Source organism: Belnapia mucosa, assembly GCF_016775475.1.
GTDB lineage: Bacteria > Pseudomonadota > Alphaproteobacteria > Acetobacterales > Acetobacteraceae > Belnapia > Belnapia mucosa.
The window spans coordinates 295,033-349,880 of the sequence record NZ_JAEUXJ010000003.1; the positions used below are offsets into that span (position 1 = coordinate 295,033).

General features: G+C 72.1%; 53 protein-coding genes (1 of these 53 running past the window's edge). 26 read left to right on the forward strand and 27 right to left on the reverse strand.

All coding sequences use genetic code 11. The annotated features are described in order from the left end of the window. Positions 1-1,347: beta strand repeat-containing protein (locus JMJ55_RS09505; RefSeq protein ID WP_202825290.1), on the forward strand; the 1,347-nt coding region annotated here is incomplete at its 5' end. On the opposite strand, the gene JMJ55_RS09510 is transcribed toward JMJ55_RS09505, so the two are convergent. The 6 genes from JMJ55_RS09510 to JMJ55_RS09535 all read right to left on the reverse strand — a co-directional run bounded on the left by JMJ55_RS09510 (position 1,348) and on the right by JMJ55_RS09535 (position 5,682). After that, entirely contained in the window at positions 1,348-2,265 is a 918-nt protein-coding gene (locus JMJ55_RS09510; RefSeq protein WP_202825291.1) for an NAD(P)-dependent oxidoreductase, read from the reverse strand. A gap of 76 nt (positions 2,266-2,341) precedes the next feature. Further along, a complete protein-coding gene (locus tag JMJ55_RS09515) occupies positions 2,342-2,743 on the reverse strand; it encodes an EF-hand domain-containing protein (RefSeq protein ID WP_202825292.1) in 402 nt (133 codons plus the stop codon). Between the two features lie 52 nt (positions 2,744-2,795). Beyond that, positions 2,796-3,704 carry an SAM-dependent methyltransferase gene (locus tag JMJ55_RS09520; protein ID WP_202825293.1) on the reverse strand — a complete coding sequence of 303 codons (909 nt, stop codon included), beginning with the start codon at positions 3,702-3,704 and terminating at the stop codon, positions 2,796-2,798. Further along, on the reverse strand, positions 3,701-4,069 hold the full coding sequence (locus tag JMJ55_RS09525) for a DUF423 domain-containing protein (RefSeq protein ID WP_202825294.1): 369 nt from the start codon (positions 4,067-4,069) through the stop codon (positions 3,701-3,703). Before JMJ55_RS09525 ends, JMJ55_RS09520 begins: the two co-directional genes overlap by 4 nt. A gap of 10 nt (positions 4,070-4,079) precedes the next feature. After that, on the reverse strand, positions 4,080-4,796 hold the full coding sequence (nfi, locus tag JMJ55_RS09530) for a deoxyribonuclease V (protein ID WP_202825295.1): 717 nt from the start codon (positions 4,794-4,796) through the stop codon (positions 4,080-4,082). Between the two features lie 19 nt (positions 4,797-4,815). Beyond that, positions 4,816-5,682: a metal ABC transporter solute-binding protein, Zn/Mn family gene (locus JMJ55_RS09535; RefSeq protein WP_202825296.1), complete on the reverse strand. Its 867-nt coding sequence runs from the start codon at positions 5,680-5,682 to the stop codon at positions 4,816-4,818. Between the two features lie 131 nt (positions 5,683-5,813). Between JMJ55_RS09535 and JMJ55_RS09540 the strand changes: the two genes are divergently transcribed. Genes JMJ55_RS09540 through JMJ55_RS09550 form a run of 3 tightly spaced genes read left to right on the forward strand, consistent with a single transcriptional unit; the run spans position 5,814 to position 10,081 of the window. Continuing rightward, the gene (locus tag JMJ55_RS09540) at positions 5,814-6,788 is read left to right on the forward strand and encodes a S1C family serine protease (protein ID WP_202825297.1); all 975 of its coding nucleotides are present in this window, start codon (positions 5,814-5,816) and stop codon (positions 6,786-6,788) included. Beyond that, a complete protein-coding gene (locus JMJ55_RS09545) occupies positions 6,785-8,368 on the forward strand; it encodes a serine hydrolase domain-containing protein (protein ID WP_202825298.1) in 1,584 nt (527 codons plus the stop codon). The genes JMJ55_RS09540 and JMJ55_RS09545 overlap by 4 nt, the downstream gene beginning before the upstream one ends. A gap of 30 nt (positions 8,369-8,398) precedes the next feature. Next, positions 8,399-10,081: a thiamine pyrophosphate-binding protein gene (locus JMJ55_RS09550; protein ID WP_202825299.1), complete on the forward strand. Its 1,683-nt coding sequence runs from the start codon at positions 8,399-8,401 to the stop codon at positions 10,079-10,081. On the opposite strand, the gene JMJ55_RS09555 is transcribed toward JMJ55_RS09550, so the two are convergent. After that, positions 10,054-11,094 carry an amidohydrolase family protein gene (locus tag JMJ55_RS09555; protein ID WP_202825300.1) on the reverse strand — a complete coding sequence of 347 codons (1,041 nt, stop codon included), beginning with the start codon at positions 11,092-11,094 and terminating at the stop codon, positions 10,054-10,056. The two genes, JMJ55_RS09550 and JMJ55_RS09555, sit on opposite strands and share 28 nt — an antisense overlap. 92 nt (positions 11,095-11,186) lie before the next feature. On the opposite strand from JMJ55_RS09555, the gene JMJ55_RS09560 reads away from it, so the two are divergent. Next, positions 11,187-12,329, forward strand: a complete 1,143-nt coding sequence (locus JMJ55_RS09560; RefSeq protein ID WP_202825301.1) for a CaiB/BaiF CoA transferase family protein — start codon at positions 11,187-11,189, stop codon at positions 12,327-12,329. Positions 12,330-12,371: 42 nt separating this feature from the next. On the opposite strand, the gene JMJ55_RS09565 is transcribed toward JMJ55_RS09560, so the two are convergent. Next, complete coding sequence (locus tag JMJ55_RS09565; protein ID WP_202825302.1) at positions 12,372-12,683, reverse strand: putative quinol monooxygenase; 312 nt, start codon at positions 12,681-12,683, stop codon at positions 12,372-12,374. A 67-nt stretch (positions 12,684-12,750) separates the two neighbouring features. Next, positions 12,751-13,719: a Bug family tripartite tricarboxylate transporter substrate binding protein gene (locus JMJ55_RS09570; RefSeq protein ID WP_202825303.1), complete on the reverse strand. Its 969-nt coding sequence runs from the start codon at positions 13,717-13,719 to the stop codon at positions 12,751-12,753. 86 nt (positions 13,720-13,805) lie between these two features. Here JMJ55_RS09570 and JMJ55_RS09575 point away from each other — a divergent pair, with 86 nt between their 5' ends. Genes JMJ55_RS09575 through JMJ55_RS09595 form a run of 5 tightly spaced genes read left to right on the forward strand, consistent with a single transcriptional unit; the run spans position 13,806 to position 18,342 of the window. Then, complete coding sequence (locus tag JMJ55_RS09575) at positions 13,806-14,336, forward strand: dTDP-4-dehydrorhamnose 3,5-epimerase family protein (protein WP_202825304.1); 531 nt, start codon at positions 13,806-13,808, stop codon at positions 14,334-14,336. After that, entirely contained in the window at positions 14,326-15,249 is a 924-nt protein-coding gene (locus JMJ55_RS09580) for an NAD-dependent epimerase/dehydratase family protein (RefSeq protein WP_202825305.1), read from the forward strand. Before JMJ55_RS09575 ends, JMJ55_RS09580 begins: the two co-directional genes overlap by 11 nt. Positions 15,250-15,290: 41 nt before the next feature. After that, positions 15,291-16,067 (forward strand): glucose-1-phosphate cytidylyltransferase, encoded by a 777-nt coding sequence (gene rfbF, locus JMJ55_RS09585; protein ID WP_456237070.1) that lies wholly within the window; start codon positions 15,291-15,293, stop codon positions 16,065-16,067. Beyond that, the gene (rfbG, locus tag JMJ55_RS09590) at positions 16,064-17,113 is read left to right on the forward strand and encodes a CDP-glucose 4,6-dehydratase (RefSeq protein ID WP_328702597.1); all 1,050 of its coding nucleotides are present in this window, start codon (positions 16,064-16,066) and stop codon (positions 17,111-17,113) included. The genes rfbF and rfbG overlap by 4 nt, the downstream gene beginning before the upstream one ends. Further along, positions 17,110-18,342: a class I SAM-dependent methyltransferase gene (locus JMJ55_RS09595; RefSeq protein ID WP_202825307.1), complete on the forward strand. Its 1,233-nt coding sequence runs from the start codon at positions 17,110-17,112 to the stop codon at positions 18,340-18,342. The genes rfbG and JMJ55_RS09595 overlap by 4 nt, the downstream gene beginning before the upstream one ends. 133 nt (positions 18,343-18,475) lie before the next feature. Here JMJ55_RS09595 and JMJ55_RS09600 read toward each other — a convergent pair whose 3' ends face one another. Both JMJ55_RS09600 and JMJ55_RS09605 read right to left on the reverse strand, forming a co-directional pair. After that, the gene (locus JMJ55_RS09600; RefSeq protein ID WP_202825308.1) at positions 18,476-18,964 is read right to left on the reverse strand and encodes a GNAT family N-acetyltransferase; all 489 of its coding nucleotides are present in this window, start codon (positions 18,962-18,964) and stop codon (positions 18,476-18,478) included. Positions 18,965-18,971: 7 nt separating this feature from the next. Then, positions 18,972-19,724 (reverse strand): sulfite exporter TauE/SafE family protein, encoded by a 753-nt coding sequence (locus JMJ55_RS09605; RefSeq protein WP_202825309.1) that lies wholly within the window; start codon positions 19,722-19,724, stop codon positions 18,972-18,974. Positions 19,725-19,820: 96 nt separating this feature from the next. On the opposite strand from JMJ55_RS09605, the gene JMJ55_RS09610 reads away from it, so the two are divergent. After that, a complete protein-coding gene (locus JMJ55_RS09610) occupies positions 19,821-20,747 on the forward strand; it encodes a dihydrodipicolinate synthase family protein (RefSeq protein ID WP_202825310.1) in 927 nt (308 codons plus the stop codon). Here the strand turns inward: JMJ55_RS09610 and JMJ55_RS09615 are convergent, their stop codons facing one another. From JMJ55_RS09615 to dapA, 3 genes are all read right to left on the reverse strand, one after another. After that, positions 20,748-22,022 carry a M28 family metallopeptidase gene (locus tag JMJ55_RS09615; protein WP_202825311.1) on the reverse strand — a complete coding sequence of 425 codons (1,275 nt, stop codon included), beginning with the start codon at positions 22,020-22,022 and terminating at the stop codon, positions 20,748-20,750. It abuts the gene before it with no gap. Beyond that, positions 22,019-22,981, reverse strand: a complete 963-nt coding sequence (locus tag JMJ55_RS09620) for a tripartite tricarboxylate transporter substrate-binding protein (RefSeq protein WP_202825312.1) — start codon at positions 22,979-22,981, stop codon at positions 22,019-22,021. Before JMJ55_RS09620 ends, JMJ55_RS09615 begins: the two co-directional genes overlap by 4 nt. Positions 22,982-23,045: 64 nt before the next feature. Next, a complete protein-coding gene (dapA, locus tag JMJ55_RS09625) occupies positions 23,046-23,957 on the reverse strand; it encodes a 4-hydroxy-tetrahydrodipicolinate synthase (RefSeq protein WP_202825313.1) in 912 nt (303 codons plus the stop codon). Positions 23,958-24,323: 366 nt separating this feature from the next. Between dapA and JMJ55_RS09630 the strand changes: the two genes are divergently transcribed. Further along, positions 24,324-25,061 (forward strand): ABC transporter ATP-binding protein, encoded by a 738-nt coding sequence (locus tag JMJ55_RS09630; protein WP_328702598.1) that lies wholly within the window; start codon positions 24,324-24,326, stop codon positions 25,059-25,061. Continuing rightward, positions 25,058-25,837, forward strand: coding sequence for an ABC transporter permease (locus JMJ55_RS09635; protein WP_202825315.1), 780 nt, complete (start codon positions 25,058-25,060; stop codon positions 25,835-25,837). The genes JMJ55_RS09630 and JMJ55_RS09635 overlap by 4 nt, the downstream gene beginning before the upstream one ends. Positions 25,838-25,842: 5 nt before the next feature. Here the strand turns inward: JMJ55_RS09635 and JMJ55_RS09640 are convergent, their stop codons facing one another. From JMJ55_RS09640 to leuC, 4 genes are read right to left on the reverse strand one after another with little or no spacing between them, the layout of a single operon-like run. Then, positions 25,843-26,817 carry a Bug family tripartite tricarboxylate transporter substrate binding protein gene (locus JMJ55_RS09640; protein ID WP_202825316.1) on the reverse strand — a complete coding sequence of 325 codons (975 nt, stop codon included), beginning with the start codon at positions 26,815-26,817 and terminating at the stop codon, positions 25,843-25,845. Positions 26,818-26,850: 33 nt separating this feature from the next. After that, positions 26,851-27,930, reverse strand: a complete 1,080-nt coding sequence (gene leuB / locus JMJ55_RS09645; RefSeq protein ID WP_202825317.1) for a 3-isopropylmalate dehydrogenase — start codon at positions 27,928-27,930, stop codon at positions 26,851-26,853. Positions 27,931-27,947: 17 nt separating this feature from the next. Continuing rightward, complete coding sequence (leuD, locus tag JMJ55_RS09650; protein ID WP_202825318.1) at positions 27,948-28,547, reverse strand: 3-isopropylmalate dehydratase small subunit; 600 nt, start codon at positions 28,545-28,547, stop codon at positions 27,948-27,950. Between the two features lie 2 nt (positions 28,548-28,549). Next, the gene (gene leuC, locus JMJ55_RS09655) at positions 28,550-29,974 is read right to left on the reverse strand and encodes a 3-isopropylmalate dehydratase large subunit (protein ID WP_202825319.1); all 1,425 of its coding nucleotides are present in this window, start codon (positions 29,972-29,974) and stop codon (positions 28,550-28,552) included. 248 nt (positions 29,975-30,222) lie between these two features. Here leuC and JMJ55_RS09660 point away from each other — a divergent pair, with 248 nt between their 5' ends. Continuing rightward, entirely contained in the window at positions 30,223-31,266 is a 1,044-nt protein-coding gene (locus JMJ55_RS09660; protein ID WP_202825320.1) for a LacI family DNA-binding transcriptional regulator, read from the forward strand. A gap of 83 nt (positions 31,267-31,349) precedes the next feature. Beyond that, the gene (locus tag JMJ55_RS09665) at positions 31,350-33,473 is read left to right on the forward strand and encodes an HWE histidine kinase domain-containing protein (RefSeq protein ID WP_202825321.1); all 2,124 of its coding nucleotides are present in this window, start codon (positions 31,350-31,352) and stop codon (positions 33,471-33,473) included. Positions 33,474-33,480: 7 nt separating this feature from the next. On the opposite strand, the gene JMJ55_RS09670 is transcribed toward JMJ55_RS09665, so the two are convergent. From JMJ55_RS09670 to JMJ55_RS09695, 6 genes are read right to left on the reverse strand one after another with little or no spacing between them, the layout of a single operon-like run. Beyond that, the gene (locus tag JMJ55_RS09670) at positions 33,481-35,091 is read right to left on the reverse strand and encodes a thiamine pyrophosphate-binding protein (RefSeq protein WP_202825322.1); all 1,611 of its coding nucleotides are present in this window, start codon (positions 35,089-35,091) and stop codon (positions 33,481-33,483) included. Further along, positions 35,088-36,059 carry a Bug family tripartite tricarboxylate transporter substrate binding protein gene (locus tag JMJ55_RS09675; RefSeq protein ID WP_202825323.1) on the reverse strand — a complete coding sequence of 324 codons (972 nt, stop codon included), beginning with the start codon at positions 36,057-36,059 and terminating at the stop codon, positions 35,088-35,090. The genes JMJ55_RS09670 and JMJ55_RS09675 overlap by 4 nt, the downstream gene beginning before the upstream one ends. A 3-nt stretch (positions 36,060-36,062) precedes the next feature. After that, positions 36,063-36,968 carry a TauD/TfdA dioxygenase family protein gene (locus JMJ55_RS09680; protein WP_202825324.1) on the reverse strand — a complete coding sequence of 302 codons (906 nt, stop codon included), beginning with the start codon at positions 36,966-36,968 and terminating at the stop codon, positions 36,063-36,065. 39 nt (positions 36,969-37,007) lie between these two features. Then, positions 37,008-37,976, reverse strand: coding sequence for a Bug family tripartite tricarboxylate transporter substrate binding protein (locus tag JMJ55_RS09685; RefSeq protein WP_202825325.1), 969 nt, complete (start codon positions 37,974-37,976; stop codon positions 37,008-37,010). 32 nt (positions 37,977-38,008) lie between these two features. Continuing rightward, positions 38,009-39,364: an MmgE/PrpD family protein gene (locus JMJ55_RS09690; protein WP_202825326.1), complete on the reverse strand. Its 1,356-nt coding sequence runs from the start codon at positions 39,362-39,364 to the stop codon at positions 38,009-38,011. Beyond that, positions 39,361-40,332 (reverse strand): tripartite tricarboxylate transporter substrate binding protein, encoded by a 972-nt coding sequence (locus JMJ55_RS09695; RefSeq protein WP_202825327.1) that lies wholly within the window; start codon positions 40,330-40,332, stop codon positions 39,361-39,363. The genes JMJ55_RS09690 and JMJ55_RS09695 overlap by 4 nt, the downstream gene beginning before the upstream one ends. Before the next feature lie 130 nt (positions 40,333-40,462). Between JMJ55_RS09695 and JMJ55_RS09700 the strand changes: the two genes are divergently transcribed. From JMJ55_RS09700 to JMJ55_RS09730, 7 genes are all read left to right on the forward strand, one after another. Next, positions 40,463-41,272 carry an SDR family NAD(P)-dependent oxidoreductase gene (locus tag JMJ55_RS09700; RefSeq protein WP_202825328.1) on the forward strand — a complete coding sequence of 270 codons (810 nt, stop codon included), beginning with the start codon at positions 40,463-40,465 and terminating at the stop codon, positions 41,270-41,272. 22 nt (positions 41,273-41,294) lie between these two features. Beyond that, a complete protein-coding gene (locus JMJ55_RS09705; RefSeq protein ID WP_202825329.1) occupies positions 41,295-42,254 on the forward strand; it encodes a tripartite tricarboxylate transporter substrate binding protein in 960 nt (319 codons plus the stop codon). A 164-nt stretch (positions 42,255-42,418) separates the two neighbouring features. Beyond that, positions 42,419-43,435, forward strand: coding sequence for a LacI family DNA-binding transcriptional regulator (locus JMJ55_RS09710; protein ID WP_202825330.1), 1,017 nt, complete (start codon positions 42,419-42,421; stop codon positions 43,433-43,435). Between the two features lies 1 nt (position 43,436). Then, positions 43,437-44,336 (forward strand): NAD(P)-dependent oxidoreductase, encoded by a 900-nt coding sequence (locus JMJ55_RS09715; protein WP_202825331.1) that lies wholly within the window; start codon positions 43,437-43,439, stop codon positions 44,334-44,336. Between the two features lie 81 nt (positions 44,337-44,417). Beyond that, complete coding sequence (locus JMJ55_RS09720) at positions 44,418-45,287, forward strand: SMP-30/gluconolactonase/LRE family protein (protein WP_202825332.1); 870 nt, start codon at positions 44,418-44,420, stop codon at positions 45,285-45,287. 47 nt (positions 45,288-45,334) lie between these two features. Next, positions 45,335-45,991 (forward strand): glutathione S-transferase family protein, encoded by a 657-nt coding sequence (locus JMJ55_RS09725; protein ID WP_202825333.1) that lies wholly within the window; start codon positions 45,335-45,337, stop codon positions 45,989-45,991. Further along, the gene (locus JMJ55_RS09730; RefSeq protein ID WP_202825334.1) at positions 45,988-47,277 is read left to right on the forward strand and encodes an alkaline phosphatase family protein; all 1,290 of its coding nucleotides are present in this window, start codon (positions 45,988-45,990) and stop codon (positions 47,275-47,277) included. The genes JMJ55_RS09725 and JMJ55_RS09730 overlap by 4 nt, the downstream gene beginning before the upstream one ends. Here the strand turns inward: JMJ55_RS09730 and JMJ55_RS09735 are convergent. Next, positions 47,274-48,245 carry a Bug family tripartite tricarboxylate transporter substrate binding protein gene (locus tag JMJ55_RS09735; RefSeq protein WP_202825335.1) on the reverse strand — a complete coding sequence of 324 codons (972 nt, stop codon included), beginning with the start codon at positions 48,243-48,245 and terminating at the stop codon, positions 47,274-47,276. The two genes, JMJ55_RS09730 and JMJ55_RS09735, sit on opposite strands and share 4 nt — an antisense overlap. Before the next feature lie 123 nt (positions 48,246-48,368). Here JMJ55_RS09735 and JMJ55_RS09740 point away from each other — a divergent pair, with 123 nt between their 5' ends. From JMJ55_RS09740 to JMJ55_RS09755, 4 genes are all read left to right on the forward strand, one after another. Then, complete coding sequence (locus JMJ55_RS09740) at positions 48,369-49,343, forward strand: Bug family tripartite tricarboxylate transporter substrate binding protein (RefSeq protein ID WP_202825336.1); 975 nt, start codon at positions 48,369-48,371, stop codon at positions 49,341-49,343. 94 nt (positions 49,344-49,437) lie between these two features. Beyond that, complete coding sequence (locus JMJ55_RS09745) at positions 49,438-51,195, forward strand: FAD-dependent oxidoreductase (protein WP_202825337.1); 1,758 nt, start codon at positions 49,438-49,440, stop codon at positions 51,193-51,195. Then, positions 51,195-52,718, forward strand: a complete 1,524-nt coding sequence (locus JMJ55_RS09750) for a serine hydrolase domain-containing protein (RefSeq protein ID WP_202825338.1) — start codon at positions 51,195-51,197, stop codon at positions 52,716-52,718. Before JMJ55_RS09745 ends, JMJ55_RS09750 begins: the two co-directional genes overlap by 1 nt. A gap of 19 nt (positions 52,719-52,737) precedes the next feature. Further along, positions 52,738-54,306, forward strand: coding sequence for an ABC transporter substrate-binding protein (locus JMJ55_RS09755; protein ID WP_202825339.1), 1,569 nt, complete (start codon positions 52,738-52,740; stop codon positions 54,304-54,306). A 10-nt stretch (positions 54,307-54,316) separates the two neighbouring features. Here JMJ55_RS09755 and JMJ55_RS09760 read toward each other — a convergent pair whose 3' ends face one another. Together JMJ55_RS09760 and JMJ55_RS09765 are read right to left on the reverse strand one after the other, a co-directional pair. Next, on the reverse strand, positions 54,317-54,778 hold the full coding sequence (locus tag JMJ55_RS09760) for a CYTH domain-containing protein (RefSeq protein ID WP_202825340.1): 462 nt from the start codon (positions 54,776-54,778) through the stop codon (positions 54,317-54,319). Between the two features lie 10 nt (positions 54,779-54,788). Next, positions 54,789-54,848 carry the 3' end of a LysM peptidoglycan-binding domain-containing protein gene (locus tag JMJ55_RS09765; RefSeq protein WP_202825341.1) on the reverse strand. Its footprint extends 468 nt past the window's final position, so 60 of the gene's 528 nt are visible here — the last part of the coding sequence; its start codon lies beyond the right edge, outside the window; it ends in the stop codon at positions 54,789-54,791.

Genomic DNA, 54,848 nt, shown 5'->3' on the forward strand with positions numbered 1-54,848 from the left:
TCCGGCACCGACAGCCTGGCCCTGGCCGGCGGCGCCAACACCCTCACCATCGCCAATGTCGAGACCATCACCGGCGGGACGGGGGCCGACATCGTCACCCTCGGCGCCGCCGTCTCGGGCGCCAGCATCGCCCTCGGCGCCGGGGCCGACAGCCTGACCCTGGCCAGCGGCGCCAACACCCTCACCCTCGGCGCCGATCTCGAGACCCTGATCGGCGGCTCCGGCGTCGACGCCATCACCTTCTCCGCCGCCGTCTCCGGCGTCGCCGTCCGCCTCGGCGCCGGCAGCGACAGCCTGGTGCTGGCCGATGGCGCCAACACCCTGACCCTCGCCGCGATCGAGAGCGTCACCGGCGGGACGGGCGCCGACACCGTCACCCTCGCCGAGGGCCAGACCAGCGGCAGCATCGACCTCGGCGCCGGCACCGACAGCCTCGCCCTGGCCAATGCCGCCAACACCCTCACCGTCAGCAATGCCGAGACCATCACCGGCGGCTCGGCCGCCGACAGCATCATCCTCGGCGCCGCCATCTCCGGCGCCGGCATCAGCCTCGGCGCCGGCCTCGACAGCCTGACCCTGGTCGGCAGCGCCAACACCATCACCGCCACCGGCGTCGAGACCATCACCGGCGGCACCGGCGCCGATGACGTCACCCTCGGTGCCGCCGTCTCGGGCGCCACCATCAACCTCGGCTCCGGCACCGACAGCCTGGCCCTGGCCGGCGGCGCCAACACCCTCACCATCGCCAATGTCGAGACCATCACCGGCGGCACAGGCGCCGACATCGTCACCCTCGGCGCCCCGATTTCAGGTGCCACGATCAACCTGGGTGCGGGGACCGATCGGCTGACGCTCGCCAATGGCGCCAACACCGTCACGGTGACGAATACCGAGGTCGTCAATGGCGGCACGGGCACGGATGCGATCACCGTCACCGGCAGCACCGCCACGCGCCTGAGCGGCGGCGAGGGCAATGATACCCTGGTCGGCGGCTCGGGTGGCGATCAGATCTCGGGCGGTGCGGGGGCGGACCAGCTCTCGGGCGGCAGCGGGGTGGACCGCTTCGTCTATGTGGCGGCGACGGAATCGCCGGTTGCCGGCGCCGACACCATCGCCGATTTCGACGCGACGGCCGATCTGCTGGTCTTCACCGGCCTGCTGACCGGCGCCTTCAGCTTCCTCGGCGCCGCGGCCCTGGGCGTCACCGGGGAAACCCAGGCGCGGTTCGACGACAGCACCAAGGTCCTGCTCATCGATCTCGGCGGCGACGGCAATGCTGATATGAAGATGGTGCTCACCGGCGTCTCGATCACGGATCTCGACGCCGGCGACTTCATCTGGCTGTAGCTACTTCCCCGTCGCCACGATGCGGCGGCAATGGTCGAGCGCCGCGCCAAGCAGGTTGTCGCTCGCCTCCGGCGTGCGGAAGGCGGCGTGGGAGGTGAGGGTGACATTGGCCAGCCGGGTGAAGGGATGCCCGGCCGGCAGCGGCTCCTGCGTGAAGACATCGAGGGCGGCGTGGCCGATATGCCCCGCCTCCAGCGCCGAGGCCAGGGCCAGCTCATCCACGACCGCGCCGCGGGCGGTGTTCACCAGGATCGACCCGGGCTTCATCTTCGCCAGGCGCTCGCGCGACAGGAAGCCGCGCGTCTCGTCATTCAGCAGCAGGTGCAGCGAGACCACGTCGCTCTCGGCCAGCAGCCGGTCGAGCTCCACGAACTCCACCCCCGGCATCGCCTTGGGCGAGCGGTTCCAGGCGAGCACCTTCATGCCGATCCCGGTGCAGAGCCGCGCCATCTCGGCGCCGATGCCGCCCAGCCCGATTAGCCCGATCGTCTTCCCGGTGAGTTGCATGCCCACCACCCGCGGCCAGCCGCCGGCGCGGATGGCGCCATCCATATGCGCGGTCTGCCGCGCGGCATCCCACATCAGGGCGAAGGCCATCTCCGCCACCGCGGTGTCGCCATAGCCCTTGATGATATGAACGGTGACGCCGAGCGCCTCCAGCTCCTCCGGATTCATGTAGCTGCGGGCGCCGGTGCCGAGGAAGACGATGTGCTTCAGGCCGGGGCACTGCTTCACGATCTCGGTCGGGAATTGGGTATGGTCGTCGATGGCGATCTCATAGCCGGCCAGCAGCCGCGGCAGGTCGGCGGCCTTGATATCCGGGTCGCGGTGGATCGCCACCTCCGGATCGCCCGGGCGCATGAGCCGCTCGGTCACCTCCGCGAGCGACGGGTTGGCATCGACGAACAAGGCGCGCATGGCGGTCTTCCCCCGGCAGGTTCACCGCGCATCGTAACGCCGGCCGCCGGGAGGTCCAGTCGCGGGCCGCGCCGCGTCAGGCAGCGGCTGTTCGTCCGCCATAGGCCTGCAGCATCCGCGCCATCACCGCCTCGATGCCGCCCGCGACCTGGCTGCCCTCCTGCGCGCCGAGCAGCGTCGCCATGCCCTCCGGCGCCACCGGGACCCGGCTGCCAAGGCGGTGTGGCCGCGCCTTCGCCATCTCGGCCTGGCTCAGCCTGCCGTCGGCATCGGAATCGAGTGCCTTGAAGGCGGCATCCGCTGCCCGCGCGCCGGCAGACTCTGCCGTCGCCCCCGCATGCGCCGGCCTGGCGAGGGCCTTGAACTCATCAAGGGAGAGGCTGCCATCGCCATCCTTGTCGGCGCGGCTGAACAGCCTCTCCCGCATCTGCTGCACCAGGGCGGCGTTGCCGGCGCTGCCCGATGTCGAGACCTGCATATCCCTGACCTCCGTTGTGGCGGGAGGAGGTAGAGCATCCGCCATGCCAGGCTCAGCCCAGGCGAAGGAACATCAGCTCATGCTTGTTGTGCGCGCCGTGGAAGACCTGGGCGCCGGGAATTGCGGCGAACTCCGCCGCCGCCTCATGGTCGGTTTCGCCCTGGAATTTGATGGTGCAGCAGAAATTCCGCGCCCGCCCCGCCTCCAGCCAGCGCCGCACCAGGGCCAGCAGCCGGTGCGGGTAGCAAATGACATCGCTGAACAGCCAATCGACCGGCGGATGGTGGCGGGGATCGAGGCCGAAGGCACTCTCCTGCCGCACCGCCACATTCGGCAGGGCGGCCACCGCCGGATCGAGTGCCGCCTTGTCCACCGCCGTCACCTGCGCGCCGAGCTGCGCCAGCGCCCAGGTCCAGCCCCCCGGCGCGGCGCCAAGGTCGAGGCAGGTCTCGCCCGGTTGCGGCCAGCGCCCGGCCCGGGTCAGCGCCTCCCAGAGCTTCAGATAGGCGCGGCTCGGCGGCCCCTCCCGGTCCTCGACGAATTGCACCGCGCCGTTGACGAAAGGGCTGGTCTTGGTCGGGCTCAGCAGCAGCCGGTCCGGCGCCAGCAGGGTCCAGGCGCCGAGATGGGCGGTGGGCGCGGGTTCGGGAAACAGCAGCGGCCGGGCCTTCACCGGCGGCAGGCGTTCGGCGATCAGCGCCGCGCGGCGATGCTGGCCATGGGCATAGAGCGCCCAGTTGCGCTGGATGGCCCGCAGCGCATCGGCCGCCGCCTTCACCGAGGGGGCCGGCACCTCCTGCGGCGCCGTCCAGGTCTCCAGCGCCCAGGCGGCCGGCACCGGCGGCTCTGGCGAGAGGGCAAGGCGGCCATGCCAGGCGGCGATGCCGGCACCGGCGCGGCGCAGCTCCTCGGCCAGCTCCGCCTCGAATCCCTCATCGGCGAGATAGGCGGCGCCGATCACCGGCGGATCAGGGCCGAAAGGCCGAGCAGCGCCCAGGCGGCCATGAGCGTGATGCCGCCCGTCGGCGCCACCGGGCCGAGCGAGGTACCGCCGATCGCCAGCGCATAGACCCCGCCGCAAAACAGGATCAGCCCGAGCGCGAAGCCGGCGCCGGCCAGATGCACCAGCATCCCGCCGCGCCGCTCCGCCCAGAGCCCCGCCGCCAGCAGGGCCAGGGCATGCCAGCCCTGCATCTGGATGCCATTCGCCAGCATGGCGAGCCGCGCCGGATCGAGCCGGGCCGGCGCGCCATGCGCAGCCCAGGCCGCGAGGCCGACAGCGGTGAGCCCGGCGAGGGCGCCGAGGGCAAGCCAGAGACGATGCATGCTCGGGGCCTTACTCCACCGCCTCCGGCTTGGCGACCCCATGGGCCCGGCGCGCCGCATTGGCCGCCAGATGCGCTTGCCGCGTCGGCTCCGGCAGCCGGTAGCCGGTGCCGCAGCGCAGCACCCATTCCACCGCCGTCGCCGGCGAGACCCGGTGGCCGGGCGAGATATAGAGCGGGTTGGAGCGCCGCCGGGTCCGCAGCACGGAGGCGAGCGTCCGGCCCTTCCAGACCAGCGGCACCGCCGCCCCCGGCTCCTCGCCCAGCTCACCCTCCGGCCGGCCGACCAGCGGCGATTTGGCGACGCCGATGCTCGGCACATCCAGCACCACCCCGAGATGCGAGGCGATGCCGAGCCCGCGCGGATGGGCGACGCCATGCCCATCCACCAGCACCAGGTCGGGATGCTCGGCCAGCTTCGCCCAGGCCTCCAGCAGCGCCGGCACCTCGCGGAAGCCGAGGAAGCCGGGGATATAGGGCATGGTCGCCCGGCGCACCGCGCTGGCGCTCGCCACCACGTCGAGCCCCGGCCAGGACAGCACCACCACGGCGGCGAAGACCAGGTTCTCGGGGTCGAAGCGGGTATTGCTGATATCGACGCCGCCGATCAGCCGCACCGGGCCAAGCGCATCCTCCGTCACCACCCGGGCGGCGAGCGCCACCTGCGCGGCGCGGGCGGTGGCGAGATCGGGCGGGTCGATCCAGTCGGGCGGCAGGGGCTCGGGCATGCAGGGGAAGCGCCCAGGATCAGGGGGCGGTTGCGCCCAGCATGGCCGGGACCAGCAGGCCGAGATTGTGCCGCATCATCGCCTCGTAGCTCGGCGCCGGCCCATCGGGTGGGGAGAGGGTATCGGCATAGAGCCGCCCGCGCACCACGACCCCGGCCTCGCGCGCCAGCCGTTCCATCACCGCCTGGCTGCCCAGGCCCTCGATGAAGACGGCCGAGACCCGTTCGGTGCGGATCTGCTGGATCAGCGCCGCCACCGCGGCGGCCGAGGGCTGCGACTCCGGCGACATGCCCTGAGGCGCCAGCACCCGCACCCCGTAGCGAGTGGCGAAATAGCCGAAGGCGTCGTGGCTGCTGACGAAGACCCGGCGTTCCGGCGGCACCCGGGCGATCTCCGCCTCGACCCAGGCATCGAGGGCGGCGAGGCGGGCCTCATAAGCCGCGGCGGCGACCGCCCCCGCCGGGAGGATGCCGCCGAGGCCGCGCGCGATGCCGGCGGCATAGGCGCGGGCCAGCCGAACATCCTGCCAGGCATGCGGATCGGCCCTGCGCGCCGCCACACCCTCCGTCGCCGTGACCACCGGGCCGGCATAGCGGGTGCTGCGGAGCAGCCGGTCCAGCCAGGGCTCGAAGCCGAGGCCGTTGCGGACCACCAGCCGGGCGCCGGCGATGGCCGCCGCCTCCGAGGGGCGGGGCTGGAAGTGATGCGCATCCGCCTCCGGCCCGGCCAGCACCCGGAGCGTCACCGCATCCCCCGCCAATTGCTGCACCATGTCCCCGAGGATGGAAAAGGAGGCGACGACGATCGGCTTGGCCTCGGCGCGAAGGCGTCCGGCGAGCAGCAGGGCGGGGGTGGCGAGCAGGGCACGGCGGGGGGCAAGGAGCATTGTTATAATATAACACCGACAGGCGCCGCCGTCATCCATTCGTCGCCAGATGCATCTGCCGCGTTGGCGAAGCCAGTCTTCCGGCCGATATTGGGGGAGACGACGACCCCACGGCGGAACGGAAACTGTGCATGGCATCCAGCGAATGGGAGATCCCGCCGGAACTCCAACCCGACCCGACCGACCACGAATTCGACATGGATGCGGTGCTGCGGTCGGTGGTGGCGGTGAAGGCGCTGGTGCCGCCGGATGCCTTCACCGCCCAGACCCTCGGCACGGAACGGGCGGGCAGCGGCGTGGTGATCCGGCCGGACGGGCTGATCGCCACCATCGGCTATCTGGTGACCGAGGCGGAGGATATCTGGCTGACGACGCATGATGGCCGAGTCGTCCCCGGCCATGCCCTGGCCTATGATTTCGAGACCGGCTTCGGGCTGATCCAGGCGCTCGGCAAGCTCAACCTGCCGGCCCTGCCGATCGAATCCGGCCCGGCACCCAAGCCGGGCGATGTGGCGGTGCTGGCCAGCGCCGGGGGGCGGAAGCATGCGCTCCGCTGCACCATCGCCGCCCGGCAGGAATTCGCCGGCCACTGGGAATACATGCTGGAGGAGGCGCTGTTCACCGCCCCCGCCCATCCCTCCTGGGGCGGAGCCGGGCTGATCGGCGGCGACGGCAAGCTGATGGGCATCGGCTCCCTCGTCATGCAGCAGCAGGACGGCAAGGGGCGGCGCGTCGATCTCAACATGGTGGTGCCGGCCAGCCTGCTGCCGCCGATCCTGGACGACCTGCTGAATTACGGCCGCCCCAACCATCCGGCGCGGCCCTGGCTCGGCCTCTATGCCGGGGAGGATGAGGAGGGCGTGCTGGTCTCCTCCATGGCACGCAACGGGCCGGCGCAGCGGGCCGGGCTGCAGGAGGGCGACCGGATCCTCGCCGTCGGCGGCACCCGCATCTCCGACCTCGCCGGCCTCTGGCGCGCGGTCTGGGCCTGCGGCGATGCCGGGACGCGCATCCCGCTGACTATCAAGGGAGAAGCCGGGCAGCGGGAGGTATCGCTCGCCTCCATCGACCGACGCTCCTTCCTCAAGGCCCCGAGGCTCCATTGAGCGCGGAGCTCGACGCGCTGGCGCTGCGCCGGCATGCCCGCCGCCTGCTGGCCGGCTGGGACCGGCCCGGCTCGCCAGGTGCTGCGCTCGGCCTGGTGCGCGACGGCGCGCTGGCGCTGCACGAAAGCGCGGGCTTCGCCAGCATCGAACTCGGCGTGCCGATCGAGCCGGAGACCTGCTTCCGCGTCGCCTCGGTCAGCAAGCAATTCACCTGCGCCGCCATCCTGCTGCTGGCCGCCGAGGGCCGGCTCTCGGTCGCGGATGCTATCCATGACCACCTGCCGGAACTGCCCGATTTCGGCGCCCGCATCAGCATCGACCAGCTGATGCACAATGTCTCCGGCATGCGCGACATGCTGGAGCTGATGCGGCTCGGCGGCGCCGACCTGTCGCAGCCCTGGAAGACCGAGGATCTGCTGGAGGCCATCGGCCGGCAGCGGAGCCTGAACTTCGCCCCCGGCACGCGCTTCCGCTATTCGAACAGCGGCTTCCTGCTGCTCGGCCGGATCGTCGAGGTGGTGAGCGGCGAGTCCCTTGGCGATTTCCTCGCCCGCCGCATCTTCACCCCGCTCGGGATGACCCGCACGCGCCATACGCCGAGCGTGACGGAGATCGTGCCGGGCCTCGCCACCGGCTACCTGCCGCAGGGCGAGGGTTTCGTGCGCGCGCTGCACGGCTTCCCGCTCGGCGGCGAGGGCGGGCTCGTTTCCTGCGTCGAGGATCTGGCCCTCTGGGACCGGAATTTCGATGCGGGCCTCGTCCCCGGCATCGCCGAGGCGCTGGTGGAGCCGCTGGCCTTCGCCAATGGCCGGCCGAACACCTATGCGCGGGGGCTGGAGGTCACGACCTATCGCGGCCTCCGCACCGTGGACCATGGCGGGCTCTGGCCCGGCTTCAAGACCTGCTTCCTGCGCGTGCCGGAGCGGGGGATGACGGTGATCGCCATCGCCAATCATGGCGGGATCGACACCCATGCGCTGGCCCATCGCCTGCTGGATGCGGCGCTGGAGGGCACGCCCGGCTTCCATCCCGTGCCGCCCATGCCGGCGCTGAGCGGGTTGTTCGGCCGCTGGGTCGAGCCGGAGAGCGGCGCCACGGTGGAATTCGCGCCCGGCCCGGTGGCGACGCAGCATGGGGTGCCCTTCCCCCTCGCCCCGTCCGAGGATGGCCGCCTGGTCGCCCGCCGCGGCGTCTTCCCCTTCGCCGCCAGCCTGCCCGAGGGCGACAGCCTCATCCTCGAGACCGATGCCGGCACGCGGACCCGCTTCCGCCGTGCGCCGGAGACGGCCAGCCTGCCCGAGGGACTGGAAGGCACCTGGCACTGCGAGGAATTGGGCGCCGCCTGGACCTTCGCCCCGGATGGGGATGAGATGGCGGTGCGGGTGCGCGGCCCGCTGACCGTCGCCGGCCCCTGGCCGCTGGTCCCGATCGCGGGCGACGCCTTCCGCATCCGCACTCCCGGCACGCTCTTCCAGGGCTGGCTGGATGCGAAGGCGGAGCGTGATGCGGAGGGCGGCATCGCCGCCCTCTTGGTGAATGGCGCGCGGGCGAGCAGGCTGCGCTTCACACGAGAACACTAGACGCCCGATCACGGGGGAGGAGACAACAAGATGGCCGACAGTGCCTATAACGTTGGTGACCTGGTCGCCGAATTCCTCGCCCGTATCGGCGTCACCACCTGCTTCGGCATCGTCTCCGTCCACAACATCCCGATGCTGGACGCGATCGGCCGGCGCAACGCCATCCGCTATGTCATGGCGCGGGGCGAGATGGGCGGCGCGCATATGGCGGATGCCTATGCCCGGGTCTCCGGCCATCTCGGCGTGATCTTCTCCTCGACCGGACCGGGCGCCGCCAATGCCGTCCCCGGCCTGGCCGAGGCGATGTTCGGCGGATCGCCGGTGCTGCACATCACCGGCCAGACGGCCACCAAGTATCTCGACCGCGACATGGGCACGGTGCACGACCTGCCCGGCCAGACGGCGATGCTGGGCGCGGTGTCGAAATCCGCCTTCCGCATCCGCTCGGCGGGGGAGGCGCTCGGCGTGCTGACCCGTGCGGCGACGCTGGCCCTGACCCCGCCCATGGGGCCGGTCAGCCTGGAGATCCCGATCGACATCCAGCGCACCGCCATCGCCCGGCCGGCCGAGCTGGACCGGCTGGTCCTGCCCATCCCGCCCGCCCTGCCGCCCGACCCGGCGGCCCTCGATGAGGCGGCGGCGATCCTCTCCCGCGCCCGGCGGCCGATGCTCTGGCTCGGCAATGGCGCCAAGGCGGCGGGGCCGCAGGCGATGCGGCTGATGGCGCTCGGCTTCGGCGCCGTCTCCTCCTGGAACGGGCGGGGGATCGTGCCGGAGGATCATCCGATGACCCTCGGCGGGATGCATGGCAACGGCTCCCCGCTCGTGCAGGAATTCTACGGCACGGTCGATGCCATGCTGGTGGTCGGCAGCCGGCTGCGCGGGCATGAGACGATGGACTTCTCGCTCAAGCTGCCGAAGACGCTGATCCAGGCGGATGTCGATCCGCGCGCCAATGGCCGCACCTATCCGAATGCCTGCTTCGTCAGCGGCGATGCCGGTCTGGTCATGGCCGGGCTGGCGGAGCGGCTGGAAGGGCGGATGCAGGCCGATCCGGCCTTCGCCGAGGATTTCGCCACGCTGCGCCGCCGCGCCACCGAGGCCTATCGGGAGACGCTCGGCCCCTATGCCGATTTCCCGGCCACGCTGCGCGCCGCCCTGCCGCGCGATGCGCTCTTCGTGCGCGACGTGACGCTCAGCAACTCCTCCTGGGGCAACCGCATCTTCCCCGTGTTCGGCCCGCGCGATGCGGTGCATCCGGTCAGCGCCGCCATCGGCCCGGGCCTGCCGCTCGGCATCGGCGCGGCCATGGCGGGAAGCGGGAGGAAGGCCATCGCCATGGTCGGCGATGGCGGTTTCGCGGTGAACCAGACCGAGCTCTGGACTGCGGCGCAGGAAGGCGCGGAGCTGATTGTCATGGTGATGAACGACCGCGGCTATGGGGTCATCAAGCACATCCAGGGCGCCCTGCAGGAAGGGCGGATGTTCTTCGGCGACCTGAAGGGGCCGGACTTCCTCCAGCTCGCGGCGCTGGCCGGGATGCCGGCCAGCCGCGTCGCCTCGGCGGCGGAGCTGGGCCAGGCGGTGGCGCAGGCTGCCGCCCGTCCAGGCCCGACGCTGATCGAGGTGGACATGACGGCGATCGGCGCCTTCCCGCCCTATGCGCCCTATAATGGCATGGGCATCTACGCGGCCGGCAGCTCCAGCCGGTAGAACCGCGCCGCCGTGCCGCTGAACAGCGCCTGCCGCTCCTCGGCCGAGGCTCCCTCGGCCAGGCGCTTGCAGGCGTTCCAGAACACGCCGTAGCTGTAGCTGCCCTTATCCACCGGGAAGTTGCTCTCGAACATGCAGCGCCCGGCGCCGAAGGCCTCGATCGCGGTGTGCATATAGGGCTTCCAGGCTGCGGCCAGCGCCTTGGAGCCGGGCGGCTCCGCCGCCGTGTCGAAGCCGAAGCCGTTGATGCGCATCCCGAGCCCGCCGAGCTTCACGGAGACATTCGGGCAGCCCGCCAGCTCCGTCATCGCTGCCTGCCAGTGCGGGAAGATCGCCTCCCGCTGCCCGGCATAGGTACCGATGCCGAGCGGCCCGCCGAGATGGTTCAGCACGATCGGCGTCTCCGGGAAAGCGCGGGCCAGCGCCGTCAGCTCCGGGATCTGCGGATGGTAGAGCCAGGCCTCGAAGGAGAGGCCGAGCGGCGCCAGCTGGGCGAAGCCCGCGCGGAATTCGGGCAGGTCCAGCATCCCCTGCGGCGGCGAATAGGCGGGGTTCATCACCGCCGGCTCGGCATCCCAGGCGGCGATATGGCGGATGCCGCGGAAGCGGCCGTTGCCGGCCCGGATATGCGCCTCCAGCACCTCCCGCACCGCGGCGCCGAGCATCAGGTCGGCATGGCTGACGATACCGGCGCAGGCGCGGATCGGGCCGTAGAGGCCGCTGGCGCACATGGCGGCGACGCCATTGGCGAATTCCGTCTCGCCGATCGGCCGCATCGCCTCCGGCCCCTCGGCCCGGTGCATGGCGCGGCACTGGATGAAGACCGTCGCCAGGATGCGGTGGCCCTGTTCGGTATCGGCCAGCAGCTCCGGCAGCAGGTAGCGCCAGCCCGGCCGGTCCCAGAGGTGATGGTGCGGATCGATGATCGGCAGTTCGGGGTCGAGCGCCGGCTCGGCATGGCGGGCCAGCCAATCCTCCCGCACCGGTGCGTAATGGGCATTCGCTTGGGCCATCGCCTGTTCCCTCCCAGGGGTGTTTGCTGGGCAGGATACCCCTCGCCCGCCGCCCCGCCTATGCTTGGTCCCCTGTTCAGGGAGGAACCAGCATGGGCTTGCCGCTGGAAGGCGTTCGGGTGATCGAGGTGGGGCAGGCGCTGGCCGGGCCGCTGGCCGGGGTGGTGCTGGCCGATCTCGGCGCCGATGTCATCAAGATCGAGAAGCCGGATGGCGGCGACGATGCCCGGCTCTGGGGCCCTCCCTTCGGGCCGGATGGCGAGACCTCGCTCTATTTCCACAGTCAGAACCGCAACAAGCGCAGCGTGGTGCTGGACCTGAAGAACCCGGCCGATATCGAGGCGCTGCACGCGCTCTGCGAAACCGGCGACATCCTGATCCAGAATCTCCGCCCCGGCGTGGTGGAGGAGATCGGCATCGGGCCGGAGGCGATGCTCGCGCGGCATCCGCGCCTCGTCTACTGCTCGATCTGGGCCTTCGGCTATCAGGGGCCGATGCGGCTGCGGCCGGGCTTCGACCCGCTGCTGCAGGCCTTCGGCGGCATGATGAGCGTCACCGGCCGGCCGCAGGACCCGCCGACCTTCTGCGGCGCCTCGATCAACGACAAGGCGACGGGGCTGTTCTGCGCGATCGGCGCCCTGGCCGGCCTGCGCCAGCGCGACCAGACCGGGCAGGGCTGCCTGATCGACACCTCGCTGCTCGAGACCGCCGCCTTCTGGGTCGAGGGGCAGATCAACCAGCACCTGGCGACCGGCGATGTGCCGACCCGCCACGGCACCGGCGCCGCGGTCATCGTGCCCTACCAGGTCTTCGAGACCGCCGACCGCCCGCTCTGCCTCGCCGCCGGCAATGACCGGCTCTTTGCCCGCGCGGCGAAGGTCCTCGGCCATCCGGAATGGGCCGAGGATCCGCGCTTCTCGCGGGGATCCCAGCGCGTGCGCAACAAGGCCGCGCTGCTGCCGATGATCGCCGAGGCGCTGCGCGGCAATACCCGCGACCATTGGATCGCGGCGCTGGAGGCGGTGGGCGTGCCCTGCGCCCCGGTGAACGATATCGGCGAGGTGGTGGCGAGCGAGCAATTCGCTGCCGTGGACATGGTGCAGACCCTGCCCGAGAGCGGCGTGAAGGTGCTCGGCCTGCCGATCAATATCGACCGCGCCCGCCCCTGGTCCCCGCGTCGCGCGCCCAATCTCGGCGAGCATACGGAGGAGGTGCTGGGCGCGCTCAAGCGCTGAGCCGTGTCGCCTTCCGCGGCCTAGCCGCGGAAGGCTGGCGGATCAGGCGGCCGGCGTCAGCACATGGATGACGCGGCTGGCCAGCATCTCCTTGGTCTTTGCCGCATACTCCTTCATATGCGGCGCCGCGCCATGCGCCTTCAGCGCATCCAGGCTTTCCCACTTCTCGATCACGCAGAAGCTGTCCGGGCCGAGCGGGGTCTGGATGGCGCCCATGCCCTCGGCATCGATGGCCGGGCCGTATTCGATGCAGCCCTGCTCGGCATGGACGGCCGGCATATTGGCGCGGAAGGCGGCCAGCACTTGGTCCCGCATGCCGGGCTTGGCGGTGATGATGGCAAGGACATGGATCATGGCAGGACGTTTCCCCTTGGTGGCCGGGACAGGCTAGGCGAGCCCTCCCCGGCCGCCAAGCCGGGCCCTAATTCTGCGGCACGTCGAGCTTGCTGAGGATCGGCCGCCACCGCTCCGTCTCGGCGGCCATGAAGCGGGCGAATTCCTCGGCCGTGCTGCCCTTCGGGAATTGCCCGTCACTGGCCAGCCGCTCGCGGATCTTCGCGTCCTGCAAGGCCTTCACCGCCGCAGCGTTCAACCGCTCCAGCGCCGCCGGCGGCGTGCGCGCGGGCGCAAGCAGGCCGAACCAGCTTTCCGCCGCCAGACCGGGGGCGTTTTCGGCGAAGATCGGCACCTCCGGCGTCGAGGCGACGCGCTGCGACCCGGTCCAGCCGAGGATGCGCCCCTGCCCGTTCCGGTAGACCGGCAGCGCCGTGCTGCCGGCGACCACCAGCAGGTCGAGATTGCCGGCCAGGAAGTCGTTGAGCTGCGCCGCATCGCCTCGATAGGTCACGTCCTGCATCTCCAGGCCGAGCCGGTCGAGCACCATCAGCATCGCCATATTGGTCAGGGTCGTCGGCCCGTTGGTGCCATAGGTGATGCGCCCCGGCCGCGCCTTGGCCGCCGCCACGAGTGCTGCGATATCGGCGGGCCCATCCTTCCGCGCAATGACCGCGAAGGGGAAGGTTGAGGCCAGCGTGATCGGCGCGAAATCCTCCGGCTTGTAGGCGAGACGGCGGTAGATCAGCGGATTGATGGTCAGCGTCGTGCCCGCCGCCATCAGCACGGTATGCCCGTCCGGCTCGGCGCGGGCGACGTATTCGGCGCCGATGATGGTGTTGCCGCCGGGCCGGTTCTCCACCTGCACCGGTTTGCCGAGCACCTCCGTCATCCGTTCCGCCACCAGCCGGGTCAGCACATCGGTGCTGCCGCCGGGGGCGAAGGGCACCACGATGGTGACGGGGCGGGCGGGGAAGGCGGTCTGGGCAAGGGCGGGCGCCGCCAGCAGCGTGGCGCCCAGCGCGCCGGTGAGCCGGCGGCGGGTGATCCTGGACATCTGGTTTCTCCCGGTCTGTGGGTGCCGTGTCGCGCAGCGCGGCGGAATCGGCAAGACTGCGCCCGGGGGCAGCGGGGCTGGGGAGCATGCGGATCACCGCGACGGATATCGCAGGCGTGATGCGGATCGAGGGCGAGCCGGTGCGGGACGAGCGCGGCAGCTTCGCCCGGACCTGGTGCCGCGACAGCTTCGCCGCCGCCGGCATCGCCTTTCAGCCGAGCCAGGCGAGCCTGTCGGACAATCTCCGCCGCCACACCCTGCGCGGGATGCATTTCCAGGTGGCCCCCTCGGCCGAGGCCAAGCTGGTGCGCTGCCTGCGCGGCGCCGTCTTCGACGTGGCGCTCGACCTCCGCCCTGGCTCGCCCACCCGCCTCCGCTGGGTGGCGGAGCGGCTGGCGCCGGAGGCGCATAACGCGCTCTTCATCCCGGCCGGCTGCGCCCATGGCTTCCTGACGCTGACCGAGGATGCGCTGGTCGAATACCTGATCGACGCCCCCTATGACGCAGCGGCAGCACGCGGGGTGCGCTGGGACGACCCGGCCTTCGGCATCGCCTGGCCCGCCGAGCCGGCGGTGATCTCGGCCCGCGACCGCGACTGGCCCGACCATGCCGGCTGAGCCGCGCCGCATCCTCGTCACCGGGGCCTCGGGGGTGGTCGGGCGGCAGGTGCTGGCGCCGCTGCTGGCCCGCGGCTTCGCGGTCCATGCCGCCGCGACCCGGCCAGGGCCGCCGATGCCGGGCGTCACCTGGCATGCGGCCGACCTGCTGACCGAGGCGGACCGGCTGGCCCTGCTGCGCGCCGCGCGGCCGGAGACCGTGCTGCATGCCGCCTGGTATGTCGCCCATGGCCGCTTCTGGACCGCGCCCGAGAACGCGCTGTGGGAGGCCGCCACCCTCGCCCTGCTGGCGGCGCACCGGGCGATGGGCGGTCGCCGCTTCATCGGCCTCGGCACCTGCGCCGAATATGCCGCCACCGCCCCGGGCGGCGAGGCCCCCTGGCCGGAAAGCCGCCCGATCGCGCCCGGAACTCCCTATGGCACCGCCAAGGCCCGCACGGCGGAGGCGGTGCTGGCCGCCACGGCGCCGGGCTATTCGACCGCCTGGGCCCGGCTCTTCCTCCTCTTCGGCCCGGGGGAACCGCCGGGGCGCCTCGTGCCCTCGGTCTTTGCCGCCCTGCTCGCCGGGCGGCCTGCGGACTGCGCCTCGGGTCGCCCGGTGCGGGATGTTGCCAGCACCTGGTTCCTCGGCGAGGCGCTGGCCGCGCTGGCGGCGAGCCCCGTCACCGGCGCGGTGAATGTCGCGGCCGGCGAGGGATTGCCGCTGGCGGAGTTGGTCGGGCGGATCGGCGCGCTGGTCGGCCGGCCGGAGTTGATCCGCCTCGGCGCCCTGCCCGACCGGCCGGGCGAGGTGCCCGTCATGGTCGCCGATACCGGGCGGCTACGGCGGGACGTCGGCTTCACGACCCCGGCCGATCTGGACGGCGACCTGGCCCGGCTGCTCGCGATGATGCAAGTCCGCACGCCGATGTGATAAGCAAGGCGCAGTCACGGAACAGGTGCGCGCCCTTGGTCATGCCCGGAATGAAAGCGGTGATCCTGGCCGGCGGCCTCGGCACCCGGTTGTCCGAGGAAACGGAGCTCCGCCCGAAGCCGATGGTCGAGATCGGCGGCCGGCCGATTCTCTGGCACATCATGAAGATCTTCGGTGAGCAGGGCGTCCGGGACTTCGTGATCTGCCTCGGCTACAAGGGCTATATGGTGAAGGAATACTTCATCAACTATCGCCGCCATGTCTCCGACATCACCGTGGACCTCGCCTCCGGCAGCGTCGAGACGCATCGCTCCGGCGCCGAGGACTGGCGCATCTCCCTGATCGAAACCGGCGACGGGACCATGACCGGCGGCCGGTTGAAGCGGGTCGGCCGCTATCTCGGCGAGGACGACTTCTTCATGACCTATGGCGACGGCCTCGCCGATATCGACCTCGCCGCGCTGCATGCCGCCCATCGGGCCGCCGGGCGGCTGGCGACCGTCACCGCCGTCCGCCCTTCCGGCCGCTTCGGCGCGCTGGAGCTGGAGGCCGACCGCGTCGCCGCCTTCCGGGAGAAGCCGGCCGGCGATGGGGGCACCATCAATGGCGGCTTCTTCCTGCTTTCGCCCCGCGTGCTCGACCTGATCGAGGGCGACGATACCACCTGGGAGGCGGAGCCGATGGAGCGCCTGGCCCGCGACGGGCAACTCACCGCCTACCAGCATCGCGGCTTCTGGCAGCCGATGGACACGCTGCGCGACCGGCGGCAGCTCGAAGCCCTCTGGGCCGGCGGGCAGGCGCCCTGGAAGCGGTGGTGAACCCCGAATTCTGGGCCGGGCGGCGGGTGCTGCTGACCGGCCATACCGGCTTCAAGGGCGCCTGGCTGGCGCTCTGGCTGGCCCGGCTCGGCGCCCGGGTGCATGGCCTCGCCCTGCCGCCCGAGACGCAGCCCAATCTCTTCGCAGAGGCACTGGGCCCGACCGATATCGAGAGCCATATCGCCGATCTGCGCGACCCGGCCGCGGTGGCGCGGGTGGTGGAGGCAGCAGCGCCCGAGGTGGTGCTGCATCTCGCGGCCCAGCCCCTGGTTCGTCGCTCCCATGCCGAGCCGGTCGAGACCTTCGCCACCAATGTGATGGGCACGGCGCATCTGCTGCAGGCGCTGCGGCCCCTGACCGGGCTGCGGGCCGTCGTCATCGTCACCAGCGACAAGGCCTATCTGAACCGCGAATGGGTCTGGCCCTACCGCGAGGAGGAGGCGCTGGGCGGCAAGGATCCCTACAGCGCCTCCAAGGCCTGCACCGAGATCCTGGCCGGCGCCTGGCGGCAGTCCTTCTTCGGCGGCGGAGTGGTGGCGACGGCGCGGGCCGGCAATGTCATCGGCGGCGGCGACTGGGCGGCGGACCGGCTGCTGCCCGACCTGGTCCGCGCCATCCGCGCCGGCCGGCCGCTGGAGCTGCGCAACCCCGACGCGACGCGCCCCTGGCAGCATGTGCTGGAACCCCTTGCCGGCTACCTCATGCTGGCCGAGCGGCTGGCCGCGGGCGGCTGCGCCGAGGCCTGGAATTTCGGCCCCGAGGAGGCCGAGGCCCTGCCCGTCTCGGCGGTTGCGGCCGAGGCCGCCGCGGCCTGGGGCGGCGGGGTCAAGATCCGCCTCGCCGCCGAGCGCGGCCCGGCCGAGGCGATGCAGCTCCGCGTCGATTCCTCGAAGGCGCGCGCCAGGCTCGGCTGGCGGCCGCGCCTCCCGACCGCGGAGGCGATCGCCTGGACCATGCGCTGGTATGCCCGCCATGCCGCGGGCGAGCCGGCGCGGGCCCTCGCCCTCGAACAGATCGACGCCTATGCGGAGAAGGCCCGCGCATGACCGCCCCCACCTGCCGTGCCTGCACCGCGCCGCTGACGCGCAGCCTGGTCGATCTCGGCCTCTCGCCACTGTCCAATTCCTATGTCCCGCCGGAACGGGCGCGGATGGGCGAGATGTTCCTGCCGCTGCATGCCCTGGTCTGCGATGCCTGCCACCTGGTGCAGCTCGAAGCCTATGCGGCGCCGGAGGCGATCTTCTCCGACTACGCCTATTTCTCCTCCTTCTCCTCCAGCTGGCTGCGCCATGCCGAGGCCTATGCGGCGGCGATGGCGGCGCGCTTCCACCTCGGTGCGCATTCGCGCGTGGTGGAGGTCGCCAGCAATGACGGCTACCTGCTGCGATATTTCGCCCGCGCCGGCATCCCCGTGCTGGGCGTGGAGCCGGCGGCGAATGTGGCCGAGGTGGCGCTGGCCCGCGGCGTGCCGACCGAGATCGCCTTCTTCGGTCGCGACACCGCAGCGCGGCTGCTGGCGGAGGGCGGCGCCGCCGATCTGATGGCGGCGAACAACGTGCTTGCCCATGTGCCGGACCTGCACGACTTCCTCGGCGGCTTCGCCATCCTGCTGGCGGCGGAGGGCGTCGTCACCTTCGAATTCCCGCATCTGCTGCGGCTGCTCGCGGAGTGCCAGTTCGACACGATCTATCACGAGCATTTCTCCTACCTCTCCCTTGGCACCGTTACCGGCCTGCTGCGCCGGCACGGGCTGCGCGCCTTCGATGTCGAGGAATTGCCGACCCATGGCGGCTCGCTCCGCGTCTTCGCCTGCCGCGAAGGGGCAGCGCAGGCCGAGGCGCCGGCGGTGGCGCGGGTGCTGGCGGAGGAGCGCGCGGCTGGCCTCACCGAGCCGCGCGGCTATGCGGGCTTCGCCGAGCAGGTGGCGCGGATCAAATGCGACGCGCTCGACTTCCTGATCGCCGAGCGTCGCGCCGGGCGCACCGTCTGCGGCTATGGCGCCGCGGCCAAGGGCAACACCTTCCTGAACTACTGCGGCATCGGGCCGGAGCTGGTCCGGACGGTGGCCGACCGCAACCCGGCCAAGCAGGGCACGCTGCTGCCCGGCAGCCGCATCCCCGTCCTCTCGCCCGAGGCAGTGCTGGCGATGCGGCCGGATGTGCTGCTGATCCTGCCCTGGAACCTGACCGCCGAGATCACCGCCGAGATGGCCGCGATCCGCGCCTGGGGCGGCCGCTTCGCCACCGCGATCCCCCGCCTGCGGGTGATCGATTAAGGCCCGCTAGACAAGGCCGATCGGGTCGGTCCGACGGGTCTTTTCCGCCCTGGGCGCGTCGGCCGGCTTGCCAATGCAACCAGCATCGGCCGCGCCGTCCTCCTTCCCAGGCCTAAAAATCCCTCGCCGGCCCTCAACCGCCGGCCCTGTCTAGCGGGCCCCCGGCGCTGAGGTCGAGTGTCATGAAGATGCTGTTCGGGTCCGACCGGTAGTCGCCGAAGGGCCCGCAAGGGACGAAGCCGTGCCGGGCATAGAGCGCGACCGCCGGCTGGAAATACGCCCAGGACCCGGTCTCGAGGCTCAACCGCCGCAGCCCCTCGGCCCGCGCCGTGGCGACGATATGGCGCAGCAGCGCGCCGCCGATGCCGCCACGGCGCTGCTGCTCCGCCGTATGCATCGACTTCACCTCGCCCTCCTCGGCCGAAAGCCGCCGCAACGCGCAGACGCCCAGCAGCGCCTCCCCTTCCCAGGCGGCCCAGAGCCGGATATCGGGCGCCCGCAACCCGGAGAGGTCGAGGGCATGGGCGCTGCCCTCGCCGGTATGGGCGCGGGCGGTGCGGAGATGGGTCTCGAGCAGCGCGACCACGCGCGAGTCATCGAGATCGGCGAGGGTGATCTGCATGGGCGGATCATGACCCATAGGCGCGGCGGAAGAACACCACCGTCATCGCCGCGCTGAAGGCGATGACGAAGCCGCGCAGCCAGGGCTGGGGCAGCCGCCGGGCGAGGCTGGCGCCGGCATAGCCGCCGATGACCGCTGCCACCAGCATGGTCAGCGTCTCCGGCCAGCGCACCGGTCCGGCGAGGCCGAAGCAGACCACGGCCACCGCATTGGCGGCGCTGACCAGGATGGTGCGCGCCGCGCTCATCGACCGGATGTCGGTCTCGCCCAGCAGGCTCCAGACCGCCATCATCATGATCCCGACGCCGCCGCCGAAATAGCCGGCATAGACCGCGAGCGGAATCTGCGCCCAGAGCACCGCCCCCGGCCCGATCCGCACCCGCCGCCTGAGCGCCGCGCCAAGCTGCCGCCCGAAGGCGAAGGCCAGGGTGCCGGTCAGCAGCAGCCAGGGCAGCAGCACGTCGAAAGCATGCTGCGGCGTGACCAGCAGCAGCACCGCGCCGGCCAGCCCCCCGCCCAGGCTGATCGCCACCAGCCAGCGCATCGGCATGCCCGGGAAGGCCTGGAAATCCCGCCGCCAGGCCCAGGCGCTGGCGATCGTCCCCGGCAGCAGGGCGACGGTCGAGGAGGCATTGGCCGCGACCGAGGGCAGGCCGGCGAAGACCAGGGCCGGGATCGAGACGAAGGACCCGCCGCCGGCCGCGGCATTTATGCCGCCGGCGAGCAGCCCGGCAAGGAAGACGATGACAAGGTGTTCCATCCCCTCCCAGCCTGCGCCGGTCCGCGGCCTCGCGCCACCCTGGGCGGCCCGCCCGCAGCATGCGATGGAAGGCGTCCCAAGGAGGAGGAGAACGCCATGACCAGCCCGGCCAAACCCTATCGGGGCGTCTTCCCGGTGGTCCCGACCATCTTCGACGAGCGCGGTGCGCTCGACCTCGAGGGACAGCGCCGCTGCATCGACTTCATGATCGATGCCGGCTCCGACGGCCTTTGCATCCTCGCCAACTACTCCGAGCAATTCGCCCTCGCCGATGAGGAGCGGGAGCAGTTGATGCACCTGGCGCTGGAGCATGTGGCGGGGCGGGTGCCGGTGATTGTCACCACCTCGCATTTCTCCACCGCGCTCTGCGCCGAGCGCAGCCGCCGCGCGGCCGCCGCCGGGGCGGCGATGGTCATGGTGATGCCGCCCTATCACGGCGCCACAATCCGCGCCTCGGAAGGCGCGATCGCGGAATTCTTCCGCGCCGTCTCGGACGCCGCCGGCATCCCGGTGATGATCCAGGACGCGCCGGTCAGCGGCACCGCTCTTTCCGCCCCCTTCCTGGCGAAGCTGGCGCGGGAGGTGGAGCATGTCTCCTACTTCAAGCTGGAGATGCCGCAGGCGGCGGCGAAGCTGCGCGACCTGATCGCCCTCGGCGGCGATGCTATCCTCGGCCCCTGGGACGGCGAGGAGGGCATCACCCTGGCCGCCGACCTCGAAGCAGGGGCGACCGGCAGCATGACCGGCGGCGGCTATCCGGACGGGTTCCGCCAGATCATGGATGCCTGGTTCGCCGGGCGGCGGGAGGAGGCGCATGCGCTCTATGCGCGCTGGCTGCCGCTGATCAACCTGGAGAACCGCCAGGGCGGGCTGCTGACCGCCAAGGCGCTGATGGAGGAAGGCGGCGTCATCCGCTGCGGCGCAGGCCGCCACCCGCTGGCGCCGCTGCATCCGGCGACGCGGGCCCTGCTGGTCGAGACGGCACGGCGGCTCGACCCGCTGGTGCTGCGCTGGGGCAAGTAGTCAGGGCAGCGGAGCGAGGACGGAGACGGCGGGGCCGACATCCTCGGCCCCGTCGCGCAGCGCCGCCATCTCTGCCCGCTCGGCCGAGAGGGCACGCCAGAGGATGGCGCCCGCCACCTCGGTCGCCCGTTGCAGCTCGCCGGGGGCGATGCGGTCGCGCGTATCGCCGGCGGTCAGCAGCCGGCTGAGGCCACATTCCGGCTCATCGAAGCCAGCGAGCAGACGCAGGGCCGGGATGCCCTGGGCGGCGAAATTGGCATGGTCGCTGCTGACCGAGATCGGCTGGTGGATCCGCACCCCCTCCCCCGCCGCCGCCCGGACGAAGGGGCCGAGCGCCGGGAAGCCCGAGGTCAGCGCCGCGAGGTTCGGCGAGCCGGCGATGCTGTCGAGGTTGAGGTTCATCGCCATCCCCGCCCGCGCCTCCGCCGGCAGCGTGGCCAGCCAGGCGCGGGAGCCGGACAGCGACCATTCCTCCGCCCCGAAGACCGCCAGCAGCAGCCCGCGCCGCAACCGCAGCAGGAAGGGCGCCACGGCGCGGCCGAGGCTGAGCAGGGCGGCGACGCCGGTGGCATTGTCGATCGCGCTCTCGGCCAGCATATGCCCATCGAGATGGGCCGAGAGCACCACCCGCCCCGGCCCGCCGCCGGGCAGGTCGAGCAGCAGGTTCGCGGCCGCCGCCGGATGGTGCCGGGCAGCGAGACGGAAGCGCCCTCGCCCGGCGGCGAGCAGGGCCCGCGCCCCCTCAATCCCGATGCCGAAGCCCGGCACGGGACAGGAATTCGCCCCGCCCGCGACCGGGCCGAGCCCTTCGACCGGCTGAACCATCAGAACCGCCGCCGCCCCCGCCTCGGCCGCCGCGCGCAGCTTCACCCGGCGATGGATGGTGCCCGGCGAGAAGGCGTATTCATGCCGCAGCATCACCGCCCGGCCCCGCACCCGGTCGCCGGCCGCGGCGATATCGGCCGGAGCGCCGCGGCCGCAATCCACCACCTCCCATTCCCGCTCCTCGGTCGGGACGGAGCCGACCAGCGAGGCGCAAGGGATGGGCGTGCCGTTCGGCAGGGCGATCGCCGCCGCCTCCAGCGTCCAGCCATGGAAGCGGGTGCGGGCCTCCTCCACCGGGCCGAGCGGGGCCATCAGCTCGCGCACCAGGGCGAAGGCCGTATCGGCGCTCGGCGTGCCCTGGAGGCGGCCGCCGCAGCCGCAGATGGCGGCGAAATCCGCTTCCAGCCGCGGCGCATCGGCGCGGAGGGCGGCGAGGAATTCCTCTCTCATGGCGCGCGGCTCCCTGCGGCCTGGGCGACGCGGGCCCAATTGGCGAATTCGCTCTCCAGCAACGCCGCGAAGGGGGCGCGGCCGGGCGGCCGCGGCTCGATTCCCAGGGCGGCGAAGCGGGCGGTGATGCCAGGATCGGCGAGCAGCGCGGTGAGCGCCGCCTCCAGCCGCGCCCGCCCGGCTTCCGGCACCGAGCGCGGCGCCAGCACGCCCCACCAATTGCCGGAGACCATGTCGATGCCGCCCTCGCGGAAGGTCGCGACCGCGGGCAGGGCCGGCAGGCGCGTCGGGGCGGCGACGGCGATGGGGCGCACCTGCCCATCCCGCAGCGGCGCGGCGGCGGAAAGGGTGCTGGAGAAGATCGCATCGATCTGCCCGGCCACGACATCGAGCAAGGCCGGGCCGGATCCGCGATAGGGCACGATGGTCAGCCGCGCCCCGGCCAGCATGCCGAGCCATTCGGGCAGGAGATGCGTCAGGCTGCCGGTGCCGGAACTGCCGAAGGTCACCGCCTCCGGCCGTGACCGGGCCAGGGCCAGGAATTCGCCGAGATTGGCGGCGGCCAGCGTCGGGCGGACCATCAGCACCATGGTGACGGCACCGAGCAGGCTGACCGGGATGAAATCCGCCCGCGCATCGTAAGGGACCTGCGGCTGCACCGCGGGGATGATGGTGTGCGGGCTGTCGGCGACGAGGAGGGTATGGCCATCCTCGGCCCGGGCGGCGACCTCGGTGCCGATCACGGCGCCGCCGCCGGGCCGGTTCTCCACCACCACCGGCTGGCCGAGCGCCGATTGCAGCGGCGGCTGGACGGCGCGGGCGAGGATGTCGGAGGGACCGCCGGCGGCATAGGGGACGATCAGCCGGACCGGGCGGCTCGGCCAGGCAGGTTGCGCCAGGGCGGGCGCGGCCAGGCCGAGGGCGAGCGTGGCCAGGGCCCGCCGGGGTATCGGGTGCATCGTGGGGCGCTCTCCTTGCGGCCGCGGCGAGTATGGCGGCGGGGCGGGCGGGGCTCAATTCCACTCAGGATGCAGCTTCCCGGCGCCGCCGCTCCATCGCCTGCCCGATCCGGGCGGCGAGTCCCTCGCTCACCGGCGTCATCGGCAGCCGCAGCTCGGGGCTGTCGATCAGCCCGGCGCGCCAGAGCCAGTGCTTGATCGGCGCCGGGCTCGGCTCGGCGAAGAGCAGCTGGGGCAGGTCGCCGATCGCGCGCCAGGCCGCCAGCGCGCCGGGCCCGTCGCCCGCGCGCAGCAGGTCCCGCACGGCGGCGAAGGCGCGCGTCTCGACATGGGCGGAGGCGAGGACGCCGCCCTCGGCGCCCTGGGTCAGCATCGGGTGGAAGAACGCGTCCTCGCCGGTCAGCACCGCGAAGCCGGGCGGCTTGCGGCGCAGCAGCTCGCAGGATTGCGCCATATCGGCCGAACAGTCCTTCACGCCGACGATGTTCGGGCGCGCGGCCAGTTCCAGCATCGCCGCATTGCCCAGATTCACGCCGGTCCGATAGGGGATGTTGTAGATCATGATCGGCCGCGCGGTGGCCTCGGCCAGGGCCGAGAAATGGCGCACCATCCCCTCCTGCGAGGGCCGCGTGTAATAGGGGCAGGTGACGAGATAGCCGTCGAGCGGCCATTCCGCGCTGCGCCCCACCGCCTTCACGAGCTTCCGCGTATCGCTGCAGGAGAGGCCGAGGAAGACCGGCAGGCGCCGCCCGGCCGCCGCCAGCGCCTCGGCGGTGAGGGCGACGAGGCGCTCGATCTCTTCCTCGTCGAGGGTGAGGCCCTCGCCCGTCGTGGCGGCGAGGATGAGGCCGTCGATCGGCTCGGCGGCATAGTGCCGCACCAGCCGGCGCAGCGAGGCCTCGTCCAGCGCTCCGTCGCGGAAAGGCGTGACGAGGGGCAGCCAGAGGCCGCCGGGTGTCGGGTGGTTCCTGTCCATGTCTCCGTCTCCTGCTGTGCCGGAGACGGGACCTGAAGGTGACCCCGTCCGAACCGGCGGGGTGCATCCTTGATCCTGTGGCGCTGTGGCTTACCGCGCGCGACGATCCTGGGTGCCCCGCGAGGGGCACTTCTTCGACGGCGCGGGCTTGGCGCAGCGATGGATCATGCCGCCATCATTCCTGGCGGGGGCGGCGAGCGTCAAGCGGCCGCAGACGACCGGCTTCTTCCGCATGGTCCGCCGCCCAGGCCGGCTTGCTGCCGGGCCGGGGCGCGACGGGGTGGCACGCGGATCGAGGGCACCGCCCTTGCCGCCCCGCCCCGACGCCCTTCATTCTTCCCCCATGCCCATCGCCTCCCTCCTCGCGTGACGCTCGTCGCCCTCGATGGCGTCGGAAAGCGCTTCGCCAGCGGGACCGAGGCCCTGGCGGGCATCGACCTGCGGATCGGGGCGGGGGAATTCCTCGCCATCCTCGGCCCCTCGGGCTGCGGCAAATCCACCCTGCTGCGGCTGATCGCCGGCCTCGCCGAGCCGAGCAGCGGCCGCATCACCCGCCAGGCCTCGCGCCAGGTCGGCTTCGTCTTCCAGGAGGCGACGCTGCTGCCCTGGTCGGATGCCATCACCAATGTCCGGCTGCCGCTCCGCCTCGCCGGGATCGACCGGGCTGAGCAGGAGGCGCGGGCGGCGGCGGCGCTCGACCAGGTCGGGCTGCGCGGCTTCGAACGGGCCTATCCGCGGGAGCTGTCGGGGGGCATGCGGATGCGCGTCTCCATCGCCCGCGCGCTGGTGACGCGGCCGAGCCTGCTGCTGATGGACGAACCCTTCGCCGCGCTGGATGAGCTGACGCGGCACCGGCTGAATGACGACCTGCTGGCGCTCTGGGCCGGCAGCGGCGTCACCGTGGTCTTCGTGACCCATTCGGTCTTCGAGAGCGTCTATCTCGCCTCCCGCATCCTCGTCATGGCGACGCGGCCGGGGCGGGTGGCGGCGGAACTGGCGATGGAGGCACCGGCACCACGGCCGACCGGGTTCCGCACCTCGGCCGAATATGCCGCGCTGTGCCGGGCGACGACCGAGGCGCTGGAGGGGGCGATGGCGCAATGAAGATTGTGGATGCGCTGGCGCCGGCCGCGGTAGGCCTCGCGGTGCTGGGCGGCTGGGAAGGGTTGGTGCGGCTGTATGGCGTGCCGCCCTATGTGCTGCCGGGGCCGGTCGCCATCGCCCATGCGCTGGCCGAGGATTGGCCGCTGCTTTCAGGCTCGCTGCTCGTCACGCTCCGGATCGCGCTGCTGGCGCTGTTGCTGGCCGTCTCGCTCGGCGGATTGCTGGCGGTGGCCTTCGCGCAGTCGCGCTGGGTGGAGCGGGCCTTCTTCCCCTATGCGGTGGTGCTGCAGGTGACACCGGTGGTCGCCATCGCGCCGCTGATCCTGATCTGGGTGGACGATGTCACGCTTAGCCTGCTGATCTGCGCCTGGATCGTCGCCTTCTTCCCCGTGCTGTCGAACACCGTGCTCGGGCTGAACAGCGCCGACCGCAACCATGTGGAGCTGTTCCGCCTCTATGGCGCCTCGCGCTGGCAGACGCTCTGGCTGCTGCGGTTGCCGGGGGCGTTGCCCTTCTTCCTGGCGGGGCTGCGGGTGGCGGGCGGGCTGGCGCTGATCGGCGCCGTGGTCGCGGAATTCGTGGCCGGCGCGGGCGGGGCCGGATCGGGCCTTGCCTTCCGCATCCTGGAGGCGGGATATCAGCTCAAGATCCCCCGCCTCTTCGCCGCGCTGGCGCTGATCTCGGCCCTGGGGATTGCGATCTTCGCCGCGCTCGGCCTGGTGCAGCACCTGCTGCTGCGGCGCTGGCATGAAAGCGCGATGCAGCCAGAGGGTTAGGCGCCCTAGTTGAGGCTGATGGCGCCGTCCTTGATCACCTTGGCCAGCACGATCCGGCCACGGTCGAGGAATTCGGTGAATTCCCGTTCCGTGCCGCCGACCACCTCGGCGCCGAGCGGGTTGAGGCGGTTGCGGACGGCGTCGCTCTTTGCGGCCTGGGCGATCGCGGCCTGCAGCCGGTCGAGGATGGGACGCGGCGTCGCGGCGGCGGCGAAGACGCCGTTCCAGTCATTCATGTCGAAGCCGGGCAGGCCGGATTCCGCCAGCGTCGGCGCATCCGGATAGGCCGCGACCCGATGCGCGCTGGTCACCGCCACCACCTTCGCCCGACCCGTCTCGACCGGCGGCCGGATGGAGGAGGTGGTGATGATGACCGAATCCACCGTGCCGGAGGCGATGTCCCGCGCCGCATCGGCGCCGCCGCGATAGGGCGTGTGGATCAGGCGGATGCCGGTCATCTGCTGCAACAGCTCCCCCGCCATATGCCCCATGCCGGCGGTGGGCGGCGTGCCGTAGCTGATCGTGCCCGGCTGCGCCTTGGCCAGCGCGATGTAGGAGGCGACGTCCCCGGCCGGGAAGCCGGTCTTGACGGCCAGGACCTGCGGGAAGTTGGCGAGCAGCGAGACCGGTATGAAGGCCTTCCGGTAATCGAAGGGAAGGTCCTGCATCAGCAGCGGATTGGTGATCTGGTTCGCCGCATCGACGAGGAAAGTATAGCCATCGGCCGGCGATTGCAGCGTCGCATTCGCGGCGATCAGCGCATTGCCGCCGGTGCGGTTCTCCACGACGATGGATTGGCCCAGGATCTCGGACAGCGTCGCGCCATAGGCGCGGGCGACCGTATCCGCGGCGCCGCCGGCGGCGAAGGCCACGATGAGCCGGACCGGGCGGGACGGCCATTCCTGGCCGAAGCCGGCGCGGCCGAGAAAGGGCGTTGCGAGCGCCGCGCCCAGGATGGCGCGGCGGGTGGTTGCGGTCATTTCTTGTCGCCTCCCTGTCTGCCGGTGCGGGTTCTAGCGCCGTTGCCGCTGGATCGCGGCCGCCACGGCATCACCCATCGCCTCGGTGCCAACGCTCCGAGCGCCCGGCTCCATGATGTCCGGCGTGCGGTAGCCCTCGGCCAGCACCTCGCGCACCGCGGCCTCCACCGCGCGCGCGGCCTCCTCCTGCCCCAGCGAATGGCGCAGCATCATCGCGGCGGAGAGGATGGAGGCGAGCGGATTGGCCTTGTCCTGGCCGGCGATATCGGGTGCCGAGCCATGCACCGGCTCGTAAAGCCCCCGCCCGCCCTCGCCGAGCGAGGCGGAGGGCAGCATGCCGATGGAGCCGGTCAGCATCGCCGCCGCATCCGAGAGGATGTCGCCGAAGATATTGCCGGTGACGATCACGTCGAAATCGCGCGGCCGGCGGATCAGGTGCATGGAGGCCGCATCGACATAGAGATGCGTCAGCTCGACATCCGGATAGTCCCGCCCGACCTCGGTGACGACCTCGCGCCAGAGCGCCATGGTCTCGAGCACATTGGCCTTGTCCACCGAGCACAACTTGTGCCGCCGCTGCCGTGCGGCGCGGAAGCCGGCATGGGCGACGCGGCGGATCTCGCCCTCGGTGTAGCGCATGGTGTTGGTGCCGATGCGCTGGCCGGAGGCATCCCGCTCGACCCCGCGAGGCGTGCCGAAATAGATGTCGCCGGTGAGCTCGCGCAGGACGACGAGGTCCACGCCCTCGATCACCTCCCGCCGCAGGGTGGAGGCGCCGATCAGCTCGGGGAAGGCATAGACCGGGCGGAAATTGGCGAAGAGGTCGAGCGCCTTGCGCAGCCGCAGCAAGCCATGGCCGCCGCGCTTCTCCGGCGGCAGCAGGTCGCTCTCATAGGTGCCGGCGGCGCCGAAGAGGATGGCATCGGCCCGGCGCGCCGCCTCCAGCGTCGCCTCCGGCAGGGGGTCGCCGGCCTGGTGCAGGCCGGCATCGCCGATCGCCGCCTCGGCCATCTCGAATTGCGGGCCATTGGCGGCGACGCTGCGCAACGCCTTCACCGCCTGCGCCGTCACCTCGGGCCCGATCCCATCGCCCGGCAGCACGAGAATGCTCATGGTCCCTGTCTCCTGTCTCAGCGGTTCTCGTGGCCGTAGCGGTTCATGAAGGCGTCGATCTCGGGCGAGAGCGTGCGCGTATAGTCGAGCTCGTCGATGCCGTTCAGCAGGCAGTGGCGGGCGAAGGGGTCGATTTCGAAGCGGTGCACGCTGCCATCGGGCAAGGTGACGGTCTGGGCCTCCAGATCGACCTGCACCCGGGCGCCCGGCTGGTCCTGCAACTGTGCCAGCAGCCCGGCCACCACATCCTCCGGCAGGCGCACCGGCAGCAGCCCGTTCTTCAGCGCATTGGAGGAGAAAATGTCGCCGAAGCTCGGTGCGATGGCGGCGCGGAAGCCATGGTCATACAGCCCCCAGACGGCATTCTCGCGCGAGGAGCCGCAGGCAAAATTATGCTCGGCGACGATGACCTTCGCCTCGGCATAGTCCGGCCGGTTCAGCACGAAATCCGGGTCCATCCCGCCATCCGGCCCGCGGCGGACATCGTGGAACAGGTAGGCGCCGTGGTTGTCGCTGCGCGGCTTGTGCAGGAAGCGCGCCGGCGTGATCTGGTCGGTGTCGATATTCGGCCGCGGCATCGGCAGGGCGACCGCATCGAGGCGCTGGAAGGGCTCCATGCTCAGCCCCCCGCCATCAGCCGGCGGACATCGGTGAGATGCCCGGTCACCGCCGCCGCCGCCGCCATGGCCGGCCCCATCAGATGGGTCCGCGCGCCCGGCCCTTGCCGCCCGACGAAATTGCGGTTGGAGGTGGAGGCGCAGCGTTCGCCGGGTGCCGCGATCTCGCCATTGGTGCCGAGGCACATGGAACAGCCGGCCTCGCGCCATTCGAAGCCGGCATCGAGGAAGATGCGGTGCAGCCCCTCGGCCTCGGCCTGCGCCTTGACCAGGCCGGAGCCGGGGACGACCCAGGCCGTCACCTGCGGCGCGACGCGGCGGCCCTCGGCTACCGCCGCCGCGGCGCGCAGATCCTCGATCCGGCCATTGGTGCAGGAGCCGATGAAGACGCGGTCCACCGGGACCGCCTCCAGCGGCATGCCCGGCGTCAGCCCCATATAGGCAAGCGCGCGCCGCATCGCCTCGCGCCGGTCGGCACTGGATGAAGCGGCGGGATCGGGCACGGCGCCATCGATCGGCAGCGCATCCTCCGGGCTGGTGCCCCAGGTCACCATCGGCGCGATCGCGGACCCGTCCAGCGTGACCTCGGCATCGAAGATCGCGTCGGGATCGCTCGGCAGGGCGCGCCAGCGGTCCAGCGCCGCCTCCCACTGATGGCCCTGCGGCGCATAGGGGCGGCCGGCGAGGTAGGCGAAGGTGGTGTCGTCCGGCGCGATCATGCCGGCGCGGGCGCCCGCCTCGATCGACATGTTGCAGAGGGTCAGGCGCCCTTCCATCGACAGGCCACGGATCGCCGGACCGGCATATTCGACTACATGGCCGGTCGCGCCGGCGGTGCCGATGCGGGCGATGATCGCCAGGATCACGTCCTTGGCGGTGACGCCTGCGCCCAGCCGGCCATCGACCGTGATGCGCATGGTCTTCGGCTTGCGCTGCCACAGCGTCTGCGTCGCCAGCACATGCGTCGTCTCGGTCATGCCGACGCCGAAGGCGAGCGCCCCGAGCGCGCCATGGGTCGAGGTATGGCTGTCGGGGCAGACGATGACCATCCCCGGCTGGCTGAATCCCTGCTCCGGCCCGATGACATGCACGATGCCGCGGCGCGGGTCCTCCAGGCCGAAGGCGGTGATGCCGTGCTCGGCGGTGTCGCGCGCCAGCGCCTCCACCATGCCGCGCCGCTCGGCATCGGCGATCTCCTCCACCCGCCGCACATCCGTCGGCATGTAGTGGTCCGGCGTGCCCAGCATGCGCTCCGGCGCGCGCGGCTTCAGCCCGCGCTGGCGCAGCGCCTCGAAGGCCGGGGCGCTGCCGTCATGGATCAGGTTGCGGTCGACGAAGAGCAGCACCTGGCCGTCCTCGCGTTCCAGGATGCGGTGCCGGTCCCAGATCTTCTCGAACAGCGTGCGGGGTTCGGCGCGCTCGCTCATGCGCGCGGAATCCGGCCTGGCGGATCGGGCAACTGCATCGGGCTCCCTCCCTCGGGCGCTTCGGTTCGGGGCCGAGGCTAGGCGGCCCTGCCCAGTGCGTCGAGGGGAAAAATGCAACCGGTTGCACAAACCGCCGCCAGGCTTCCCCCGGCGGATTTCCCGGTATAGTGCTGTGGGCGAGCGCCAGTTCGGGCGGAGGATCGGGTCATCCCATTGCGCACGGTTGCACGCATCGCACCGGTCGGATCGTGACCGCGCCGCCCCCCATCCCGGCCCGGCGCGGCGCCACCGTCCATAGCCTGTCGCGCCTCGCCGGCGTCTCCGTCTCCACCGTCTCGCGGGCCCTGAAGGACGATCCGCGTATCGCCCCGGCGACCCGGCGGCGCATCGCCGATCTCGCGCGGGAAGCCGGCTACATGCCGAATGTCCTGGCCCGCAGCCTGTCGGGCGGGCAGAGCGGGCTGATCGGCCTGGTCAACGGCCCGATGCAGAACCCCTTCTATGCCGAGCTTCTGGCCGAGGCGGTGAACCAGGCGGCAGAGCGCGGGCAGCGGCTGCTGATCCTGCATGCCGGGACCGGCCCGATCGAGGACCGCACCTCGGAGGCCCTGCTGCACTACCGGGTGGATGGCTGCCTCGTCGCCTCGGCCGAGCTCTCCTCCCGTGCCGCCGCCATCTGCGCGGAACGTGGCGTGCCGCTGGTCATGGTCAACCGCGTCGCCCGGCTGCATGCCAGCGCCGTCTCCTGCGACAATGAGGCCGGCGGGCGGGACGTCGCCAAATTCCTGCTGGCCGGCGGGCATCGCCGCCCCGCCCTCGTGCTCGGCACCGTCGGCGTCTCTACCAGCGACGGGCGGGAACGCGCCTTCATTGCCCGGCTGGCCGAGGCGGGGCTACGGCTGGCGCTGCGGCTGCACGGGCATTCGACCTATGAGGGCGGCCATGCCGCCGGCACCGCCATCGCGGCGCTGCCGGCCGGGGAACGCCCGGATGCGGTCTTCGTCCTCAACGACATCATGGCGATGGGCCTGCTGGACGCGGTGCGGGAGGCGGGGCTGCGGGTGCCGGAGGATCTTTCCGTGGTCGGCTTCGACGACGTGCCGGCCGCGGCGCGGCGCTGCTACGGCCTGACCACCCTGGCCCAGCCGCTCGGCACCATGGTGCGGCGCGGGCTGGACCTGCTGGCGGCCCGCATCGCCGATCCCGCCCTGCCGGATGAGAGCGTGACGCTCCGCGGCCAGCTGGTGGTGCGGCATTCCGCCCGCCTGCCGGACCCGGCCCGGGCGGGCTGAACCGCGGGCGGCGTGGCGCGCTGCCGGGCTTGCAGTATCATCGCCCCGGTCTCGCGGCGCAGTTCGGAGTTCCGTCCATTTCCATGGTTGCCGACCAGCGTCCCACCGGTGCGGCGCCATGGCCGTCGCAGGCCGGCGAGCGCCCGGCGCGGCCGCGCCGCCGCTTCAGCCTTCGCGCGCATCTGCTCGCCCTGCTGCTCATGGCGTTGCTGCCCGCGCTGACCATCGGCGCCGCCGCCGCCTGGCATGCCGCCATCGCCTACCGTGGTGCCCTCGATGCCCGCCTGGTCGATACCAGCCGGGCCCTGGCCCTCGCCCTCGACAGCGAGCTGGAGATCCTCGGCGCCGCCGCCATCGCGCTCGCCGCCTCGCCCACCCTGCGCGAGGCGCCGGATGAGGCCCTGCCCGAGCTGCATGGCTGGGCCACCGCCATCGGCGAGGCGCTGGGCGCGGTGCGCGTCGTGGTGGCCGATGCCGGGCCGGGCCATCCCCAGTTGCTGAACACGTTGCTGCCCCCCGGCGCGCCGCTGCCGCAATCCGCCCAGCCGGGCGAGGGCGCCTGGGAGCTGATCGAGCAAGTCGCCCGGACCGGCGCACCGGCGACGTCCGACCTGTTCCGGGCCCGGGCCGACCGCAGCTGGGCCGTCGCGGTCGGGGCGCCGGTCTTCCGCGGCGGCACGCCGCGCCGCGTCGTCATCGTCTCCTTCGACCCGCGGCGCCTGTCGGAGCTGCTGCGGCACCAGGGCCTGTCCGGCGACGCCTTTGCGGCGGTCGCCGATGCAGGCGGGCGGGTTGTCGCCCGCACCCGCGGCCACGAGGCCCTTATCGGCACCATGGCCCCCACCCGCACCGGGCCAGCCTCGGACACCCGGCCGGGCCTGTTCCGGGGCCCCACCACCGAGGGCAGCGAGGCGATCTTCGCCCGCCAGCACCTGCGCCGCGCCTCCGGCTGGACCGTTGTCGTGGCCGAGCCGCTGGCCTCCTACACCAGGGGCTGGCGCGGGCCGCTGGTCGGGCTCGCCGCCGGCTCCGCCGCGCTGCTCGCCCTCTCCCTGGCGCTGGTCTGGCAGGTCTCGCGCCAGCTGGTGCGGCCCGCGGCGGCGCTGGCCCACCGGGCCGAGGCGATCGCCGCGGGAAGCCCCGGGACGCTGCCGGCGGTCGAGCCCTCCGCGGTGACGGAATTCGAGGCGCTGCGCCGCGCCGGCGCCCGGGCCGAGGCCGCCCTGCGCGAGGGCGAGGCCCGGCTGCGGGTCGGCATGGAAGCCGCCCGCATGGCCATCTGGGATTATGACGCGCGGACCGGGCTGGCCACGCGATCCGGCCAGATCGTCGGCGACCGGCCGGATCTGCCGCGGGAGCAATTCTCCCTGGCCGCCTGGCTGGGCCAGGTGCATCCCAAGGACCGGCCGGCGCTGGAGCGCGCCATGGCGGACACGGTGGCAGGGCGGCTGGAGCGCTTCGCCGTGGAATACAGGCTGCGCCGCGCCGATGGGCCCGGCGGCTGGGTCTGGATCGCCACCCATGGCGCGGTGGCCGAGCGCGATCCGGCGACCGGCGCGGCGCTGCGCCTGGCCGGCGTCGGCCTCGACGTCACCGAGCGGAAGGAGGCGGAAGAACGACAGCGGCTGCTGATGCGGGAGGTCGATCACCGCGCCAAGAACGCCCTGGCGGTGGTGCAGGCGGCGGTGCGGCTGACCGGGGCGCCGGACCTCGCCAGCTACCGGCGGGCGATCGAGGGACGCGTCCAGGCGCTGGCCCGGGCGCAGACGCTGCTGGCGGAGGATAGCTGGTCCGGAGCGGATCTCCGCACGCTGCTCGAAGGGGAGCTGAAGGCCTTTGTCGGGGACGGGCAGCGCGCGCTGCTCGGCGGCCCACCGGTGGCGCTGCCGGTGCGGGCGGCGCAGCCCCTGGCGATGGCGGTGCATGAGCTGGCGACCAATGCGGTGAAATACGGCGCGCTCTCCACCGCGGCCGGGCGCGTCGCCGTCGCCTGGGAGGTCGCAGGCGAGGAGGAGCCGGTGCTGCGGCTCCGCTGGTCCGAGAGCGGCGGGCCGCCGGTAGTGGCGCCGCCCGTCCGGCGTGGCTTCGGGTCGCGGGTGCTGGAAGGCACGGTGCAGCGCCAGCTCGGCGGCCAGGTCCGGCTGGACTGGGCGGCGACCGGTCTGGTCTGCGCGATGGAGGTGCCGCTGGCCGGGCCGCGGGGCTAAGGCCCCGTCAGCCGCGGAGGGCGGGCAGCAGCGTGTGATAGGCCTCGCGGTCGATCGCCACGTCCAGCAGGGCGGGCTGCCCGGATGCGAGGGCAAGCTGCAGGGCGGGCGCCAATTCCTCCGGCCCCGTCACCCGCAAGCCGAGCCAGCCGAAGCAGGTGGCCAGCCCCGCGAAATCCGTGCTGCCGTACTCCATGCCGCGAGCGGGGAATTGCCGCCGGCGCTGCTTTACTTCGATCATGGACATGGCGGCGTCGTTGAACACGACCACGACCAGCCCGCGGCACCCCGCCTGCACCGCGGTCGCCATCTCCGCCAGGCCCATCATTAGCCCGCCATCGCCGGTGAAGGCAATGACCGGACGGTCCGGCTCCGCGAGGCTGGAGGCGATGGCCGAGGGCAGCGCCCCGCCCATGGTGGCGAGGCCGCGCGAGATGAGGGCGCCGCGCGGCGCCTCCGCCTGCCACAGCGCCATCACCGGCAGCATATGCGCCCCGGCATCGACCGTGATCCGGGCGCCGGCCGGGGCCGCGGCCATGACGCCCTCCACCAAGGCATGCGGCGCGACGCCATGGCCGACGGCGCCGGTGCGCGCCGCCGTCCGCATCGCAGCCCGCTGCGCCGCGATCTCCGCCGGGCTCCAGCCGCCCGGCGCCACCATGCCGGCAAGCTGCCCGGCGCTGTCGGCGAGGCTGCCGACGATCTCGGCCGCCCAGGGGTGGAAGGGCCGGTCGAAGCGGTGCGTGGTCAGCATCACGGTCGGCACGGCATAGCGCCAGGGCGTGGGGAGGAATTCGATCGGGTCGGCGCCGAACAGCAGGATGGCATCCGCCGCGCGGAGCAGCGCATCCTCCGCCGCGCCGGCGATGAAGGGCCCGACCGCGAGCGGGTCCGAATCCGGGAAGCTGCCCTTGGCCATATAGGTCGAGAGGACCGGGGCTCCCCAGGCCCGGGCCAGGTCCCGCAGGGCCGCGGCCGCGCCGGGTTCGGCCGCCTGCAACCCGGCGATGATGACGGGGCGGCGGCTGCCCCGCAGCACGGCCCCTGCCGCCGCCATGGCCGCTGAATCGGGCGCGGGCGCGGCCGGTGGCTCGGCGGGGGTGCCGGCGGCTGGCAGGGGCGCGCGGATGCGTCCGCCGATCAGCTCGATATAGACTGGTCCCTGGGGCGGCGCGCAGGCGGCGGCGATCAGCCGGTCCAGCTCCGCCATCGGGTCGGGTTCCGCCAGCCAGCTCTCGGCCTTGACCAGCGGCCGCATCAGGGCGGCCTGGTCGAAGCGCTGGTGGCTCGCATGCTCCTGCTGCGGCTCATGCCCATCGGCCAGCACCAGCAGCGGCGCCCGGTCCAGCGCGGCGGCGGCGATGCCGTTGACCGCATTGGCGAGGCCGGGCCCGCGCGTCGTCATCAGCACGCCCGGCGCGCCGGTGAGCTGCGCGGTGGCGGCGGCCATGATGGCGGCCGCCGTCTCGGTCCGCGTCACCACGAATTCGATGCCGCAGCGCGCCGCCGCCTCGATGAGGTCGAGGCTGCAATCCCCGCCGGGCACGCCGAAGAAGCGGCGCACGCCGCGCGCGGCGAGGCGCTCCGCCAGGGCCTGGATGATGGTGGTGTCGGTCATTCGGCCTGGATCCCTGCCTCGCGCGTCACTTGGGCCCAACGAAGGATCTCGCTGTGGATATAGGCCTGGAATTCCTCCGGCGTGCCGGTGGTGACCTCGGCGCCCTGGCTGGCGAGCCGGGCGGTCATCTCCGGCTCCAGCACGATCCGGTTCAGCGCGGCGTTCAGCCGTGCCACGATCGGCGCCGGCGCGCCGCGCGGCGCGACGATTCCGAGCCAGCCGGTCACGTCGTAGCCGGGCAGGCCGGCCTCGGCGACGGTCGGGATATCGGGCGCCGCCGCCAGCCGGCGCGGGCCGCTGACGGCGAGTGCGCGCACCCGCCCATCCTGGATCTGCGGCAGCGTCAGCAGCGGGTCGCTGAAGGCGGCGGCGAGGTTGCCGGCGACGAGGTCGTTCAAGGCCGGCGCTGCGCCACGATAGGGCACATGCTCCATCCCGATCCCCGCCATGCGCGCGAAGACCACCATGGACAGATGCGGCGAGCCACCATTGCCGGGCGAGCCATAGGTGTTCTGCCCGGCCTGCCGGGCGCGGGCCCAGGCGATGAACTCCGCCATGCTCCGCGCCGGGTTGGAGGGATGCACGACCAGGATGTTGGAGAAGCGGACGAGCCGCGCCACCGCCTCGAAGTCGCGCTCCGGATCATAGCCGGGGTCGCGGTAGATGGCGGGGTTCACCGCCATCACGCCGATCGTGCCCATCATCAGCGTATAGCCGTCGGGCGCCGAGCGGGCGGCGGCGACGGCGGCGATGTTGCCATTGGCGCCTGGCCGCGGATCGACCACCACCTGCTGGCCCCAGGCCTCGGCGAGGCGCGCGCCGACCTGCCGGGCGAGGATGTCGGAAGCGCCGCCGGCTGCCGTGGCGACGATCAGCCGGATCGGCCGGTCCGGATAGGCCGGCCCCTGGGCCTGCGCCCCCGCCGTGCCCGGGGCCAGCAGCAGCAGGGCAAGCAGCAGGCGGCGCACCGCTCAGGCCGCCTGTTCGAGGGTGGGGGCGCAGTCCTTCAGCGTCACCCGCCGCATGTCGCGCGGATAGACCTTGTCCTCATAGGGCCGGCCGCGATGCATGGTGCAGCGGTTGTCCCAGACCACCAGATCACCGACTGACCAAGGATGGCTGTAGACGAAGCGCGGCTGGGTGGCGAACTCGGTCAGGTCGCGGATCAGGGCCATCGCCTCCGGCCGCGGCCAGCCCTGGATCGCGCCGATATGGGCCGAGAGATAGAGCGACAGCCGGCCCGATCCGGGATGGCGCCGCACCAGGCGCTGCGGCACCGGAGTGCAGCGCTCGATCTCCTCCGGCGTGAAGGCCTCGAAGCCGAGCAGGCTGCGGGAATAGATCAGCGAATGCTCCGTCACCAGGTCGCGGATCCTCGCCTTCATCTTGTCCGGGAGTGCATCCCAGGCGGCGCGCATATCGGCGAATTCCGTCTCGCCGCCCTCGGGCGGGATGACGCGGGCGCTCAGCATCGACCAATGCGCCGGCGTCGGCTTGAAGCTGCTGTCGCTGTGCCAGAGCAGGTTGCCAAGGTTGAACATGCGCCGCCGGTCATCGGCGGCGAGGATCTGGCCATCGGCGCCCAGGTTCGAGATGTCGTTCACCTGGTTGTCGGCCAGCCGCCTACGGGCCTGGTCCACTAGGGTCGGCGTCTCCTCGATCTCGCCGAACTGGCGCCCGAAGGCGAGCTGTTCGTCATCGATGAAGGGCTGGTTCGGGAAGACCAGCACCGCATGGCGGTCCATGGCAGCGTTGACGGCCGCGACCTGCGCCGGCGCCAGCGGCCGCCGCAGGTCCAGCCCCTCCGCCCGCGCGGCGAAGGCCGGATGCAGCGGCGTCAGGCGCAGCCCACCGGCTGTGATGGCATCCTCGGACATCGGTTCCCTCCCCTGTCTGTTGCGTATGGCGCCGGCGGCCTATTCTAGCCGGATGGCGAGGTCGCGCAGGACGGAGCCCCAGCGATCCCGGTCGGTGGCGAGGAATTGCCCCATCTCGGCCGGCGTCTGCGTCACCGGCAGGGCGACCTGGGCGCGGAAGATTTCCTGCACCTGGGCAGTCTTCAGCCCCTCGGCCACGGTCGCGGCGATGCGGGCGGCGACCGGCGCCGGCAGCCCCGCCGGGCCGAGCAGGCCGAACCAATTCGCCGCCTCCACCGGCAGGCCGAGCTCCTTCATCGTCGGCGTCTCGGGCAGCTGCGGGATGCGCTCCGCGGCGCCGACGCCGAGGATCTTCGGCCGGCCGTCGCGCGCCGCGGCCTCGGCCGGCCCGGCATTGAGGAACATGCAATCCACCTGCCCGCCGATCAGCGCCGTGGCGGCCGGCGCCGCGCCGGTGAAGGGCACATGCAGCAGTTCGAGCTTCGCCTGCTTGGCCAGCCCCTCCATCGCCAGATGCGAGGTGCTGCCGATGCCCCAGGAGGCGAAGGTGATCCGGCCCGGCTGGCGGCGCGCCAGGGCGAGGAATGCCTCCATCGTCTCGGCACCGAGGCCCGGCCGGGTGATCAGCACGAAGGGGCCGCTGGCGAAGGTCGTCACCGGGGTGAATTCGGTAACCGGGTTGTAGGCCAGCTTCGGATAGATCAGCGGGTTGATGGCATGCGTCTCGGCATTGCCGAGGATCAGCGTATGCCCATCCGCTGGCGCGCGGGCGACGAGTTGGGTGCCGACCGCGCCATTGGCGCCGGCCCGGTTCTCGATCACCACCGGCTGGCCGAGCGACTGCGCCATGGCGGGCGCCAGCGCGCGCATCAGGATGTCGGCGAGGCCGCCGGGATTCCAGGGCACGATGACGCGCACCGGCTGTTCGGGGAAGGCGGCCAGGGCGGGGCCGGCCAGCGGCAGGGTTGCGGCGGCCCCGAGCAGGCTGCGGCGGGTGATGATGGGCATTGGTCTGGTCCTCCCCCGTTCTTCTTGTGTCGTCAGGCCAGGAGGGCCATGAGGCCCCCGATCTCCGGCGCCGTCTCCAGCGCCCATAAAGCCTCGAGCGCGGCATCGGCGCGGTCCGCTGCGCCGCCGAGCACCGCGTTGTCGCGGAACTTCGCCGCCAGCTCGGCATCGCTCATCGGCCGTGCCTCGCTGCCGCGTGGATGCAGCACCGTCACTGCCTGTTCCCGCCCATCCGCGAGCCGCACCGTCACCCGGGCGGCGCCGCGCGGCAGGGCGGCATCGAGCTCCGCCGTGACCTTGGCGCGGAAGGCTACCAGCGCCGGGTCGAGCACCGCCGGCATCTCGAATTCCGCAACACCGGCCCGGCCGCGGACAAAGCCCAGCGCGGCACTGTGGTGGATGCTGACGCGTGCATCGCGTTCGGTCCGCACCACGCGGTCGCCACGGGCGAGCAGCAGCGCATCGCCAGCGACCGTCACCGCGGCGATGGCGTCGGGCGGGACATCCAGCTCGGCGCGGAGCTGGAGGCAGGCATCGATGACGGCGTGGAAGACGATACCGGCCGGATAGGGTTTGTAGGTGGTGCGGGCGATCTCCCAGCGCTCGCCGAGGCCCCCGGTGATCTCCTCGACCTGCGGCACGTCGCCCATGGCGCGGGCCCAGCCGAGCGGCCCCTCGATGGCGGCGGGCGCAGCCTCATAGCCCTGTTGGGCGAGCAGCGCCGCCAGCAGCCCATGCCGCGCGGCATTGCCCATGCCGACATTCTTGGCAGCGCTCGGCAGGTTCTCCACCAGCCCGGCCGACTGGCTGGCCGCGATGCCGAGGGCGTGCCAGGCCTGGGTCGCCGTCAACCCCAGCAGTTTCGCGGAGCCCGCCGCCGCGCCGAAGACACCGCAGGTGGAGGTGATGTGCCAGCCCCGATCGTAATGCCCCGGCGAGACGGCATTGCCGATGCGGCACTCCACCTCCAGCCCCAGCAGGAAGGCGTGCAGCACCTCCGCCCCCGAGTAGCCACGCTGCTCGGCCAGCGCCAGCAGAGGCGGCGCGACCGGGGCGGCGGGATGGATGACGGTGCGCAGATGGGTGTCGTCATAGTCCAGCAGGTTGCCGGCGATGCAATTCACGAAGGCGGCGCTCATCGGATCGAGCTTCCGCCGTTGGCCATTCCCGCTTTGGCCGATGATTGTCGCCACCGGCACGCCGCTGAATTCGGCCACGACCCGCAGCGCCGTCGTCACCGCCGGGTCCCGCGCCACGCCCAGCGCGCAGCCGAGATGGTTGACCAGGCTGCGCACCGCCTCGTGCCGCAGCGCGGGCGGGATGTCCTCCCAGCGGGAGGCTGCGAGGAAGCGGCCGAGCGCCTCGCCGGCATAGGGCTGGCCGCTCATTGCGCGCGCACGATCAGGCCCTCGCGCGCGGCGCGGGACCAGCGGGCGTCCTCCTCCTGCCGCAGCGCGGTGAAGCCGGCGGGGTCGAGCGGGTTGAGGTCGGCGCCGATGCGCAGCAGCTTGTCGCGCAGTCCCGGGTCGCGCAGCGCCTGGTGGATGGCAGCGGACATCGCCTCCGCAATCGGGGCGGGCAGGCCGGCCGGGCCGAGCATGCCATACCAGCCGGCGAATTCGTAGCCGGGCACGCCCGCCTCGGCGAGGCTCGGCACATCGGGCAGCAGGGCGCTGCGCTCCTTCGTCGTCACGCCGAAGGCGCGGATGCGCCCGGCTTGGAGATGAGGCAGGGCGGCGACGGTGCTGTTCCAGCTCGTCGGCAGGTGGCCGGCGATCAGGTCGTTCAGCATCGGCGCGGCACCGCGATAGGCGACCTCCACCATCTCGATGCCCGCAAGGCGGGTGAAGAGGTTGCCGGCATAGGAGATGGCGGCATCCGAGGTGCCGAAGCCGATGCTGCGCGGTGCCGTCCGCGCCGCCGCGACCAGCCCCGGGACATCGGCGAAGGGCGCCGCGGTGCTGACCGCCAGCAGCATGGGATAGCGCGAGAGCAGTGCCACCGGGGTGAAGTCCCGCGCCGTGTCATAGGGCAGCGCGGGCATGACATAGGGGTTCAGCGTGTGGCTGCCGGTATCCACCAGGAAGAGCGAGCCATCCGGCTCCGCCCGCGCCACCACCTCCGACCCGACCACGCCATTGGCGCCGGCGCGGTTCTCGACCAGCACGGGCTGGCCGAGCAGCGGGCGGAGGCCTTCCGCCAGGGCGCGGGTGAAGACATCGGTGCCGCCGCCCGGGGCATAGGGGACCAGCAGCCGCACCGGGCGCCGCGGCCACGCAGCCTGGGCCAAGGCCGGGCAGGGCAGCACGGCACCCGCGAGGGCGGCCAGCAGGGCGCGGCGTTCGAAGGCCGGCATGGTGGTGTTTCCTGGACGTGTTGCGGCAGCGGGCTGCCGGAGTGTGGTATCGGTAACTCCATCCCGACCCGGCTGTAAAGCCATTCCGAGGCGATTGCCTTCCAGCCCGCTTCCCGCCTAGGCTTGTGGAATGGTAGCGATCACACCGAGACCGGGTGGAACTGAGGGAGGCGGCCTGCGTGGCCGCAGGGCGCTGGTCACCGGCTCGACCGGCGGCATCGGCCTCGCCGTGGCGGAGGCCCTGGCGGCCGAGGGCTGCGACATCCTGTTGCATGGCCTCGCCACGGAGGCGGAGGCCGCGCCCGCCCTGGCCGCAGTGGCGGCGCACGGCGTCGAGGCCCGCTACCACCGGGCCGACCTGGCCGATCCGGCCGCCATTGCCGCCCTCGCCGCCAGGGCCAGGATGCCCGACATCCTGGTGAACAACGCCACCACCCGGCATTTCGGCCTGGTCGAGGATACCGCGCCCGAGGCCTGGGACATGGACATCGCCGTCAACCTCTCGGCGGCCTTCCATCTGCTGCGGCTGATCCTGCCGGGGATGCGGCGGCGCGGCTGGGGGCGGGTGCTCAACATGTCCTCGATCTACGGCCTGGTCGGCGCCGCGGGGCGCATCGGCTATGTCACGACCAAGACCGCGCTGATCGGGCTGACCCGCGCGGTGGCGCTGGAGACGGCCGAGAGCGGCATCACCTGCAATGCGCTCTGCCCCGGCTCCACCCTCACGCCGAATATCGAAGGGCGCCTCCGCGCCGCCATGGCGGCCGGCGAGCTCGACCGGGCGGCGGCGGAGGCGAGGTTCCTCGCCGGCAAGCAGCCGACCGGCCGCTTCGTGCAGGCCGAGGCGGTGGGCGCGATGGCGGCCTTCCTCTGCGGCGAGGCGGGACGGGACATCACCGGGGCCGTGCTGCCGATCGATGGCGGCTGGTCCGCGGCCTGAAGCAGTGGAGCGGAGATAGGGGATGGAACGGCGAACTCTGTTGGGTGCCCTGGGTGCGGCGGCGCTGCTGCCGGCGCCGGCCCTGGCGCAAACCTTCCCCTCGCGCCCCTTGCGGCTGATCGTCACCTGGCCACCCGGCGGCACCACCGACATCCTGGCCCGGCAGCTCGCGCCGCAGCTCTCGGCGCGGCTCGGCCAGCCGGTGGTGATCGAGAATCGCGGCGGCGCCTCGGGCGCCATCGGCGCGGCGGAACTGGCGCGGGCGCCGAATGACGGCCACACCTTCGGCATGGTGACCAGCACGGTGATCTCCGCCGCGCTGCTCTCCCGCACCGCCTATGACCCGCTGCGGGACCTGACGCCGATCCTGCTGCTGGCGCGCGTTGCGAATATCCTCGTGGTCAACCCGGCGCTGCCGGTGCGGACGGTGCCGGAGCTGATCGCGCTGGCCAAGGCGCAGCCGGGCAAATTGACCTTCGGCTCACCCGGCATCGGCTCGGCCGTGCATATCTCGGGCGAGATGTTCAAGCTCGCCGCCGGCGTCGACATGGTGCATGCGCCCTATCGCGGCGGCGGGCCGGCGCTGGCGGATGTGGTAGCGGGGCATCTCCAGCTCATGTTCGGCAATGCCAGCTCCACCCTGCCCTTCGTGCGCGAAGGCTCGCTGCGCGCCATCGCCGTCACCTCCGGCGCGCGCGCCGCCTACCTGCCCGAGGTGCCGACCATCGCGGAGACGCTGCCCGGCTTCGCCATCGATGAGTGGTATGCGGTGCTCGGCCCCGCCGGCATGCAGCCCGCCCTGGCGGAGCGGCTGAACGCCGCCTTCATGGACATCGTCACCCAGCCCGCCGAGCGCGCCCGGCTGCTGGAAGGCGGCGCCGAGGTGGCCGGCGGCACGGTCGAGGAATTCCGCGCCTTCATGGCCGCCGAGGTCGAGAAGATCGGCACCGTGGTGCACGACGCGCGCATCACTGCGGAGTAGGGCGTGTCTGCAATGGAACCGGCGATGGATCGGCGCGGGATTTTTCGGCGTGGCCAGGACAAGGACGCAGCCGATGCTGGTTGCATCGGCAAGTCCGGGGACGCCGCCACGGCGGAAAAGAACCGCCGAGACGCGCCGCATTCCATTGCAGGCACGCCCTAGTCATGGACGGCGAGCCTCCCGGCGCGGCGGTGCGGATGCGGGACGTGGCCCGTGTTGCCCAAGTCTCCGCCATGACCGTCTCCCGCGCACTGAAGGACCCCGAACGCGTCTCGCCCGAGGTGCGGGCGCGTGTCGAGGAAGCGGTGCGTCGGGTCGGCTATGTGCCGAACCGACTGGCCGGCAGCCTGTCCTCCTCGCGTTCCAACGTCATCGGCCTGGTCGTGCCGAGCATCGATAACTCCCTTTTCGCCAGCACCATCCAGGGCATCTCGGACGTGCTGCGGCGGCATGGGCATGAGCTGATGATCGCCTCCTCCGGCTATGGCGAGGCGGCGGAGGAGGCGGCGATCCGTGCCTTCCTCGGCCAGCGCGTCGCCGGCCTGATCCTGCACGACACCACGCATTCGCCCGAGGCGGTGACGATGATCCGCCGCGCCGGCATCCCCGTGGTCGAGAACGGCACGCTGACCCGCCAGCCGCTCGATATGGTGGTCAGCTATTCCAACCACGACGCCGCCATGGCGATGACGCGGCACCTGCTGCGGCTCGGCTATCGCCGCATCGGCTTCGTCACCCTGCCGCTCGCGGCGAATGAGCGCAGCCGGGACCGCCGCCGCGGCTATGCCGCCGCGCTGGAGGAAGCCGGCCTGCCCTATGATCCGCGCCTGGTGCTGGAAGTGCCACCGGGCCTCGCGGCGGGGGTGGAGGCGCTGGACCGGCTGCTGGAGGGCGGCGGCGATCCGGATGCCATCTTCTTCGCCGGCGATGTGCTGGCAATCGGCGCGGCGCTGGAATGCAACCGGCGCGGCTGGCCGGTGCCGGGCCGCGTCGCCATCGCCGCCTTCGACAATATCGACCTGCTCGGCCATCTCGTGCCGCCGGTGACCACGCTGCGCCTGCCGCGCCACGAGATCGGCCGCCGCAGCGCCGAGGTCCTGCTCGACCGCATCGAAGGCCGTGCGACAGGTCCGCTGACCGTGGACCTGCGCTTCGAAATCATCCACCGGGCGAGTACGTGACATGACGGATCAGGTGATCGGCTTCATCGGCCTCGGACAGATGGGCAGCCGCATGGCGGCGCGGTTGCTGGCCGCCGGCCACCGCGTGGTGGCCTATGACCCCGTCGCGGCGCCGCTGGAGGCCGCCGTGGCGCAGGGCGCCACCCGCGCCGCCAATCCGCGCGAGGTGGCGGACCGGGCCGACCTCGTCTTCGCCAGCCTGCCCTCGCCCGGCGTGGTGCGCGCCGTGGCGCTCGGCCCGGATGGCGTGCTGCAGGGCCAGCGCGCCCGCTGCTTCGTCGATCTCTCCACCACCGGCCCGCGCGTGGCGGGCGAGGTCGCGGCCGGCTTCGCCGAGGCAGGCCGCTCCACCTTCGACTGCCCGGTGAGCGGCGGGATCGCGGGCGCGGCGAATGGCCGGCTGGCCATCATGGTCTCCGGCCCGCAGGCGGAGTATGCGGCGCTGGAGCCGCTGCTGCAGGTCTTCGGCAAGCCCTTCTTCTGCGGCGAGAAGCCGGGCCAGGCGCAGGTGCTGAAGCTCTGCAACAACCTGCTCGCCGCCGCGGCGCTCGCGGTGTCTTCCGAGGCGATTGCGATGGGGGTGAAGGCGGGGCTCGATCCGGCGTTGATGTGCGAGGTAATCAATGCCAGCAGCGGCCGGAACAGCGCGACCCAGGACAAATTCCCCCGCGCCGTCATCCCCCGCACCTTCGACTTCGGCTTCACCACCGGCCTGTCGCACAAGGATGTCCGGCTCTGCGTCGATGAGGCGGAGGCGATGGGCGTGCCGATGGTGGTGGGCAGCGCGGTGCGGCAGATGCTGGCCGTGACCAGCGCGACCTTCGGCCCCGAAAGCGACTTCACCCATATCGCCCGCGTGGTCGAGCAATGGGCGGGGGTGGAGATCGGCCAGGCGGGCTGACAAGTCGGGCTGACCGGGCCGGCGGAACCGCAGGCGGTCTCGCCGGTTCGTCTGCCTTCCCCGCGGAGGAGATGGGTCGGGATGACCACCACGGATCCGATCCTCGCCGAGGCCAGTCCCGTCTGGGTGGCCGGTGCCCGGCTGGGGGAAGGCGCGCTCTGGGACGACCGGGCCGGCCGGCTCTGGTGGGTCGATATCCAGGGCCGCCGCCTGCACCGGATGGACGAGGCCGGGGGCGACCGGCGGAGCTGGGACCTGCCGCAGGAACCGGGCTGCGCGGCGCTAGCCAAGGATCCGGCCGCGCTCCTCCTCGGCCTGCGCAGCGGCGTCTTCCGTTTCGCGCCGGAGACAGGGCGGCTCGACTTCCTGGCCGCGCCGGAGGGCCACCGCGCGAGCCATCGGCTGAATGATGGGAAGATCGATCGCTCCGGGCGCTTCTGGTTCGGCACCATGCATGCCGAGGAGCTCCCATCGGAAGGCGCCCTGTATCGGCTGGAAGGGCCGGGGCGCGTCCTGCACTTCGACGGGCCCTATACCGTGCCGAACGGCCCGGCCTTCTCGCCCGATGGCCGCATCCTCTATTGCGCCGACAGCCCGACGGGCATCGTCCATGCCTTCGAAGGCAGCGCGCGACGGGAATTCCTCCGCTTCCGTGAGGCGGATGGGCATCCGGACGGCATGACGGTGGATGCCGAGGGCTGCCTCTGGGTTTGCCATTGGGGTGGCAGCCGTGTCTCCCGCTTTCGCACCGATGGGCAGCTTTTGGGCCGGATCGAGCTGCCGGTCGAGAATGTCACGAGCTGTGCCTTCGGCGGCGCCGATCTGCGCACCCTCTTCATCACCACCGCCGGCGGATCGGGCGTGCCGGGGCCCGGCCTGGCCGGCAGCGTCTTCGCGGCCCGAACCGCCGTGCATGGCCTGGCGGCAGGGCGCGCGATGCTGGCCGGTTGACGTCGAGTCGGTCCTGAGACGACCCTCTGGGCCAGGGGAGGACTCTCATGCTGACCATCTACGGTGTCTACCGGTCCCGGGCGTCGCGGAATATCTGGCTGGCCCATGAGATGGGGCTGCCCTTCCGGCATGTTCCGGTCATCCAGCACTACCGCCTGGCCGATCCGGCAGCGGCGGATGCGCCGCTCAACACCCGCTCACCCGAATTCCTGAAGGTGAACCCGAACGGCCGCATCCCGTCGGTGGATGATGGCGGCTATGTCCTGCACGAAAGCCTCGCCATCAACCTCTACCTCGCCAAGGCCTATGGCGGCACGCTCGGCCCGGCGGATGCGAAGGAGGACGGGCTGATGACGATGTGGTCGATCTGGGCGACCACGGAGGCCGAGCCGCACACCATTGAGATCCTCTACCATCGCCTGTCCTATCCGCCCGCCGAACGCGATGCGGCGAAGGCCGATGCGGCAGTCGCGGCGCTGCGCGGCCCCTTCGCCGTGCTGGATGCGGCGCTGGCCGGGACGGGCTTCCTGGTGGGCGGGCGCTTCACCGTTGCCGACCTCAACCTGGCCGAGGTGATCCGCTACGCGACGCCGGCGCCCGAGCTGTTCGAGGCCGCGCCGCGGGTGAAGGCCTGGCTCGCCGCCTGCCATGCGCGCCCCGCCTTCCAGCAGATGATGGCGACGCGGGATCAGGAACCGGCATGACCGGCGGCCGGCTCGCGCTGCTCGTCATCATGGACGGGCTGCGCCGGGACATGGTCTCGCCGGAGCGCACGCCCCATCTGTGGCGGCTGTATCACCGCGGCACGCGCTTCGCCGGCTACCATTCGATGTTCCCGAGCGCGACGCGCGTCGTCTCCGCCTGCACCGCCACCGGCTGCCGGCCGGCGGGGCATGGGCTGATCGGCAATTCCCTGGCGCTGCTGGATGCCGATGGCAGGCTGCACCCGCATGATGCCGGTGCGCCCGGCTTCCTGCCGGCCCGCCGCGCCCTGCATGGCCGCGCGCTGGAACGGCCCACCCTGGCCGACCGCCTGGCCGCGTGGGGCGGGGCGATGATCTTCAGCAATGTCTCGCCCGGCGCCGCCCTGGCGCATGATCCGAACCGGTCCGGGCATCTGGTGAACCGCATCATCGCCCATGCGCCGGGGCAGGAAGCGCCGCCCATGGCGGAGGTCACGCTCGACGCCGCCGGCGACGCGCTGCTGACTGGGCGCTTCCTTGATGAGGCGGTGGCGCCCGGGGGCCGCCGGCCGGATTTCGGCCTGCTCTGGCTCGGTGAGCCGGATGCATCGCAGCATGCCTGGCCGCTGGGCTCGCCGGAGGCCTGGGCGGCCATCGCCGCCGCCGATGCCCGGCTCGGCGAGGTCATGGAGGCGGCCGACCGTCGCCGCGCCGCGGGCGATGCGGTGCTGCTGCTGGCCGGCTCCGACCATGGGCATGAGACGGTCGAGGGCGTCATCGATGTCGAGGCAGAATTGTTCGCGGCCGGGCTGCGGCCGGGGGCCGAGGCCGGGCTGGTCACCGCCTCCAATGGCAGCTCCGTCCTGGTTCATATGGCGCCGGGCCGCGACCCGGGACCGGTGCTGGAATTCCTCCGCACCCGGCCCTGGGCCGAGGCGGTGCTGGAGGGCGAGGCGTTGCGCCGCCAGGGCCACCGGCCGGGCGTCGAGGGCCTGGTCGCTGCCATCGCCATGCGCCGGCATGAGGGGCGCAACCCCTTCGGCATCCCAGGGATGGTGCTGGTCGCCAAGCCGGCCGCGGGCAAGCCCGATCGGCTGGGCTGCGGCCAGCATGGTGGGCTGGGCGCGGCCGAACAGGCTTCGGTGATGGTGGCCGAGGGGCCGGTCTTCGCCGCCGGCGCCACGGATGCAGCGCCGGCCTCGCCGATCGATCTCGCCCCGACCATCCTCGCCTTCCTCGGCCTGGGCGATGCGGGGCAGCCGATGGATGGCCGCCCCTTGCAGGGCCGCCCGGCGGGCCTTGCCTAACGAGCCTGGGCGCCGGAGCGGGCGATCAGGCCGGCGATCCGCGGCGTCTCCTCGGCCAGGAAGGCGCGGAAGCGGTCGGTGCCCATCTCCGGCCAGAGCACGGTGCCGGTGCCGTTGAAGAATTCCTGCACCCGGGAATCGGCCATGGCCTCCCGCACCGCGCCCGCCAGGCGCGCCACGATCTCGGCCGGGGTGCGCGCCGGGACGAAGAGGCCCGCCCAGGGCACCATCTCCGCGCCGGGCAGGCCGGCCTCGGCGACCGTCGGGATGCCCGGCGCGAGGGCCACCCGCCCGCTATCGGTTACGGCCAGGGCGCGCAGCCGCCCCTCCCGCACATGCGGCAGGCTGGTCAGCGGATAGTCCCACATGACATCCAGCCGCCCGCCGATGACATCGTTCAGCCCCTGCGTGCCATTGGCATAGGGGGCATGGGCCATCCGGATGCCGGTCGACTGCAGCAGGGCTTCGGCCGCCAGATGCGGCGAGGTGCCGATGCCGGTGGAGGCATAGGTCAGCCCCTCCGGCCGGCTGCGGGCCGCCTCGACCAGTTCGGCCAGCGTGGTCCAGGGGCGGGAGGGCGGCACGACAATCAGATGCGGCGAGGCGCCGAGGCCGTGGACGGGTGCGAGGTCGCGCTGCGGGTCGTAACGCAGGGTGGGGAAGATGGACGGCGCGGCGGAAATCGGCCCCTGGCTGCCATAGAGCATGAGGTAGCCATCGGCCGCACCGCGGGCGACGAATTCGGCCCCGATCGTGCCGCCGGCGCCCGGGCGGTTCTCCACCACCACCGTCTGGCCGAGGAGCTGGCCCATGCGCTGGGCCAGGGTCCGGGCGCTGGTATCGGTGATGCCGCCGGCCCCGAAGGGGACGATCCAGGTGATGGGCCGTGCGGGGTAGCCCTCGGCGCGCGCGGGGCCGGGCAGCAGCGCCGGCAGGGCCAGCAGGGCACGGCGGACGATCCTCGTCATGGTGCGGCCTCCCAGATCGGTTTTCCCGAAGCATAGCCACCCGGGGCCGGGGCGGCCAAGCGCGGGTGGTTCCCCTATCCCCGGCCTTCTGCTTCCATCGCTGCAAAACGGGAGGAAACAGCGATGCACATCCTGCGGCGCCGCGTGCTCAGCCTGCTGCCTGCCCTGCCGGCTGCCTTGCCTGCCTTGGCCCAGACGCGGTCCTGGCCCAGCCGCCCCATCCGCTGCATCGTCCCCAGCGCCACCGGTGGCTACGATGTCTATGCAAGGCTGATGGCGCCCCGCCTCTCGGAGCTGCTGGGCCAGCCGGTGGTGATCGACAACCGGCCCGGCGCCAATGGCAATATCGGCATGCAGGAAGTGCAGCGCAGTGCGGCGGATGGCTACACGCTGCTCTTCGGCCATATCGGCGCGATCACCATCAACACCACCATCTATCGCAATATGCCGCTCGATCCGGTCGAGGATCTGGCGCCGGTCGCGGTCGCCGTCACCTCGCCCCTGGTCTGGGTGGTCAATCCTGGCCTGCCCTTCCGCACCATGCCGGAGCTGGTGGCGAAGGTCCGGGCCGAACCGGGCGAATGGCGCTATGCGCTGCCGAGCAGCGGCAGCATCAACCATCTCGTCGTCGAGGATTTCAAGCGCCGCCACCGGCTCGACCTGCCGGCGGTGCCCTATCGCGGCACGCCCCAGGCACAGACGGATGTGATCGCCGGCCAGGTGCCGGTCATGCTGGACAGTCTCGGCGCCGGCTACGGCCATATCGCCGGCGGCCGCGTCCGGGCGCTCGCCGTCACCGCGCGCGAACGCTCGCCCCGGCTGCCCGATGTGCCGACCATGCTGGAGCTCGGCCTCGACGCCCGCGAATACGTCGCCTGGTATGCCTTCATGGCGCCCAAGGGGACGCCGCCGGAGGTGATCGGGCGCTTCAACCTGCTGGTCAACCAGGTGCTGGAGGAGCCGGCCCTGGTGGCGCGGCTGCGCGAGCTCGGCGCCTCCCCGCGCGGTGGCACGCCGGCCGAGGCGCTGGCCTTCCTCCGCAGCGAGCAGCGCGACTACGGCGCCATCGCGCGGGAGGGGAAGATCGAGGTGGAATGACCGGGCCGCGCCTTGCCGCGTCGCGGGGCCGCGCCTAGCCTTCGCCTCAAGGGTCCACGCACTGCAACGGCTGGACAATGGAGGAACGAACGCCATGGACGGCATCCTGACCGGCACCTCCCTCGATGCGATGGCGAAGGCCTGGCTGCAGGAATTCGAGGCGGCGCTCACCGCCCGGAGCACGGCGCGCCTCGCCGCGCTCTTCGCCGGGGAATGCCACTGGCGCGACATCCTGGCCTTCGACTGGGACCTGCACACGACCTCCGGCGCCGAGGCGATCGCGGCACGGATGCTGCCGTCGCTGGATCGCCTGGCGCCGCACGGCTTCGCCCTGGCCGCCGGCCGCACGCCGCCCCGGCGCGTGACCCGCGCGGGCACCGAGGCGATCGAGGCGATCTTCGGCTTCGAGACCAGCATCGGGCCCTGCATCGGCGTCCTCCGCCTCGTCACCGAGGCCGGCGAGCCGCGCGCCTGGACGCTGATGACCTCGCTCGACGAGATCCGCGGGCATGAGGATCCGGCCAATGGCAAGCGCTGGCAGGAGGTGGATTGGAAGCGGAATTTCGGCGGGGAGAATTGGCTCGACCGGCGCAACCGCGCCCGCGCCTATGCCGACCGTGACCCGGCCGTGCTGGTGGTGGGCGCGGCGCAGGCGGGCCTCTCGGCCGCGGCGCGGCTGACGCTGCTCGGCATCGATACGCTCGTCATCGATCGGGAGGAGCGCATCGGCGATAGCTGGCGGCAGCGCTACCACGCGCTGACGCTGCACAACGAGACCCGCGTCAACCACCTGCCCTACATGCCCTTCCCGCGCTCCTGGCCGGTCTTCATCCCGAAAGACATGCTAGCGAACTGGTTCGAGATCTATGCCGAGGCGATGGAGCTGAATGTCTGGACCCGGACGGAGCTGACGAGCGGAAGCTGGGACGAGGCCGCGCAATGCTGGGATGTCGTGCTGAAGCGCGGCGATGGCACCGAACGGCGGATGCGGCCGCGCCACATCGTCTTCGCCAATGGCGTCAGCACCACGCCGGTCATGCCGGACCTGCCGGGGCTGAAGGATTTCCGCGGCACGGTGCGGCATTCCGGTCGCTATGGCAGCGGGCTCGACTGGCGCGGCAAGCGCGCGCTGGTGCTCGGCACCGGCACTTCGGGACATGACGTAGCGCAGGATCTCTGCGTCTCCGGCGCGGCGGAGGTGACGATCATCCAGCGCAGTCCTTCGTTGGTGGTGAGCCTGAAGGAAGCGCAGGCGCCCTATGCCCTGTACGACGAGGAGATTCCCTTCGAGGATCTCGACCTCCTCGCCACCTCCTTCCCCTTTCCGGTCTATCGCCGCGCGCATCAGTTGATGACCGCGAAGAACCGCATCGCCGACAAGGCGCTGCTCGATGGGCTGCAAAGCCGCGGCTTCCGGCTGAATTTCGGCGAGGACGAGAGCGGCTGGCAGATGATGTATCAGCGCCGCGGCGGCGGCTATTACTTCGATGCCGGGTGCTCGCAGATGATCGTCGATAGCCGCGTCGGGCTGATCCAGTTCGACGACATCGAACGCTTCGGGCCCGAGGGCGCGATCATGCGCGACGGCAGCGTGAAGCCGGCCGACCTGATCGTGCTGGCGACCGGCTATGAAGGCCAGGCGGCCTCGGCGCGGCGCATCCTCGGCGATGCGGTGGGCGAGCGCATTGGCCGCGTCTGGGGCTTCGATGAGGAAGGGGAGCTGCACGGCATGTGGCGCCCCACCGGGCAGACCGGCCTCTGGTTCCTCGCCGGAGGGCTGGCGCAGTGCCGCATCTTCTCGAAGGTGCTCGCCCTGCAGATCAAGGCGCGGGAGCTGGGGCTGGTCGGCTGATGCCCGGCTTCGACCGCGGCGCCGCCGCGGCCCAGGCCGATGCCTCCGCCGCCGGCTGGGAGGCCGAGGCGGGGCCGGGCGGGGCGATCCTGCTGTTCGGCCGAGACGGGCCATTCCATGCCTCCTGCGGCGGCCTGGCTGACCTCGCGCAGGGGCTGCGGATCACGCCCGACACGGCCTTCCGCTGGGCCTCCATCACCAAGCAGGTGCTGGCCTCCCTGGTGGTGCGCGAGGGGCCGGACCTCGAGGAGACGCTGGGCGGGCATATCCCCGGCCTGTCGCCTGCAGTAGGGTCGGTCACGATCGGCCATGCGCTCGGCATGACCTCGGGCCTGCCCGATGCGATGGAGGCGGCCTGGCAGACCCATGTGCCGCCCACCACCGCCATGTCGCGCGCCATGCTGTTCGACTTCGTGGCGCGGCTGCCGGCCCTGAACTACGCCCAGGGCACCGAGATCAGCTACACCAATACCGGCTACCGCCTGCTCCAGCACCTGATGGAGGCGCGGCTCGGCGAGATGGGCGAGGTCTGGCAGGACCGGTATTTCCGCCCACTCGGCATGGCCGGGACCCGCTTCCCCGAGGACTGGACCGATCCGGTGCCCGGCCTCGCCCGCGGCTATTGGCGCGACGGGCAGGGGCGCTGGCATGAGGGGCGCTACGGGCCGCATTTCTCCGCCTCGGGCGGGCTGGCCGGATCGGCCCGCGACCTCGCCGCCTGGCTTGCCGCGCTGCTGGCCGGCAGCGGCTCGCTCGTCGGCACGCTGGAAGCGCTCTCGGCGCCGCGGCGCCTCCTCGATGGGCGGGAGACGGCCTATGGGCTCGGCCTCGGCCGCTCGCCGCTCGGCGGGCATAGGATGTTCGGCCATGGCGGGTCGCTGCCGGGCTTCAAGAACCATGTGCTGCTCAGCCGCGAGCTCGATGCGGGCGTCGTGGTGCTGACCAACCGCGAGGAGACGGACAGCCTCGGCTTGGCGCTCTCGGTCATGGCGGCGGGGCTCGGCCTGCCGCCGGCGCCGCCACCCGCGGCGGGGCTGCTCGGCCCCGGCCTCTATGCCGCGGCGGATGGCGGACCCTTCTGGATCGAGGTCACGGCGGATGCGGTCAGCTTCCTCGGCACGCAGGAACGGCTCTATGCGGGTGGAGATGGCTGGGCGGTCTCCTGCAGCCCCTATATGTGGATCCGGCTGCGCCAGGACGGCCCGGCGATCGAGGGCGAGGTGAACCATGCCGCCCGCCGCTTCCTGCCGGTCGGGGAAGCTGCCTGCGACCCCGCCTGGGCCGGCGAATGGCGGCATGAGGAGTTCGGCGCCGCCTTCCGGGTCGCGGAGGATGGCGGCTCGATCCGCATGGGGGCCGGCCCCCTGCAGGCCAATATGCCGCTGACGCCGCTCGGGGCCGGCCGCGCGGTCTTCCGCCGTGCCGATGGTCCCTGGGCGCAGCGGCCCTGCCTTCACTTCCAGGGAGGGACGGCGCGGATTGTCAGCAATCGCTGCCGCGTGCTGGACTTCCACCGGGCCTGATAACCGGGGGACGGTGCCGATGACGCTTCGCGCAACCTTGCTGGCTGCTCTGCTGGCGGCCGGGCTCGCCCTACCCGCCGGGGCGCAATCCGTGCTGCGGGTCGTGCCGCATGCCGATCTCAAGACGCTCGATCCCGTCGCCGTTTCGGTCAGCATCACCCGGCTGCACGGGCTGATGATCTACGAAACCCTCTTCGCCTGGGATTCGGCGCTGCAGCCGAAGCCGCAGATGGTCGAAGCCTGGTCGGTCAGCGACGACCAGCTCACCTGGCGCTTCACCCTGCGGCCGGAGCTTCGCTTCCATGACGGCAAGCCGGTGACGACGCGTGACGTCGCCGCCTCGCTGCGCCGCTGGATGCTGCGGGACACGGTCGGCTCGCGCCTCAGCGATGCCCTCGCCCGGCTCGAGATCATCGACGACCGGAGCTTCGCCCTGGTTCTCAAACGGCCCTTCGGGCTGATGACCTATGCCCTCGGCTCCGCGGTCGGCGCCATCCCGGCCATCATGCGGGAGGAGGATGCGCAATCCGATCCCGGGCGGCCGGTCACGACCACCATCGGCTCCGGCCCCTTCCGATTCGTGCGCGACCAGTGGATGGCCGGCCAGCGCGTCGTCTATGAGCGGAACCCCGACTACCGCCCCCGCAGCGAGCCGGCCGATGGCCTCGCCGGCGGCCGCGTGGTGAAGGTCGACCGCGTGGAATGGATCAACATCCCCGATGCATCGACGGTCGCCGCCGCGCTGCAATCCGGCGAGATCGACATCTGGGAGCAGGTGGCGGGCGACCTTGTCCCGGTCGTTTCCCGCCAGCGCGGCCTCGTGGTGGACCGGCTGAACGGGCTCGGCACCCAGGGCATGCTGCGGCCGAACAGCCTCTTCCCGCCCTTCAACGACCCGCGCGCCCGGCTGGCGCTGGCCTATATCGTCGACCAGGCCGACACCATGGCGGCCGGCTTCGGCGAACCGCGCTGGTGGCGGCGCTGCGAGGCCTATTTCGTCTGCGGCACCGCCTATGCCTCGGAGGCCGGGACGGAGCCCTATGCGCGGCCGAATCTTGAGCGCGCCCGCGCTCTCCTCGCCGAGGCAGGCTACCGGGGCGAGCGGCTGGTCTTCATCACCACCAACGACATCCCCTGGATCGGCCGCATGGCGGAGGTCGCCGCGGCCGGGATGCGCCGGGCCGGGATGAATATCGACCTGCAGTACAACGACTGGGGCACGGTCATCACCCGCCAGCCGCGCAAGGACCCGCCCGACCAGGGCGGCTACAACATCTTCGCCACCGGCGCCTCGGGCGCGACGATGTTCCATCCGCTGACGAATATCGGCACCAGCATGTCCTGCGACGGCCGTAACTGGGCCGGCTGGCCCTGCGACGAGGAGGCGGAGCGGCTGCGCGTCGCTTTCATCGAGGCGTCGGACGAAGCGGAGCGGCGGCGCTTCGCCGAGGCCTTGCAGGCGCGGCTCGCGGTGGTGCAGCCCTATCGCCTGCTCGGCCAGGCCGATGTCCCCTATGCGCGCCGCGCCGCCGTCGAGGGCGTGCTGGCCGCACCGGTGATGGTGTTCTGGAATATCGAGAAGCGCTGACGCCCGGGGACTATTCCGGCGGCCCCGCCGCGCGGGACAGGGCGACGTTCTGGTAACGCGCATCCTCCGTCACCTCTCGCCCCAGCCAATCGGGGCGGCGGAAGGGGTGGTCGGGCTTCGGGAGTTCGATCTCGGCCAGGACCAGCCCCGCGAGATGGCCGGCGAATTCGTCCACCTCCCAGACCAGACCATCCTGCGGGATGCGGTGGCGGGTCTTCTCGATGATCGGCTGCCGGCAGAGCAGCGCCAGCATCGTCTCCGCATCGGCGGGCGGGATCGGGTATTCGAACTCGGCCCGGGTCAGCAGGCCAGGACCCTTGACCGTGAGGAAGGCCTGATCCCCCGCCTGGCGGATGCGCACCACCGGCGGGCCGGCATGCAGATAGCCCTGGCGCAGCCGGAGGCCGGGGCCGGCGGCGCTGCGCCAGCCCTCCCCGGCGACCAGGAATTTGCGCTCGATTTCGGTTCCCATCCGGATTGACTTAGGCCGGCGGGATGCGGATCACCATCCCCGGCCCGGGCAGGGTGCCGGCCAGGATGGG

Coding starts and splice junctions, on each gene's coding strand:
- JMJ55_RS09510 (WP_202825291.1), bottom strand. CDS start 2,265: ATGCGCGCCTTGTTCGTCGATGCCAACCCGTCGCTCGCGGAGGTGACC.
- JMJ55_RS09515 (WP_202825292.1), bottom strand. CDS start 2,743: ATGCAGGTCTCGACATCGGGCAGCGCCGGCAACGCCGCCCTGGTGCAG.
- JMJ55_RS09525 (WP_202825294.1), bottom strand. CDS start 4,069: ATGCATCGTCTCTGGCTTGCCCTCGGCGCCCTCGCCGGGCTCACCGCT.
- nfi (WP_202825295.1), bottom strand. CDS start 4,796: ATGCCCGAGCCCCTGCCGCCCGACTGGATCGACCCGCCCGATCTCGCC.
- JMJ55_RS09535 (WP_202825296.1), bottom strand. CDS start 5,682: ATGCTCCTTGCCCCCCGCCGTGCCCTGCTCGCCACCCCCGCCCTGCTG.
- JMJ55_RS09540 (WP_202825297.1), top strand. CDS start 5,814: ATGGCATCCAGCGAATGGGAGATCCCGCCGGAACTCCAACCCGACCCG.
- JMJ55_RS09550 (WP_202825299.1), top strand. CDS start 8,399: ATGGCCGACAGTGCCTATAACGTTGGTGACCTGGTCGCCGAATTCCTC.
- JMJ55_RS09555 (WP_202825300.1), bottom strand. CDS start 11,094: ATGGCCCAAGCGAATGCCCATTACGCACCGGTGCGGGAGGATTGGCTG.
- JMJ55_RS09560 (WP_202825301.1), top strand. CDS start 11,187: ATGGGCTTGCCGCTGGAAGGCGTTCGGGTGATCGAGGTGGGGCAGGCG.
- JMJ55_RS09565 (WP_202825302.1), bottom strand. CDS start 12,683: ATGATCCATGTCCTTGCCATCATCACCGCCAAGCCCGGCATGCGGGAC.
- JMJ55_RS09570 (WP_202825303.1), bottom strand. CDS start 13,719: ATGTCCAGGATCACCCGCCGCCGGCTCACCGGCGCGCTGGGCGCCACG.
- JMJ55_RS09575 (WP_202825304.1), top strand. CDS start 13,806: ATGCGGATCACCGCGACGGATATCGCAGGCGTGATGCGGATCGAGGGC.
- JMJ55_RS09580 (WP_202825305.1), top strand. CDS start 14,326: ATGCCGGCTGAGCCGCGCCGCATCCTCGTCACCGGGGCCTCGGGGGTG.
- rfbF (WP_456237070.1), top strand. CDS start 15,291: ATGCCCGGAATGAAAGCGGTGATCCTGGCCGGCGGCCTCGGCACCCGG.
- JMJ55_RS09595 (WP_202825307.1), top strand. CDS start 17,110: ATGACCGCCCCCACCTGCCGTGCCTGCACCGCGCCGCTGACGCGCAGC.
- JMJ55_RS09600 (WP_202825308.1), bottom strand. CDS start 18,964: ATGCAGATCACCCTCGCCGATCTCGATGACTCGCGCGTGGTCGCGCTG.
- JMJ55_RS09605 (WP_202825309.1), bottom strand. CDS start 19,724: ATGGAACACCTTGTCATCGTCTTCCTTGCCGGGCTGCTCGCCGGCGGC.
- JMJ55_RS09610 (WP_202825310.1), top strand. CDS start 19,821: ATGACCAGCCCGGCCAAACCCTATCGGGGCGTCTTCCCGGTGGTCCCG.
- JMJ55_RS09615 (WP_202825311.1), bottom strand. CDS start 22,022: ATGAGAGAGGAATTCCTCGCCGCCCTCCGCGCCGATGCGCCGCGGCTG.
- JMJ55_RS09620 (WP_202825312.1), bottom strand. CDS start 22,981: ATGCACCCGATACCCCGGCGGGCCCTGGCCACGCTCGCCCTCGGCCTG.
- dapA (WP_202825313.1), bottom strand. CDS start 23,957: ATGGACAGGAACCACCCGACACCCGGCGGCCTCTGGCTGCCCCTCGTC.
- JMJ55_RS09635 (WP_202825315.1), top strand. CDS start 25,058: ATGAAGATTGTGGATGCGCTGGCGCCGGCCGCGGTAGGCCTCGCGGTG.
- JMJ55_RS09640 (WP_202825316.1), bottom strand. CDS start 26,817: ATGACCGCAACCACCCGCCGCGCCATCCTGGGCGCGGCGCTCGCAACG.
- leuB (WP_202825317.1), bottom strand. CDS start 27,930: ATGAGCATTCTCGTGCTGCCGGGCGATGGGATCGGGCCCGAGGTGACG.
- leuD (WP_202825318.1), bottom strand. CDS start 28,547: ATGGAGCCCTTCCAGCGCCTCGATGCGGTCGCCCTGCCGATGCCGCGG.
- leuC (WP_202825319.1), bottom strand. CDS start 29,974: ATGAGCGAGCGCGCCGAACCCCGCACGCTGTTCGAGAAGATCTGGGAC.
- JMJ55_RS09665 (WP_202825321.1), top strand. CDS start 31,350: ATGGTTGCCGACCAGCGTCCCACCGGTGCGGCGCCATGGCCGTCGCAG.
- JMJ55_RS09670 (WP_202825322.1), bottom strand. CDS start 35,091: ATGACCGACACCACCATCATCCAGGCCCTGGCGGAGCGCCTCGCCGCG.
- JMJ55_RS09680 (WP_202825324.1), bottom strand. CDS start 36,968: ATGTCCGAGGATGCCATCACAGCCGGTGGGCTGCGCCTGACGCCGCTG.
- JMJ55_RS09685 (WP_202825325.1), bottom strand. CDS start 37,976: ATGCCCATCATCACCCGCCGCAGCCTGCTCGGGGCCGCCGCAACCCTG.
- JMJ55_RS09690 (WP_202825326.1), bottom strand. CDS start 39,364: ATGAGCGGCCAGCCCTATGCCGGCGAGGCGCTCGGCCGCTTCCTCGCA.
- JMJ55_RS09695 (WP_202825327.1), bottom strand. CDS start 40,332: ATGCCGGCCTTCGAACGCCGCGCCCTGCTGGCCGCCCTCGCGGGTGCC.
- JMJ55_RS09700 (WP_202825328.1), top strand. CDS start 40,463: ATGGTAGCGATCACACCGAGACCGGGTGGAACTGAGGGAGGCGGCCTG.
- JMJ55_RS09705 (WP_202825329.1), top strand. CDS start 41,295: ATGGAACGGCGAACTCTGTTGGGTGCCCTGGGTGCGGCGGCGCTGCTG.
- JMJ55_RS09710 (WP_202825330.1), top strand. CDS start 42,419: ATGGACGGCGAGCCTCCCGGCGCGGCGGTGCGGATGCGGGACGTGGCC.
- JMJ55_RS09715 (WP_202825331.1), top strand. CDS start 43,437: ATGACGGATCAGGTGATCGGCTTCATCGGCCTCGGACAGATGGGCAGC.
- JMJ55_RS09720 (WP_202825332.1), top strand. CDS start 44,418: ATGACCACCACGGATCCGATCCTCGCCGAGGCCAGTCCCGTCTGGGTG.
- JMJ55_RS09725 (WP_202825333.1), top strand. CDS start 45,335: ATGCTGACCATCTACGGTGTCTACCGGTCCCGGGCGTCGCGGAATATC.
- JMJ55_RS09730 (WP_202825334.1), top strand. CDS start 45,988: ATGACCGGCGGCCGGCTCGCGCTGCTCGTCATCATGGACGGGCTGCGC.
- JMJ55_RS09735 (WP_202825335.1), bottom strand. CDS start 48,245: ATGACGAGGATCGTCCGCCGTGCCCTGCTGGCCCTGCCGGCGCTGCTG.
- JMJ55_RS09740 (WP_202825336.1), top strand. CDS start 48,369: ATGCACATCCTGCGGCGCCGCGTGCTCAGCCTGCTGCCTGCCCTGCCG.
- JMJ55_RS09745 (WP_202825337.1), top strand. CDS start 49,438: ATGGACGGCATCCTGACCGGCACCTCCCTCGATGCGATGGCGAAGGCC.
- JMJ55_RS09750 (WP_202825338.1), top strand. CDS start 51,195: ATGCCCGGCTTCGACCGCGGCGCCGCCGCGGCCCAGGCCGATGCCTCC.
- JMJ55_RS09755 (WP_202825339.1), top strand. CDS start 52,738: ATGACGCTTCGCGCAACCTTGCTGGCTGCTCTGCTGGCGGCCGGGCTC.
- JMJ55_RS09760 (WP_202825340.1), bottom strand. CDS start 54,778: ATGGGAACCGAAATCGAGCGCAAATTCCTGGTCGCCGGGGAGGGCTGG.